Source organism: Pseudomonas sp. 2, from assembly GCF_056627435.1.
Map to the genome: position 1 here is coordinate 1 of NZ_JBWXNG010000023.1, position 57671 is coordinate 57671.

The following is a 57671-nucleotide window of genomic DNA, read 5'->3' on the forward strand; positions in this document are numbered from 1 at the left end:
GATAGCAGCCGGTCGCTTAAGGTTGCTCTACGAGATTGCTAAAACGCAGTTTCGCATCTGCCATTGCTTTGGACTCACTCCATGAGAGGCCCGAAACACTCGCGTAAAGTAAGACTGATCACCAAATCCGCATGCGTAAGCGACCTCACAAATCGAGATGCTTCGCTGTTTCAGCAACGACTCAGCTTTCAAGATTTTTTCTCGGCGCAGCCATACGTGTGGTGGAAGTCCAGTCGCGTTCTTGAATGCGCGAGAGAAATGACTTCTGGATACGGCGCATTCTTTCGCGACCTTCTGGACTGAGCTGCGCTCAGCCATCAGGCCAAGGAGCAATGCTTTTGCCCTTGCGATTTTCCACGGTGCAAGGTTCTCCGCTGAACGGCCTACCGAATGCACAGGGACATACCGTTTTGCGGGCTAAACGGAGGCACTGATAGCGCCTCTGACGCTCCAGCTAGTGTAGATGTCGAAGCGTAGGTCGCTGCCACAACCATCAACAGCGTGATCCATTCGCGGGTTTTGATCATGTTAAGACCTGGTGGTTTGGGGTCAAAGCTTCGAGACAGCGAGCGACTAATGCCAGTCTCCCAGCGCTTCATAAGCCTCCGCAGATGATCTGAGACTTCATCTCCAGTTGGCGGAGTAGCTATATCCGGAAGAGATAGGAGAGCTTTTCCCCTCAGCCAAGTTGGCGGCTTGCTCATCGGGAAAAACCTTTATTGAGAGCAACACTTCACGAGCGATGAGCTTGTTGATTGTGGGTTGGAAAATTTGCTCGAAGCTGTCCTTCATCGAGTCCTCACTGGCCCAAGTAGCGCGAACGATCCAACGGCCTTCTCCACTGGCATCCCACTGCAATTGGCAATCCAAACATCCGTCCTCGCTTTTCGCGCGAACGACTGAGTACCACATCAATTCACCACAGGTGGATGACAGGTTTTTGTGGGCATGGACCAGCATGACTCGGGACGTTGGTTGAATGTTCATGGTTACTCTCACTGGGTCGGTGATGCTGCTCTAGGGCAGATCGTCGAATGGGCCATCAATGGGATTGGAGCAATGATCCGTCTCCAAGCTGCTTTCAACCATCGTCAAATCGCATACCCGATTTACACCTTGGTATAAGGTGTAGGTATCGACTACAAGGCTGCGCAACAGGGCGAGAGATGCTCTTCCTGATGTTTTGGAGGTGCGCCACCGCTGATGCGATTTGCGGCGTCATCAGCGCGGTGGCTCGGATCAAGAATCCGGAATTAAGGTTTCAGCCGATAAACACGCAGTGGCCACTCAACACGCGATTCTCCTCCGTTGAAGAGTGATACCCGGTCTACCTGCGCGGCGGGTAGGTACATGCGGCCTGCTTGGTCGAATGTAGGGGCGTCGACCCAATGCAGATTGGCGTCTGTAACCACGGTATCTGTCTGCCCGGTTGTACGAATACGCTTCACCGTGTCGGTCGCGAGATCGCTGAAGTAAAAGTTACCTTCCTTGTCCAGGGCCGTTCCACCGACTGGAGGCAGGTCACGCCAAAACTCCACTTTTTCTGCCAGAGCATCAGCCGAAATTGCTGGGTCGTTTAGCCAGCGAGTCTCGATTTTGTACCAAGGTCCTTCCAGCGCCGCGAAGTACAGCCACTTACCATCAGGACTGGTCTCAAGTGGGTCCGAATGCACTCGCAACGCCTCACCACTTGGGGCCCTGACAACTTTGCCGCTCAGCACGATATCTCTGTCTGCAGGCGCTTTGACGGCGGGGCTGGAATCCAGCACTCGGCGCATGCTGCCGGTTTTCAGATCCAGAACTAGGATTCCCGGTACGCCAGCATCGGTCAGGTACGCGAAGTCGCCACTGAATCGAATGTCATCGATGTAGCTTCCATCCTTCACCACGTCTGAATTGAGCGAGATGACCTTGCTGGTTTTACCGGATCGAAGATCTACAACCACCAGTTTGGCAGCTCCAGGAATGACGTGACCGCCAAAGTCGGACACCCCCGCATCGACAATCCACAATTGACCATGAGAGTCCCGATGCATCGCATTGACGTTGATGAATCGTTCGGAGACTGGAACAGCGCTATCACCGCTGTTCCAGCGTGCATCTGGGAATGGCTGAGGGCGTCTGTTGGCATCCAGTTTCGATACTGATGGGCCTTTCATCCCCGTCCATTTCGGACCCGATACATAAACGTTGTCTGCGTCATCAACAGCCACCGCGTTCCATATCGCTTCGTGAGTCTCGGCGACAACTTCCAGTGGGTTCTCGCTGGCAGTTACCAAACCGGAAAATACTGTTAGTGCAAAGGGATACAGCCACTTTTTTCTTAAAACGTTCACTGCGCACCACTCCTCTAAAAAAGACGAGGCAATGATCATCTGCATGCGATACGCTGAAAATCACCCATTCAAATGAATCAATTTCATTGTTATGAAGAAAATAGTCCGTCTGGATGATCTCCAAGTGTTTGTTACCACCGTCAAGCTTGGCAGCTTCTCAGCTGCAGCTCGGCTGCTGGACACGTCACCTGCCTTTGCCAGCGCAGCGATACAGCGTTTGGAGAGTGGCCTTGGTGTTCGCTTGTTTGTTCGATCAACGAGACGTCTACGCGTTTCTGATGATGGTGAGCGTTACCTTCCACACGCCGAAGCGGCATTGAATGCCATGACGACAGGGGAAATGGCGCTTGATGAAGGTCGCGATGAGATCTCGGGGCCGATACGTTTGTCGATGCCCTCCGACCTCGGTCGGAACGTCCTGCTCCCTTGGCTAAATGAATTCCAGATTCTGCATCCCGCTGTGCAGCTACAGCTGCGCATCAGCGATCAGGTTGCCGACTTCTTCACCGATCAGATTGATGTCAGCATCCGTTACGGCCAACTAGCTGACTCCACCCTGATTTCGTTGCCGTTGGCGCCCTTGAATACACGTACGGTATGCGCATCGCCGGGGTACATTGCCAAGCACGGAATGCCTGAGACGTTGGAGGATTTGGCTGGGCATAACTGCCTCAGATTTGTCATGAGCGAGCAGACCTATGAACGGTGGACATTTCACACGCCTGAAGGCATCAAAACCGTTGCAGTGACGGGAGACCGAATAAGCGATGACGCTGATGTAGTCCGTCGATGGGGGGTGGCAGGTGCGGGCATCCTCTACAAATCGAGGATTGATGTCACAGCGGATCTCAGAGCGGGCAATCTCATGGAGCTGTTCCCACAAGGTGTCGGCCAGCCTGCCCCTTTGCAGATGGTATGCGCTCACCGACATTTCCTGACGCCGGCTATACACAAGCTGCGAACGTTCTTGGCTGGCAAATGCGATGACTTACTGCTGTCTCCACCATCTCAAGATGGAGCCGCAGCATAGCGGTTTGATAGCAGCGCACTCCTGGCCCTGATTCCTCCAAGGCCAGGAGTCGGAAGATCAGGATGCAGGCTTGATGTAGCTCGCGGTCCCATCTATCCAGTCCTGGCGCTGCGGAGTGAAGATGTCGATGTCCACAATGCCCTCTTACAGAGGGTGGAATTCGTGCGGCAAGTTTGGAGGAAAAATTATGACCTCACCCGCTTTGACCGCAAAGCGTTCGTCTTGTGAGAACACCTGAACAGAATCTGAATTAATCCAGATGATGGCCATGGAGCCATGAGCGTTCCCGCTGGTGCACGATGAGAAGCCATCTCGGGGATGGGAGAATTGCAAAGGCTGTGGGTGCGATGAAAATGTGTGCGAGACCGCAATGAGTACCGTTGCTTTACCGGGGTGCGTTACTGAGAGCCGCCAGAGCAATTTCATCATCGTGCACGGGCGTGTCCGCGCTGATGCCAATAGCGCCTATCACCTGATCCCCTCGTTTGATCGGTTGCCCTCCCTTCATCATCACCAAGCCTGCGGTGATGGCGGCCATGCGTCCACTGTTGACTGCTTTCTCCATATCGTCTGAGGGACGTTTGAACAAGGCGGCGGTGCGTGCTTTTCCGTGGGCTAGATCCACACCCGCCACAACAGGGGCGCCGTCCATGCGTATATCTGCCAAAGTCCAACCACCGTCATCCACGACGGATATTGCACACGGCCATCCGTGAGCTTGCGCGTAGGTCTGTGCAGTCTCCACGATCCTCAAGGCTTCACCCAGATCCAGTACAGGTTTCACGCTGGCATTACGCTCAGTAGAATCGCTGGGCTGCTGGGCCCACGAGGGGCCGCAAAGGCTGCAACTGATAACGGCAGCCATCCAGATAGAACGCATGGGTGATCCTCCTGAAGAAAAAAACAGATGGTAACGTCGTAGTTGCTTTGGCCTGTTAGCCGGCCGGAAGAAAAGCATTACCTGAGAGGTAATGCTGGTGGATCGCAGGAAAGGCGGCTCGGACCGACGTTCTGCTCTCTAGGTCTCAATGACCAGGCACTGCTATTGCGCAGGGCCTGGCAATCGGGTTTCAGCGGCTCGGGCTAGAGGACAGGTATCAACCGGCAGTTTCCATCTCAGGTACGCCTTTCCAATGGGGCTCGCCATACGCCTGACCCGGCAGGCCATCGCTGAATGTCGCCGGGGAATGGGCCGTGCGATTAACGTTCAAGGAGAAAACATCAAACCGGTTGTAATAACCCACGACATCCTGGAACTGTTTCGGCACGACACACTTCTCGATATCGATGGTGGCGTAGGCGATGCCTTCTTCGTCGCGAATGACGTCGCTGATCGGCGCCCCGTCAGGTCCGAGAATCATCGAGACGCTGCGAGACGCCTCATCGATGTTCCGGTGCACCTCGGCGTTACCCCGAGCGATCATGTCAATCACCGCCGGTTGCAGATAGCTGGAAGAGACAATATTGAAAAGCTTTCCTTCGAAGGCATGCGCACCGCCGCGCAGGCGAATCGATGCTTCCAGATCGTAGGCCGGGGTGCCAGCAGGATGGGTAGGAAAGCGCGGTGAAAAACTGGAGATATGGACATTCTCGCCTTGAGACATCAAGGCAAATCGCGCCAATGAGTTGGTGTTCTCGCCGCAAATCAATGCGCCGATACGCCCGAGCCTTGTATCGACTACCCGCAGTCCGCTGCCGTCGCCCATGGCCCAAGCCAGCCTTTCGAAATGCGTGGGCATCAATTTGCGATGGCGGTTGAGGATGCTTCCGTCATCACCGATCAAAACGTTGGTGTCCCACACGCAGCCCACGCTGTTGGTGGTTGCTTCGTTGATGCCGATGGAAACGAAAACGCCGTGCTGTTTCGCGGCGCGGCGGATGCGCGTTATTTCGGGACCGTCCAGCGTGACGGCAGAAGCGGCAAATTTTGCGAAAAATTCATGGGTATCTACGGGCGCCCATACACTCGCCCACACGGGAAAGGCGGAGATGAACGCCTCTGGGAAAACAACCAGCTCCGCGCCGTTGCGTGCGGCTTCGGCGATCCAGTCGCACGCTTTGTCGGTGCAGGCGTCTTGATCGAAGAATACCGACGAGATGTGGCAGGCAGCAGCTTTGAATGAAGGATAAGTCTTCATGGCGTCTCCATTTGCGGATGGGATGAGTGCAGCGTTATTGGTCGGCTTGCTGAGCGTTGGCCCGAGCGATGCCCTTATCGATGAGAGATTTGGCGATCAGTTGGTCGTAGGCAGGCTGGGCCTTGAGGTTGCCCAGGGTGACTTGGGTGTCCATCGCGATGTGCAGTGCTTCGGGTGAAACTGCGACCGACGTGGAGTAGACCTGCTCGCTCAACATGCGACTGACCGCAGCCTCAATGACGTGCGGATCGACGGAGGGAAACTCCTTCTTGGCGATGCCTATTGCGTCGGCGGGATGCGACTGCATGAAGCGCATCGAGAGTTCAAGCGCTGCGATGAACCGTTCTGCGGTGTCGGGGTCCACGGATTTGCGTGCGGAAATTCCGGACAGCAGGTAAGGGCCGTAGTGTTGCGGGAAGCTGTAGATGACGTTGAAGCCGTTGGCAACCGCCTGTTCGAGAGCGGGTTGATAAAGCACGCCAACACTGGCTTGCCTGGCAAGTAGGGGGCCCAGTTCGGAACCTGCCTGCACCTGTTTGATGGTAATTTGCGCCTTGGCTGGATTGACTTTGCTGTCGTTGAGCAGCTTGTTGAACAGGGAGGTGCTCGCGATGGGCATCATGCCGGTCGATACCGTCTGCCCTGTAAAATCACTAGGCTCCTGATAACTCATATCCGGAGAGGCTGCGATCCATACCGCGGCGCGATTCACGATCCCGGCAATCACCTGCACGTCCGCCCCTTTGGATGCAGCAATGGCGGTCCATTCCGGACCATGCAGCGAGAATTCCGCACTACCGGAAATGACCGCCGATAACGCCGCGTTGGGTGAGCCAGCTGTCTGTCGAGTGACCGCCAGGCCTTGCCTGTCAAAGAACCCCTGGTCTTGCGCGACGTAGAGCGGCAAGAACATCACAGATTGGAAAAGCTGAGAAACAACAACCTTTTTAGGCTCCTGCGCTTGGGCGGGGATGGTCAGAGCCAAAACGCAGGCACAGCCTAACGACGCCACGACTTTCTTGACGGTGAGTTTCATGAGAGCACCTGAGTGAGTTGAGAAGTCCGAACGATCAAACGTTCAAGTTGCTGTGGGTGGTGCTTTCTTTCCACGGCAGAAGCTTTCGCTCAACGTAATCGACGACAAAGTAGAGGCTGAAGCCAATGACCATCAGCATGAACAGCCCTGCCCACACTGTATTGAGGTCGTACAGGCCCGAAGCGGTAAAAATCATGTGGCCCAGACCGTGCTCGGAGGAAATGAATTCGCCTACCACCGCACCTACTAGACCAAACCCGATGTTGATGTGAAAGGTCGCGATGATCGCAGGCAGCGAAGAGGGGACAATGACCTTGAAGAAGATCGCTTTTTTGTCAGCTCCCAACGTCACCAGCAGCGTCTGGTAATCCAGGTCGGCGTTCTTCGCTGCCTGATAGGCTGCGATTAGCGCAACGATAGAGGTCAGCGACACAGCCAGCGCGACTTTGGAGATCAAGCCGGTACCGAACCAGAGGATGACGATGGGCCCGAAGGCGATCTTCGGAATGCTGTTTACCGCGATGATGAACGGTTCCGTCAGGCGCGCAATGAACGGCGAATACCAAAGAGCCAAGCCGAGTAACGAGCCCGCTACGGTACCTATGGCGAAGCCCAGAATGGCCTCAATCAGGGTGTAACCGCTGTCGACCCAGAGCACCCCATCGGCGGCGCCGCGTACCAGCGCCTTCCAGATTTCTTCGGGTGATCCCACCATGAAGGCGGAAACCCACCCAACATTTACCCCATATTGCCAAGCCCAGAGAACGAGGGCAGCGGTGACCAACTGAATTGCCGACCGTCCCCAGAGGGTGTCGAGCAGCCTTCGCGTTTTAACGCGGCTGCGGGAGACAGTGTTTTTTGCGCGAGCAGGTGCGTTGGACATGACATAACCCATTGTGAAAACCTCGGTAGCGTGGAATCAGTGCTTGCGGGTCTGGATATCCAGCTCTGCGCATAGCTGATGGAAGTAGCCTGGGAAATTGGCGTGGTTACGTGCCCCGATAGGAGAACTCTCCCCGATATCGATGTCGTAGACATGTTTGACATGGGAGGGCTTGCCAGCCAGCACCACCACCCGCTTGGAAAGGGCGACCGCTTCATCGATGTCGTGGGTGACTAGAATCACGGTCTTCTTGAAGGTTTCGACAGCGTCGAGCAGCACACCCTCCAGGTACAGCCGGGTCTGGTAGTCCAGTGCCGAGAATGGCTCATCCAGCAACAGCACGTCGGGGTCGGAGATCAGGGTGCGGATCAATGCCACACGCTGGCGCATACCGCCGGACAGATTTTTGGGGTAAGCGTTTTCGAAACCTCCCAGCCCGAAGGTGTTGAGGTATTCCATCGCGTTCTCGCGGGCCTCTCTCTGCGGCAATTGCTGAAGTTCCGGCGCGAGCATCACGTTCTGCAAAACGGTGCGCCATGGAAAGAGCAGGTCGCGTTGCATCATGTAGCCCACTTTGCCACGCAGCCCAGTGACCTGTTGGCCTCGGAAGTTGATTTCTCCCGAATCCGGGTCCGTCAAGCCTGCAATGATGTTGAAGACGGTAGTCTTCCCGCAGCCGCTGGGGCCAATGATGCTGACGAAATCTTGTTCGTTGACATCGAAGGTCAAGCCACCGAGAACGTCGACCGACCTTCCCTTGACCGGGAAGGATTTCTTGATGCCTTTTAGGCTGAGGAGCTTGTTCATGGCAAAGCCCTTTCGTGAACAGAAAGCGGGTTGAGGGGCGAAACGTGTGTTGTCGACGACGCCATAATTGCCACGCATCCCGGTGCTGTAAATTGAAAGAAGTGAACATCAGGATTCAGTTTTATTGAATCTTCAAAACGAACATTGAAAATCACTTAACGTATAAACTGCCTGGAACAAGACGTCATGATGCTGTGAATCGGCAGGCTCTTTTGACTGAATGAGGCGACACTAATGTCCGTGATTTCTGCCCGTCTTCCCCCCATCCATTGCCTCTTGGCGTTTGAAGCGCGGGCTCGGCTCAAAAGCGGAGTGTTGGTCGCCAAGGAGTTGAACATCACACCGAGCGCAGTCATTCATCGCATTCGCCAACTGGAAAATTTCACCCAACTAACGCTGTTCACGAAAGTTGGCAGCCAGGCGGTGCTCACGCCTGAAGGCCAGTCGTATCTGGAAACGGTTCGCGGGGCGCTGTATGCCTTGAGTTACTTTTCAGCCCGAGGTCGACCGGAAAAGCTCAAGCTGCGTTTGAGCTCTCCTCCCACGTTCGCCACGCGCATCCTGATCCCGAGATTAGGGCGGGTTCGTGATCGATTCCCCGATTTGCAGATCGAAATACAACTGTCTGTTCCACTGATCGGGGCGAAGGCTGAACCGGCCGACATCGACTTTCGCTTCGGTGATGGAGACTATCCGGGGCGCACCGTGGTGAAGGTCCTGGATGAAAAGGTGGTTGCTGTGTGTAACCCGGAATTTGCCGCGCAAAGCGGCCCGTTCAAAAGGGCGTCGGATCTGCGTGTCCAACATCTGCTCAGGTGCTCGATAGATCCCTGGCGTCCCTGGTTCTTAGCAGCAGGGCTGGATTGGTCTGAGCCGGATAGCCATTTTGCGTTCTCGGACGTTGGTCTTTTCGCGGACGCTGCGGCTCACATGGGCGGGGTAGCGTTGGTCCGTCCCAGTTTGGTTCAGGACTACCTCAACAGTGACAAGCTGTGCGTTCTGTTTCCAAACGTCATGGCAGTCCCCTATTACGCTTACTACGCCACATGCACGCCAGAGTCCTACCAGCGCACCGAGGTCGAGCAGTTCATTCAGTGGTTGGCGCAAGACCTTTACGACCCCGGCAGTCGTTATCGGATGCCGAAAAAGCCTGTGCGTAAGGCTCAGGTGCAACAGTGAGGAATGTTTTTCGCTGCTAATCGAGTTGCGGAAGCCGGTGATGAATCGAGTCCTGATCCGGAACACCCCATTCTCGGCGAGCAAAAATGAGGCACCGCTCAACTTATACTGACCCGCCCCCTTCTGTAGAACACCTTCATCGTTTCGACAAATTCTTCGCGAAGCGAATCTTGGCGTGAGCCGCCGGCCAGATCACGTAGGTGGGGAATAGGATGTCCGGCTTAAGTGCCAGAATAGCAATTTCTCGATGCCGGTGATTTTCGGCCTGTTGGCGTTGACGCCGAATTGACCCGGTTATCGATGCTTCTCTGACCGAACATCAATTTGCAGAGTCCTGCACTAGTAATGTTCCCCAAACGAGGAGCTTGGGTCAGTGAGGCATCGGTGACTAGGTCAATCCTGCTATGGCGCTAACAGTCAGGATGCAGGCTTGATGTAGCTCGCGGTCCCATCTATCCAGTCCTGGCGCTGCGGGGTGAAGATGTCGATGTCCACGGTGCCCTCTTCCAGAGAGTGGAATTCGTGCGGCACGTTTGGAGGAAAAACTATGACCTCACCCGCTTTGACCACAAAGCGTTTGCCTTGTGAGAACACTTCCACAGAGCCTGAGGTAATCCAGGTAATTTGTTCATTCGCGTGATGATGCAGAGGCACTACCGCTCCCTTGGCGAAAACCCATCGGGCCATGGTGCTCTGCGCGTTGTGAATCGTTTGACGGGTGATACCGCTACCCATCTGCTCGATCGGAATTTCCCGGAAGTCATACAGGTCGGGAAGCGTATGCCTGAATGGTGTAATCGTCGCCTGTTCGCCTTTATTCGGCGCGTCACTTACCGCTGTGTTTGCTGCAACTGAGGCCCCGCTGGCGAGCATGAGTGCCGCAACCAGAGGCATGGTAAATGCTTTCATAAACAACCTCTTAGAGAGTTAAGTCTCGGCCAGTATCACCGTCGTTTCGCAATCAAAAAAAGCGGCCTTGTCCGTTAACTCTTTCCGGGAAATCAGGAAGATCTGGTGAAGCTCCTGAGTGCAGGGAGTCATACTCCGGCGGGCCGATCAGCCACCAATTAATGCCCTGTTTCCGAGGCTGAACGGGTTCGAATAAGTCCTACAATCGCGATGATTGCGAGAGCCATGACCCCAGCTCCAAAGAGTTGAGCAGTCATCACGATGTCGGCACCGTTTGCGACTTCATAGCCTGCGGCGATGGCAGGTACTCCCATCCCCAAGTAGCAGCACAGGAAGGAGACCGAGAGCACACCTGCAAGCTCGTGTGGCTTTGCCAGAGCTACAACCATGCGTATCCCCCCCTGGAAGCCTGCGCCGAATCCAGCACCGGCCAACCCTATGCCGATAAAGAACGAGAAGAAGGAGTGAAGCTGCAGCGATGCGAGGACCAACAGCATTCCGATCAGCAGCCCGAGGCTTCCCGCCCAGGCGAAAATGCGGGCTGATCGAGCACGTAACATAAGGATTGCGGCAACTCCACTTCCAGAGAAAGTCGCGAGAGCCAGGCCTCCGATGGCAGGCGACTGAATCTCGAAGACATGCTTGATAAGCGACGGGCCTAGCGAAGCGTAGAGACCAGCAACGGCCCAGCCTGCAATGAATACTGCCGACGCGATCAGCATGGCTGGACGCACCTGTGAGGGAACACTGAACTGTGGAACTAGTGAGCGCAAGGCACCTGGTCTGGAAGGTTGCGAGTCTTTCAAAAGCACCACACCGATGAACTGGGCGACGAGTACCACGCCTAGGACGGCAAAAACAGTGTGGGTAGGAAACGGGATGAACTGGACCATGACGCTTCCCAGCAACGCACCGATCGCACTCCCGCTCACAGGTGCAATTGCATTCGCAATGGCGCCACGTTGGGCGTTCAGCTGGATAAGCCCAGCTCCCACAGCCGATACTGCCGCACCCGTTGAAAGCCCCTGCAGCACGCGGCCAATGATCAGGCCATCCAGTCCCGACGCCGTGCCCAGAGTGAACATGGCCGCTATCTGCATGAGGGTCGTCACAAGTAAGACTGGGCGCCGGCCGATGTAATCCGAGACTCTGCCAAACACCAGCAATGCGGCCAGAACTGACAAAGCGTAGACGCTAAAAATCAGGGTGATCACGACGGCCGAGAAATGCCACACGCTTTGATAAATCGGGTAGATCGGGGTAGGAACGCTTGAACCTGCGAGAAACGATAACGTGATTGAAGCCAGCAGCCAGAAGCGCATCTTCGGAGAAAGCAATTGCTCCCGCTCCGAAGCTGCAGGCGTTGGGCCAGAGATCGAAATGTCAGTCATGGCGAGTTCAACTCGTGAGGTAGCCGTTGATCAACAGGCATGTGCCAATCCCGAAAATAGCCATGCCAAGTGCAAATCGAACCGCTCGCCATGGGCGAGCGGATCCAGTAACTACAGCCGACATGCCGTCAAATCCCTTCCAGCATGGAGTAGTTGGCAGCTTTGGTGACATCAGCCCTTGGGTTGGAGATTGCATCGTGCATCAGCCCTACTACCTTGCCGTTTCGAATCAGGGCCGGTACGTCGTGACTCGGGAGCAGGAACTTGCTGTCCGCCAAAGCGCGCTTCAGGGCTTTCTTTTCCTCGAGCGTCGACATCGCACGGTTGGCCGTGATGGTTGGTTCGTGTGCAGCCTGATCGAGAATTGGGTCGATCAATTGATCCTGAATGTTGTAGGCGATGTCGCCACAGATGTTGGCCATACCTTCATCTGTTTCGACCAGGATCGACAGCGATCCAGGGGTATGCCCGCCTGCCAACCTGACCGCGACGCCGGGGATCACTTCCTCTTCGAAGGTGCCGTCCACGTCAAAAAGCCGGAGGGCACCGCGGGTGTGCAGACGGTCGATCAAGTGCTTGGTATCAGCAGCCGTATACATCAGAGGTCCCATGATGCCGGACGCTGCGAACTCCAATTCCCGGCGGGAGATGCCAACGGTGGTTGCCATGGGGAAGCGATCCGTCATGCCGACGTGATCGATGTGTGCATGGGTGTGCAGAATGTGGCGGATATCTGTCATCCGCAGCCCGTGTTCGGCCAGATGGTATTCAAGCGTCATCCGTGGAGTGACTTCATAGGGCAGGCCGAAGGCTGCGTATTGCTCGACACTGCGAGAGCCTGTGTCGACGAGAATGGGCTCTTCGCCTCCAGTGATGAGGAAGCCCAAGACGGGAATGGTCACTTGTTCGCCGGGATTGCGAAACAGAACCAGACCGCTGGAGTCGAGCTGCATGTTGCCAAGGTTGATAGGGTGAATTTTCAACGCCATGGTAGTTCTCCTGATATTGCCTGAATTGAGGCAAGGCTTCGCCATCGCTAAGCACTAGGTACTCAGCGCATCTAAAAATTGGGCAGAGGTGTCGGAGAAACTGGCGCGTTTGCACGAACCAGGTACCTGGCCGAGTGGCCAAGTCGTTTAGAACCGACCGGTTCAATATAGGTCAGCCGAAAGATCTCGGCAAGATAAAAAACCGATCAGTTCTAAATTATTTTTGAAGCCGCGTTAAAGCAGCCGCACCGCCTGCATGAAATGGTCAACAGGGTCTAGGCCATCCCCACTGTGCAGGCTGCTTTCAACGCATACCCCAGAGAAAAAGACCATGATGATGTCGGCAATGACTTCTGCCGGCAGCTTGGTTTGTTCCGCACGGACATTTGCCGCCAGCTCCGGCAATAGGCGGCGGTGACTGTCGATGAGCAATTGACGGATGGAATCGGACAGCGTCGAGAATTCACGCAAGGCGTTCACGGAGAAGCAGCCTGTGCAGCCATTCTCCTGGGGGGCTCCCAAACGCAGAAAACGCTCAATGTTGGTCCACCCCAACGGTGCAGCGGTCAGAATTTCAGGCGCCCCCCGATGCTGGTAGTAGTACGTCAAGGCGTTGAAAAACAGATCCTCCTTGTCGGTGAATTCTGAGTACAGGCCAGACTTGTTGACCCCGGTTGCCTGCTCAAGATGGTGTAGGGACGTACCGGCAAAACCATGCTTCCAGAAAACTGGAAGGGCCTTTTCCAGCACTGTTTCTCGATTGAATTTTCTGGGTCTACCCATGACATTTCTCGTCAGGTCGTAATGCGGAAAAGATTTTAGTGAACCGATCGGTTTGTTATGCTACTCCTATCTGCGCCTCACCGGCCAGTGGTCGCCCAGAGGAAATTTCGCTGAGGATTTTCAGGGTTTCGCGGAAACTGTTAATCGGCGCTCCGGTTCCAAGCAGCATTTCGATGGGCCACTATTACAACTCGAACGCGCTAAGACCCACCGGCAAGAGATGCATTTCATGATTCGACTCGACGATCTTGATATTTTCGTCAAGGCAGCTTCGCAGGACAGCTTTTCTGCAGTTGCACGCAAGCTGGATGTGCTGCCGGCGCAGATCAGCGCTGCCATTAAACGTCTGGAACGTGAGCTCGATATCAGGCTGTTCGCGCGTTCAACCCGTAGCTTGAGGTTAACGGCGGAAGGGGAATTCTACCTCCCGTATGCGCGCGAAGCGCTTCACGCACTGTATGCGGGGCAGGAAGGCATCCGTAATGATGACCAGCAACTCCAAGGTACGATACAGATTGCTTGTGCTTCCGACTTGGGACGAAACGTACTGCTGCCGTGGTTGCTGGATTATCGCCAGCACCATCCAGGCGTGAATCTGCGCCTGTCGGTTTCTGACAAAGTCGCTGATGTGTATCGGGAACCGGTCGATGTCGCTATCCGGTACGGGACCCTTCAAGATGCCAACTTTGTTTGCTTGCCGCTGGTTCCCCACAACCGTCGAGTTCTCGCAGCCGCGCCCTCGTACATTGCGCAACATGGCCAGCCAAATTCACCGTCCGAGCTCAAGCATCATGCCTGCCTGCTCTACGAGCTAAACGGGAAAGTCTATGACCGCTGGAAATTCCCGGGATCGAACGGAGAACTCTGTGTGGACGTCGCTGGGCCTGTCGTCAGTGATGATGCAGATATCATCAGACGTTGCGCTTTGGCCGGCCAGGGGATCATTTACAAGTCATGGTTGGATATCTGTGCAGACGTCCAAAGTGGGGCGCTTGTCCTGCTATGCACTGACCATCCAGGCGAAGCATTTCCTCTCAATTTCATATGCCCTCACCGCAAACAGTTTTCTCTGGCAATACGCCAACTGTACCGGCGGCTTCGAGAGCAGTTTTTGACGTTGTCCCACGAGATGCCGCCCGTCTCTGACAGCCAATCGATTCCGTCTGAGTCGCTCGGGACGGAACTGAACGCTTCGATAATGCCGCTCTGATCCGCTGACTGCTCCGCTGAAACCGAATTTGCGAAAGGGTCAGCGTTTCTCGAACAGCGTCATGCCGTTCGCAGGCAAAGGCAGCGCCGTCTTATACCTCACCTGCTTCAATGCAAAGCTTGATCGGATATTGGCCACGCCGGGAATTTTACTCAGGTGTTCCAGGATGAAACGCTCCAGATCCTGAATCGACGATACCAAGACTCTGATCAAGTAATCCGCATCACCCGACATCAGATAGCACTCCATAACCTCTGGCCGCTCCGAGATCGCTGCCTCGAATCGTGCCAGCACCTCGATCACCTGCTTCTCCAGACTGACGTGGATGAATACGTTTAGATGAAGCCCCAGCGGTTCAGGATCGAGTAGTGTGACCTGCTGCCGAATCAGCCCCTTTTCCTGCATCGCCTTGACCCTGTTGAAGCATGGCGTGGGCGACAAGTTGACGGCTCGCGCCAACTCAGCATTGGTAATGCGGGCATCATCTTGAAGTTGATTCAGAATGTTGATGTCTGTTCTATCCAGTCGATTAGCCATGAGTGAATCTTTCTCCTGAATCTGCGTTTTGAAGAATTTTTATACTGCTGCGGTCTGTTTTTCAATCAACATCAGAGAAATTATCTGACGGCCGTCATTTAAAATATCCTCATCAATCACTCTGGGGATTCAGCCATGGCGAACGCGAGCGATCACTGTGCCAGTGACGTCGTCATAGATGGTCAAAAAAGTCTGCTGTCCAACCGGGCAAAAGGTTTGATCTTGTTGTTTGTTGCGATCCTGATCTGGGGCGCGAACTGGCCCGTAATGAAGGCAGGACTGTCTCACATCACACCGATCTGGTTTTCGGCGACTCGATTTTTGACGGGAGCCGCGTGCCTGTTTGTTCTACAGCTGTTTACTAAAACGCTCTCGCTGCCTAAACGGCGGGACATTCCCCTGCTGCTGAGCGTGGGCTTGCTGCAAATGCTCGGGTTCACCGTCCTGGGCTCTATTGCGATGGCAGATATCCCGGCCGGGCGCTCGGCAGTGCTCGCCTACACCACCCCATTGTGGGTGACACCTGCCGCCGTTTTGTTCTTCAAAGAAAAACTCAGCCGAGCGCAATTGATAGGCACCATTCTCGGGATTCTCGGTGTAGCTACGCTCTTCAACCCTCTGACGCTGGACTGGAGCAACCACACAGTCATCAAGGCCAACCTGTTACTGCTCGCAGCGTCACTTTGCTGGGCGATTTGCATCTTGCATCTGCGTCACTACAAAGGGACATCGAGTGCCTATCAGCTTGCACCATGGCAGATGTGTATCGCTTCAATACCTTTGGTCGTACTTGCCCAGGTCACGGAGGGGCCTTTCACTGGCGACGGATCTCACTCCTTCTGGGAAGTCCTTCTGTTCGTAGGTCCACTCGCTACCGCTTTTTGTTTCTGCGCCGTTAATGCGGCAAGCATGTGGCTTTCTACGACCAGCATGTCTTCAGCAATGCTGGGCGTTCCCATTGTTGGGCTTCTGGTCTCGGTGGTGACTATGGGTGAACATCTGACAACCTCTCTCACCATAGGGGTTCTGGCGATTGTCGGCGGGATACTGTTCGTCAGCATGGGGCTGCGAAAAAAAGCAGCCCCCGCGATTCCGTCCACTTGAACGGATGTGATCAACAGTCGCGGGGAGCTGAAAAAGAGGAGGTCTGTTTAGCTATCTGCGTGGCGGTAATGCCCGCCACGCAGAATTGGCAACGGCAGATAGCCGATCAAGTACAGATGACCAGGTCAAACCTTCGTAGTGTCCATCACCAGGACAGCGCGCTGCCGTACCGACGCACTCATCATTCGATCGTACGCCTCACGCGCCTGATCCAATCGAAAGGTCTCAATTTGGGGACGAATGCCTTGGAGCTCGGCGAAGGCCAAGGTTTTCTCGTTGTCAGCTACAGTGCCGGTCAATGAGCCCACCACCGACCGCTCGCCAAAGATCAGATCAGTCGCGCTGATGCTGAGAGGCTCGCCAGGGACTGCGACCACAATCAGCTCACCGCGCGGAGCCAGCCCTGAGATTGCTTCTGCCATTGCAGTAGCTGAAGGGGCCGTTGCCAGTACGACTTTTGCCCCACCTAATGCGCGCAGTGCTTGCGCAACATTTTCCTGGGTGGAGTCAATGTACACATCTGCTCCCCAGGCAAGGGCTCGTTCAGCTTTATCCGCACCGCGAGCGATAGCAACGGTGAGAAAGCCCATCTTCTGAGCGAACTGCACACCTAGGTGCCCCAGGCCGCCTAATCCTTGAATGGCAACGACGTCGCCGGCTTTAGCTTTCGACTTCAGCAAGGCGTTGAAAGTCGTCAAGCCAGCACAAAGCAAAGGAGCCGCTTCAGCCGCATCAAGGTGTTCCGGCACTCGGACCAAGCCGTTAGCTTTAGCCAGCATGACTTCGGCGTACCCGCCGTCGGTGTTCATACCAGTCGTGATGGGATTGTGGCAGTTCACCGCATCACCTTGACGGCAGGAAGGGCAATTCCCATCTTCACCGCCCAGAAAACCTACGCCGACTCGTTGACCGAGAGACCACCCTTCGACTGCTTCACCGATCGCCTCGATTCGGCCGATGACCTCATGGCCCGGAATACGCGGATAGCTGATATTCCCCGTGAAGTTTTCAACGGTTGCGCTATCTGAATGGCAGACCCCACACGCTTCAACCCGGATCAACACGTGACCGCGAGTGGGCACTGGGATCGGAAGCTCGACCAGCTCTAACCGGCCGGGAGAAATTGCTGCCACGGCACGGTACGTTGTACGTGTAGTCATGGATCACCTTCAGAAAGATGGAGTTGGATAGCCCCTTACCGGTGCAGGCCCGGTAAGGGCGCTTTAACGCGAGAAAACATGCTCAAAGGAAGTGCGGATCTAAGATCGGGCGACCTTTTTTCAAAGTCTTTTGAAGCGTTTGTGGAGTCAAAATCAAGCGTTCTGAGGGGCTCGAGAACGCTTGAGCAGCTCACCTATCTGGTAGCGTTCGAGACGCTTACAAATGCCGAAATATGTCTGGCGGCACCCTGCGGGAATTGCAGATGGGGACCATGTCCTGAATCGGGGAACGTCACGATTTGGAGCGTTGGTAATTGATCGTTCAGCGCGTACCAATTTTCGACTGGAAAGACGATGTCGTGATCGGCACCGAGGTGTAGTACAGGGACGTGGGTAGTTTTCAGGACCTGCAACACAGCTTCGACCGGAAAAACCGGATTTTTGGGCCCGTCACCTAACTGAGCACCCGCCCACTCATAGGGTACAGCGGGACTTGCATCTTCCCGATACGCTGTCAGACGTTGCCAGGACCGTTCAGCAGCAGCCCGAGCAGCGGCCGACGACGGCTCGAAGAAGAGGCTGACGAAATCTTCGAAGTCGTTCTCACGCTTTGCCAGTTCGTAAAATAGCGCTTCACCTGGTTTGACCAACTGCCCTGGAGGGGTGGTCGCAATCAACACGATATGGCTGACCAATTGCGGAGCCTGCGCCAGCACGATTTGTGCGGCGATGCCTCCTACCGACCATCCTCCGAGAACGACTTTCCCGAGTTTGAGGGCGGTAGCAAGCTCAATGACATCCTTGGCCAAAGAACCCGGGTTGTAAGAGCGTTCCCCAGTTGACTGACCCAACCCGCTGTAGTCGAAGACAGTGACCTGAAATCCTTGCTCAGCGAGGCTGTCGAGGAACAACGGATCCCAAGAGTCCATCGTGCCGCGGAATCTGACGCACAGCACTAAAGGAGTTCCGCTACCGAACGTTCGGTAAGCCAGTTGCCGACCGCCCACTTCAACAAACTGTGTTTTTGCCTGAGTGCTCAATGATTGTTCAGTCATGTTGGAACTCCCTTCACTGTTAGATTGGAGAAAAAGCCTCATTCGGTTTCAGTGCCGTGGCGAGGCATACGCTGAGTGGTTCATGCAGGTGACAACTGGCCTTTGCGTTCGCTTGCAGACTTTCGGACAAGGTATCGCCGATGAGTGCCCATCAGTTTGCAGCTAGCCGCGCATCGCCACGGGATAAGGAAAGCTGGCCACAAACTCAACCGCATTACGGATCACCTGAGGATCTGAAAGGATTCGCCGGTGGCCTAATCCTGCAGTCTCCATCAACGTCGATCGCGTCCAGACCACATGCAATGCGTTTGATTGCGCCATAGGAACAACACGATCGTCAGCATCGTGGATGATCAGCCCTGAATGCTTGAGACCAGCTGACAGACTTGGCAGATCTACGTCTCCCAGGCTGACGCCCATGAAGTCTTCTGCCCAATTACAGAATCTTTCTGTCTGATGCTCGTTCAAGCCGTGTGCACGAGCAGTTTCAAGTGCCACGGCAATCAAAGATGTGGGCCCGCTAATGTGGACGCTGCGGCGCACAGTTAGCCCATTTGCCAACGCCCATAGAGCTGCTGTTGATCCAGCGGAGTGCGCAATGACTCCATGAATCCCACCCAGATGCTCCGCCAGTTTGATGGCAGCTCTTCCAGCGTGTATCACGCTGGAGACTTCGCCGCTGGAATGACCATGGCCAGGCGCATCGAATACCACTACAGAAAACCCGGCCGCGACCAAAGGTTTTACGAAACCCATCAGATGCGAACCACGGCTACACCAGCCGTGCATCAACATGATCAGCGGGCCGCTGCCATACATCCAAAAAGCGATCCGTTCTGCTTCGACCTCCAGCGATGCCTGCCACCCTTTATTGAGAAAGTTGATCTCTCGCAGGGAAGCAGATGCTCGATCCGGTACAGAGAATGCTCTGCAGGTCGCCTCAAAATCACCTTCAGCGAAATTGCTCATGATTCAGCTCCGTTGAACGATGGCAGCGCGGGGTTTTGCCTTATTGAGGCTTCGGAAAATCAACCACTGTGTCGTTGATGCGGTTGAATGCATTGGTGAATGTGATGATGGAAATCGCTAGGCCTACGTGGACGATCTGTTCGCCGGTGTAGCCCGCATTCTGAAGCGCAGCCACCTCGGCTTCCGGTAGCGTGCCTGGCTTCAGCGCGAGGGTGCGTACAAAGCTGATGAGAGCATCACGCTTCACGTCACCAGTGGCAGCTCCTTGACGAGCCAGAGTCATGGTTTCAGACGACAGGCCTACCATTTTCCCAACCATGCTGTGAGCGGCAACGCAGTAGTCGCAGCCAGCCAACTCGCTGATGACCAGTTTGACGATCTCTTGATCAGGCTTGCTCAGCGGCCCACCAGCCAAAACTTTGTCTGCAGACAGCATTGCTTTCAGGGCCTCCGGGGCCAACGTACCTAATGTGGCGTAAGCGTTTGGAACTTTGCCCAGAGCCTGCTTGATACCTGCATAAACTTCGGCAGTGGCGCCGGTTGCTTGCTCTGCTGAGATTGCAGTGAAACGTGCCATTTGAGATCTCCTGTGACGGTGATGCTTGGTAGGTGAGAAATGTATTGAAGTCGTTGACTCGACACACTCGTACCTCGGGAAGGGGGGCACTAACCTTTCGTATAGGTGCGCCCTCAAGCCCTCGGCGGCGAATCGGTTGATGTGGATGTTGCGCAGTCTGATGTTCTCCAAACAGTGGCGCATTCCAATAACTCTTTCGCGCACACGCGGAAGATCCCGGGGGGCGTGCTTTGTGTGCAGCCATCCAGGAGGTCCCTCTCTATATGGTTTGTCGCAAGGACTTTATTGGCAGACTCGGAGAGTCTGATTTTCAGATAAACGATGAAAGTCTTAGTGAGTTGCGATGGTTTTTCTTGGCAGAGCCCGAGGACACGATATGTCCAACGAACACACATCTCTGCTTAGGAGTTTCAAACCATGAAAGCTGTCGCCTATACCCAGCAAGCGCTGCCCATCGAAGACCCACGCTCCCTCATCGATATGGACCTGCCCAAGCCGACGCCTGGCCCACGCGATCTGGTTGTAGAAGTGCAAGCCATTTCGGTGAACCCAGTCGACACCAAGGTGCGCGCTCGCTCCGCTGCGACTGAGCCTAAAGTGCTCGGCTGGGATGCCGTTGGCATCGTTCGCGAGGTCGGAAGCGAAGTCACCCTGTTCAAGGCAGGTGACGCAGTCTTCTACGCCGGTTCCCTTGCCCGTCCCGGCAGCTACAGCGAATTCCACGTGGTCGATGAGCGGATTGTCGGTCGCAAGCCTCAATCAATAGACAACGCTCATGCCGCCGCGCTGCCGCTGACCTCCATCACCGCGTGGGAATTGCTGTTTGACCGCCTCGGCGTTCCACAGGGTGGTGGTGAAGGCGAGAGCCTGCTGATCATCGGCGCCGGCGGTGGTGTCGGTTCCATCCTGGTCCAACTGGCCCGTCAACTGACCAAGCTTACGGTCATTGGCACTGCTTCGCGCGATCAAACTCGTGAATGGGTCAAAGGTCTGGGCGCTCACCATGTGATCGACCATAGCAAACCGCTGGTGGAGCAACTGGAGCAGATCGGCGTCGGTCAAGTGACCCACGTTGCCAGCCTCACTCACACAGGCAGCTATCTGCCGCAATTGGTGGAAGCGCTTCGTCCCCAAGGCCAACTTGCTGTGATCGACGATCCGGACAGCCTTGATGTTATGCCACTCAAACGCAAGTCGCTGTCGCTGCACTGGGAACTGATGTTCACGCGCTCCCTGTACGAAACGCCCGACATGATTGAGCAGCATTATCTGCTGAATCGCGTGGCAGAACTGATTGACCAAGGTGTGCTGAAGACCACCTTGGGCGAGCATTTCGGGACTATCAATGCTGAGAATTTGCGCCGCGCTCATGCTCTGATCGAGAGCGGTAAGGCAACTGGCAAGATCGTACTCGAAGGTTTCTGACAGCCAAAAATTCGACTTTTAACAGGCCTGTTAAGGCAGGCCTAGGAGCACTCTCATGTCTACGAAATATCGTGTTTTTGGCTCAGCACTGGCCATCGCAGTTGCTGCCGCTAGCCAAAGCAGCTTTGCCACCGAAGCCAAATCACTGCCGTCAAACGCGCCGGCTGAAAAAACCATCGGTCATTTGGAGCAGGTGTTCACCTTTTATGGTGCGATGCCTACGGGTGTCACCGTGACCGAAAACGGCCGCATCTTTGTGAACTACCCGAAATGGGGGGACGATGTGTCTTTCACCGTCGGCGAAATTCGCGACGGTAAAGTCGTTCCCTATCCTAATGCTGCATTCAATCGCGAGGATCCCAAAGATCCGGCGAAAGGCCTGATCAGCGTTCAGAGCGTAGTGGCGGACGGGAAAGGCCGGGTGTGGCTGCTGGATACTGCGGCTCCCGGGTTTGCAGCACCGAAAGCTGGAGGGGCCAAGCTGGTTGCGGTGGACTTGGCAACGAACAAGGTTGTAAAGACGCTGGTGTTCCCAGCCAACGTGGTTCTGCCTAGCACCTACGTTAATGACATGAGATTTGACTTCCGTACCGGCAAGGAAGGTACGGTCTATGTCACCGACTCGTCCGTCTCAGGCCCGGGTGCAATCATCGTGATGGACATCGCAAGCGGCAAGGCCGTACGACGCTTGAATGGTGCTCAATCGACCTCTCCAGATCCGGATTTCGTGCCCGTTGTTGAAGGGCAGCACGCGCTGATCACCAAAGGCCCGGACGGCAAACCGCGGACACTGACTGTAGCCTCCGATGGCATCGCTCTGTCTGCCGATGGCAAGACCTTGTACTTCTGCCCTCTGTCCAGCCGCCATCTTTACTCCGTGCCGACAGACCTGCTGCGCGACCCCAACGTCACTGAGGCTCAGCTCGCGGCAGCGGTGAAGGATCTGGGCGAAAAAGGTGCCTCCGACGGTCTTGAAGCTGACGCCAACGGCGCCGTCTATGCCGGTGATTATGAGCACAACGGGATTCGTAAGCTTGCTGACGGCCAATGGCAAACAATCGTTCACGACCCTCGTGTGCTGTGGCCAGACACTCTGTCGATCGGGCCCGATGGCTACCTGTACTTCACCGCTAACCAGCTGCAGCGTCAGGCAGGATTCCACGACGGGAAAGACCTGCGTGACAAACCCTACAGCCTGCTGCGCGTGAAAATCGACGCCGCCCCGGCCCCAACTCACTGATATCGGAGGTCACTATGAAACCCCTGATTCGTCTGGGCCACATCGATTTGAGCTTTCATGCTGCCAGCGCTGCAGTCGTTCAACGCATCCTGGAGCGGTACGGGTATGAGGTGTCTTCCAGCACCTCACCTCACGAAAAGATGTTCCAACGTTACGGTGCCGGAGAGGTGGACATGCTGGTATCGGCGTGGTTGCCAGACAGTCACGGGGGCTACCTGGCACCTTTCGAACATGAGACACGTAAGCTGGGTGTGCTTTATCAGCCGTACTGCATCTGGGGCGTTCCCGATTACATCCCGGCCGAACAGGTCTCCACTGTCGCAGACCTGCTCCACCCGGAAGTCGCAAGCCGTATGAATCATCTGATTCAAGGTATCAACCCGGGTGCTGGGATCAGTAGGTTTTCTCGGGAAATCGTGGAGCAGTATGGATTGGCGGCCGCTGGCTACCACTTCGAAAACGGAACCCAGGAGCAGTGCTTCACAAGGTTCGAGTTTGCCGTGAAGCATCGGCAATGGGTTGTCGTACCGCTGTGGCATCCGCAGTTCCTGCATCACCACTACAAGATCCGTGAATTGGCGGAACCCAAAGGTCTCCTTGGAGGCAAAGATGACGCGACGCTGATCGTAAGGGAGGAAATGGCGCAGCAGATGCCAGATGAGCTGCTGCGAGAGTTGACATTGCTCAGTCTTGGGAACGCGGCGGTCAGCGAGCTTGATTACCTGATCTGCAGAAAAGGGTTGTCCCCACTTGCTGCCGCAGATATCTGGCTTGCTCGGCAATCTTGACCTTGTTCCACGCTAAGCTCATCAGAACGGCTGATCGCTCGAAAGCCGTTCTGATTCTCCCCACCCGAGTCCTTTCGCCGTTCCTTCTGGCTCAAGTTACTGGCACGAGCATCCTTGGATGCGACCACTTTCATTCCAGCAGTGCAGGTGCTACATCAATTTGACTATGGTCCTGCGCGTCCGCTTTAGTCGATCATGCTTCTAGTCTTTCCGGCTTCTTAGATAGCCCGGCCTAATTAAGCACCATCTAACTAGTGCGTCCATGAAGTAGCACATTTGTTCAAGAAAATAATGGCTGCTCCAGATTGCTGTAGGGATAGCTCTTAAAAACAACAGGGGGAGATATGGCCAGACCGATTACTCGCGCGGAGGCTGAGGTATTCGAGCTCTTCCATGACTCGGTTTTTGTAAGAGACATGTCAGGACAAATCCATTTTTGGAACTCGGCTTCGGAGGCGCTCTACGAATGGCCATCCAACCGTGCTGTGGGTTACGACGCCCGAGCGCTCCTCAAATGTGAACATCCTGATGGGCCCGAGGTCGCTCATGCAAAGCTGTTGGCTGAGGGGCACTGGAACGGTGAATTAAGGCGAACCACTGCGTCTGGCGGCCGCCTCCAAGTCAACGTTCGATGGTCATTGCGACGTAACGCAGCTGGAGATCCAATCGGTATTCTCGAAACGGCGCATGATATTTCGGCGGCCAAGGAGATCGAGCGGCGCCTGATCGACAGCGAGTACAGGTATCGCAATCTCTTCCAAGCCATGGCCGCATCGTTCTGGGAGCTCGACTTCACGAGGCTTGGACCGAAGCTGAAGGCCTTACAGGCGGCAGGAGTGACTGATCTGGAAAAGTACTTTCGCGACCACCCTTCGGTTGTTCGTGAGTACATCCGGGACACTAAGGTCGTCGACCTCAACGAACACAGCATCAGGCTTTTCGGTCGAGGAAATCGAGAGGAGATGCTCGGCGGCACCATCGATCCCTATTGGCCTGACGAAAGCATCCAGGTTTACGCTCGGTGCATCGTCAAGTCGCTCGCACGATTACCTAACAACATTGAGGTCACACGCCTCAAAACGCTGGATGGCCGAGAGTTCGAGTGCTTGTTCACCGCATGCTTTTCTAAAGAGAACATGGCGCGTGGGATCATTCTGATTGGAATCATCGACCTCTCAGAGCAGGTTGCAGCCAGGCAGGCACTGGAGGTGATGCAGACCGAGCTGGCGCATGCTGCGCGGATCTCGATTCTAGGCGAACTCACAGCGTCCGTAGCACATGAAATCAATCAGCCGCTCGCTGCGATTGCTGCTTATGCGGAGGCCGGCCTGCGCTGGCTTCTTCGACCAGAACCAAACCTCATGGAGGTTGAGTCTGCGTTACGCAACATTATTGGCGATGCGAAACGGACCGACGATGTCATCGCCCGGGTTCGAGGTATGGCGTTGAGGAGAGCTCCAGTGGAGAGCGCACTCTCCATCAACGAGGTCATTGAAGAGTCGTTGCAATTCACCCGCTACGAGCTCAAAAAACATGCCGTTGAGGTCGTACTGGACTTGGGCGCAGCTCTTCCCAAAGTGAAGGCAGACCGCGTTTTGATCCAGCAGGTGGTCGTCAACTTGGTCATGAACGCTGTTCAAGCGATGGCCTCTGTCGATGGTGGTAATCATCAGCTAGAGATACAAAGCAAGGCTCTGGCAAATCAAAAGATTGTGGTTTCTGTCAACGACAGCGGCCCAGGGATCGCCGCTGAACACTTGGCGAAGCTCTTCGAAAGCTTCTTCACCACAAAGGCGACTGGCATGGGGATGGGGCTTCCTATCTGTCGTTCCATCATTGAAGGCGCTGGTGGGACGATCGAGATATCAAATCGATCCGATGGCCAGAGAGGTGTAAGTATTAGTTTGGTTCTACCTGTACCATCGGAGGCGAATGGGGATGACAGCTAGTCCCATCGCTTCCAAGCTATCAGGCTTGTAGATCCTGTGCCACTCGCACCAAATCAGCCAGCGATGTGACTCGCATCTTGCGCATCGCGCTGGCACGATGAACCTTAACAGTAACCTCGCTGATCTCAAGATTTCCGGCGATCTGCTTGTTTAGCAAACCACTCACCACCCCATCCATGACCTGCTTTTCTCGATTGGTCAGCCCGTTGAAGCGCTCACGCATTTCCAGAAGTTGCACACGCTTTTTCAAGCTTTCGCGGTAGTTGAGTATCGCGGCGTTGACCGAGTCTAGAAAATCCTGGTGATTGAATGGCTTCGCAAAGAAGTCTACGGCACCGGCTTTCATCGCTTTCACTGACATCGGCACGTCCCCGTGCCCAGTCATGAAAATGATCGGCAAATCGATCTCCAGCTCCAGCATCTGGCGTTGCACATCCAAGCCGCTGTGACCCTTCAATCTGACGTCCAGGATCATGCAATGCGCTGTCTTGGACGCTGCGTCGGCCAACATCTCCATAGGTCCTGAAAATTCTTTGACGCGAAAGCCAACTGACCGTAGCAGACTACTCACAGCGCCGCGGAACACCTCGTCATCATCCACGATCAAGATGGTGGATGTTTCAGGAGAGAATTGAGATCGCTGGGTAGTCTGATTCATTTTTGTTCAATTCCATTGAGGACATGTCATGCGAGCGCCAGGCATTGAGCCTGGCGCTGGGTGTCATCTACTTGCGATCAGCCGACGGGAATCGGATTGTCGACCAGCGACTGGTTGAAACCGTGGATGACTTCATGTTCTTTCGAGCCAGGATTGTCTCTGAAGGGGCGAATGGCCTCAACGATAACCTCAGGCGCATCTGTGGCCAGGCCAGCCATGGTTTCCTCGATGAAGGCGTCCAGAGGCATGGCACGTGGATCATCACCTTTATGGATCAGATCAGTATTGACCCAAGGCGGCGCAATTTCCTGCACGGTTACTGTCGTATCACGCAGTGCAAAGCGCTGGGACAGGGAGTAAGAGTGCAGTGCTGCCTTGGTCGCCGAATAGACCGCGTTACCTGCCAGAGGTACGAAAGCCAGAACCGAAGTGTTGTTGATGATCACCGACCGGGGCTGTGATTTCAGGTGATCAATCAGAGCCGAGGTCAGCCGGATGGGACCATACAAGTTGGTGGTGATGGTGCCAATCATCGTCGCCTCATCGATTTCGCCCGCAGGATCATCGAAGGGCATGATCCCCGCGTTGTTGATCAGCACGTTGAGCTGAGGATAGCGGGCGATCAGTGTCTGTGCGACATCACGGATGCTCGTTGGATCGTTGATATCCAATTCGACCGCTTCCATGCCAGGGTTGGCACCGATAACCTCCTCCAGGAGCGCCTTCCGGCGACCAGCGATGATGACCTTATTGCCCAGCTTGTGGAACGCCTCAGCCAATCCACGACCAATACCAGACCCACCGCCCGTGATAAATACAGTGTTGTTAGTTAATTGCATTGCACCAGCTCCTGGGTGAAATAAAAAAGAAACATCTCGATTAATTTTTTCGGAGTATTTCCCGTAAACTTCATTAATACGGTAGCGTCATCGTTGAATCTGTACGAAGCCAACTGGCGGGTCAACTTATACGATAGGTTAGGTTTTGCCTTCCAAAGGTTTCCCCCCTTCGCTTGAGCCGCAAGCTGAATCAATTCTGCGTTCCGAAAACCTGAAGGTATGGTGGGCCTAATGCGCCTCAAGAAAAACCGACGAAAACCATAAACACCTTCTTTAAAATGCAGAAAGTCACGCTGCAGTCGTCTCGTCCTCGTCGGACCGGCGCTGAGTCAGCTCGAGATTGACAAAGCTGTACTATGTAGCCGAGATTAAATATTTCACTCCCGTAAAGCTTGAGGAAGTTATTTATGAGTCATGCTATCACCGCTGAAAAAACGCTCTATCTGGTCGCGCATTTAAAGGCGAAGATAGGGGCTGAGGGCCAACTGCTGGAAGCCCTCACTACATTGGTGCCCAAGTCCAGAGCCGAAGGCGGATGTATTCAATATGACCTTCATGTGGACGTGACTGACCCCACTGCATTCGTGGTTTATGAAATTTGGCGAGATCAGCAGGCCCTGGATGAGCACGCTGCATCGGCTCATTTTCAGACCTTTTTGAAGACGGCCGAGTCAACATTTGCAGCACCTCTAGACGTCCGGGTGCTGCAGCGCATCATCTGATTTCAAGCAGTTGGCCGTTCAACGAAGTCAGTTGAATAGGCGATACCTTCTTGCGATCTCAGATCTGCAAGGCGATCAGTCAACTGCTGTTGCATGGTGGTGAAAGCATCACTGCCAAGCACCAACCGTCTCGGCGCGGGAGTCTGGCTCACGCTATCGATCATGAGGGCGACCATTTTCTCCGGGTCGCCCATCGGTACTGCGGTTCTGTCAGCCAGCATCCGGCGAGCCATACTGGCAGGTGAGATATCATAGGCGGGCATGCGATCTCCGATGCGGGATCCTTCGTATCGGAATCCAGTTCGAGCGCTGCCTGGCTCCACCAATGTGCAGCCGATGTTGAATACCCCGACCTCACGACTCACCGAATCGACGAAACCCTCGATTCCCCATTTGGATGCGTGATAAAGCGATGCTCCAGGGAAAGCAGCCTGGCCTCCTATCGTGGACATTTGCAGAATTCGGCCACCGCCTGCTTTTCGCAGATGGGGAAGCACGCAGCGGATGAGCTGGATGGACCCAATCAGATTGGTATTGATCTGATGGAGGACCTGTTCGTCGGAGGCCTCCTCGGCAGCGCCGAACAATCCGTATCCAGCGTTGCTGACGACCACATCTATCTGGCCGAACCGGGCAAACACGCTATCTACGACCTTCCGAATCTGGGCCATTTGGTCAAGGTGGAGTGGTTCCACCCACAGATTGTCCGGATAACGCTGTAGCAGTGCATCGACGCTTGATAGCGTGCGTACGGTGCCAACCACTGTGTCTCCGGTAGCCAGTAGGTGCTCAGCCATGATTCGACCGAATCCGCTGCTGATCCCAGTAATAAACCAAGTGCGTTGCATGATGGATCCTTAACCGAGTGGGGATACCTGTATGCTAGTGGTCTACTTCAAGATTTTTAATGCGTCTGCGTCCGTCAAACATGAGCTATCGTCCAAATGAATAACGATCCTTTCTCTGATCTCATACGCGTTATCAGTGCCAAAGCGGTGGCATCCGGAGCGCTGGTCGCTGGGGGAGATTGGGCATTGGAGATTCCACCACCGAACGGAATCAAGTTCTGGGGTATTGCCCGAGGCGGATGCTGGGTCAAATTTCATGATATGGAACCGCTCCGGCTGGAGAGTGGTGAACTTCTTCTCCTCAAAGCACAGGTTCCGCTGACCATCGCGAGCGATCTCGGAGCTAACCGAACCACCCTGGATGATCTTATCTCGCGACGTGTCGGGGCCGTGTCGCATTTGGGCACGGGAGACGATTTCTTCATGGTAGGCGGCAACGTAGAGCTGGACCCTATCGGAGCGGATGTTTTGCTTGATGCGCTGCCACCGTATCTTCATTTAGAGCCGCAGGCGGCTGGCATGACGTCCACGAGGTGGATACTTGAACAACTGGTGCAAGAGCGTGAGGAGGACCGGCCTGGCTCTGGCGTGGCTTGCGCTCATCTCGCTCAACTCATGTTCATACAGATACTGAGGGCGTATCTGGAGTCGACCCCAGATGTTGCAACGGGGTTGCTGAAAGCTGCGTCCGACAGAAGATTACAGCCAGCCCTGAGGCTGATCCATCAGGATCCCCACCGCAGTTGGCAGGTGGAAGAGTTAGCTAGTGCTGCCGCAATGTCGCGAGCAGCTTTCAGTGCATATTTTAAACAGGTCGCCGGCGTAGCCCCCATTGGCTACCTCACGGCATGGCGCATGCGGTTGGCAAAAAAAGCGCTGCTAGAAGAAAAAATCCCCCTGATTGAGTTGGCCGCTCGTTCTGGCTATGCCTCCGAGAGTGCGTTCAGCAACGCCTTCAAACGGGTAACCGGCCTTGCGCCTCGGCGCTATCGGGAGTCGATGGCCGATTTCAACTAGGCTGCGCACTGCTAGTTCCTCATCTTCGGCTTTTTGCTGAAAGACTTATCTTGTTTGTCGGCTTTTTGCTGCTGAGCCCCTTCGGCGAAGATTCAGTCATCCACTGATAACTTAGCTTGAGGACTCAACATGGAAATCTCACGACGCAAAATTGCCCACGCTTTCGCGGCTGTTGAGGCTGCTCTGTTCATCGTTTGGGAAATGCAGAGCCGGTTTAACATTGGTACTCGCGCCGCTGCGAGTAAGTAGCCGCTAGAGATTTGCAGCTGGCCAAACCGTGCATTGATCGTAGCCCTAAAGTAAAGTCATGCCTATCTAATTATACCTTGGGATAATCACGGCTGGCTTTAGGGGTTATGGCTTAAAAGCTACCTGCTTCTGTATTCTTTTGTTTGATGAATTATTGTTCTTGTTCGTGAAGTGGCTGTACTCAATTCCGAGATAGGGAGAAGGGTGGGCCATGTTTACGACACAATTTCCGGAGTATGACATGCGAAATTCCCGCCCAAGATTTTATAATATTCTCACTACCGCCAGTCACCTCGATAAACTGGGCATTCATCTGATTCGATTGGGTGTTGCCATTATTTTCATCTGGATCGGTGCGCTGAAGTTCGTACCGTATGAGGCCGACAGCATCACTCCCTTCGTGGCGAATAATCCAGTGATGTCTTTGTTCTACGCGCATCCGGAGCAGTACAAAGCTCACCTTACCCATGAGGGCCAGCTTGACCCGGAAAAACGCCAGTGGCAGACAGAAAATCACACCTACGCGTTCTCCAATGGCCTGGGCACTGTTGAAATCATCATCGGCCTGCTGGTCCTGTCTTACATGTTCTCCCGCCGTCTCGGTATGGTTGGATCGCTGCTGGCGTTCCTGACCCCGCTGGTAACACTCTCATTTCTGATCACGACACCCGAAGCTTGGGTCCAAAATTTGGGTGACGCTGAGTTCGGATTCCCCTACTTGTCGGGCGGCGGACGGCTGGTGCTTAAGGATGTACTGATGCTGGCAGGAGGAGTGGTGATGATCGCGGATTCTGCTCGCCAGTTACTCCAACATAAGCCTTCACTGATTCCGGCGCAGATGCACAGCATTTAAAGCCATTAGGCGATACCTCGCCCCCCTTGGTTACGTTTCGGATACTTTCCAGTGACGAACCAGGGGCGGCGAGGTGTATCCCATCATGAACAGCTTATTTTGACGCTTCGCGTCACTGCGCAGCGCTCTCCCTGGCTGATGTCCGCTAGGCGTTATATTCTTTGAAGAAGCCGCCTCTAAGTAATCGCTCTAGCCCGACCGACTGCTTTCGATTGCAGACGATCACTAACGCACCACTCCATCAATGGAGTCGACAATCACTTCATCCGAATTCCCTCGAATGAGGGCATGGTTCCGAGCGTATCAAAGCGGCGGAAGCGAATGTATCGTCAGCTCGTCAAACCGCATATGGAAGGAGTCGGGATATGGATAGTGAGCGAGAGATTGAGAAATGGAATGCCGGATGGATGATCGTCGCTGGACGAGCGGTATGTGCTGGCTGCCTTGAAAGCCAGGCGCTGGAAGATTGTGAAAGCCAATTTCCTCATGCACCTACATGCGAGGCTAGCGATGAGCACGCCAGGCATCCGTGGGTTGCGCTGCACGACATCCTAGACCGCGCGAGAGGGTGAGTCGCATGTTAGCCCCTGAGGCCCGGCTTAAAGTTGAGCGGGCTGGAGCCGGAGACCTTAAGGTAGCTATCGACCCATAGCTGGCGGTGAGGAAGCACGGATAGCCCCTCGTGGTGGCCAGTCCAGGTAGTTGGCGGTGACCTCTCCTCCGGTCCTGCTCGTAATCAGACTAAACTTCAGCCTCCATATATTCGTTGGCCGATTGAGGGAGGTGGCGATGAAGGTTACTGGTGAAGTCCAGATGAAAGCCGTCACAGATGTTCTGTGCGATGTCTGCCTGCTTACTACGAAAGTCAAGAACGGTGGTTTTCAGTTTGGCACGCTGCAAGCACATTGGAGTTACGGTACGAAGCATGACGGCGAGCGCTACGAGGTACACCTTTGTGAGGGCTGCTTCTTCCAAGCAATTGCCAATCTCAAAGAGCAACGCCGTGGGCAGGCCATGTTTCGCGACGACGTTGAGATGGTAGAAGATGATTTCGGCTTGGTTGCCACAGACGATTTTTTCGGCGACACCGTCAGAGGCTAAACGGTGGGTGAAATTCGCTGACCAACGAGCCCTCCGGCTGATAGATCGTAGCTGGGCCTTCGCGTCGGTAGGCTGCAATTGCGTATCCTTAGACTCGGGTCGGCTAGGCTCTCTCCGGGACCAACCGCCATCTCAGTCAGCAAGACGATGTTCTCAAGGCCTTGATCTCGTCCTTAACCTTTCTCAACAGCGCATCTGCGTCGCCATCAAGGCCGACCTGCATGACGATGATCAATGTTGCTGGGTTGACCCCAAGCCGTTCAGCGAATTCTTCCATTTTCTCAATTGTTGGACTGCGGATTCCACGCTCGACTGTGGAGACGAATGACTGACTCGCACCGAGCTGCTCCTGCGCAATCTCTTTTCGTGATCGCACCTCTCTGAGTGCAGACCCAAACGCCAGTTTGCGTTCCATTTGCTTATCCACAAAAGGAACGATGGAGCCTCATCAGGGACGCAGACACTATGCTGTATACAGCATATATGGCAAAATTATGCTCCACTCCAGATCAATCACTCCCTCACGCGTTCGCCTGCCGTTTTAGATGAGAGCAAAGCCAGTGTTTGTTTCAGACCCCCAAGAAGAAATCATCACGCTATTCGGGAATGGTGTAGCAATTGATTTACGTACTTGATCCTACAGAGCAGACGGTGTTCATAAGGTCGCATTGCGAATTAGAAGGCATAGGCTTTCTGCTCACAATCACCTCTGCCCGAACGGGGAAGAGTGACCGCGCAGCGATGGTGAGCTGTGCGTATGAACTTCAGCACTATATGACTGCCGCACCCGACGTTGAGATCAGTAACGTGCAGATGCTATGCCCGCCAGCCCTGACTCGCTCCGACAGATGGAGCTTGGTGGAGCTTGACCAAATCACTTGCTACCAAGGCATCACAACCGAAGAAAGTGCCGTGGTGTATCGCACGGCGCAGGGCATTTACAAAATTGGGGCGCTCGACCTCCGGATGAAGAAAACATCGAAGGTATGGTTCTCGAAAAAGCGCTTGGCAAAGCATCAACCACGAATCTCGGAGTCACATCGCACTGTTGAAGGCCCCAGTATGTATGCGCCCCTGTATTTGAAGACGTCATCAACATCAGATGTGAGCTTTCAGTGAGACCCAGCACCGTTTGATCCCCACGGCTGAGCTTTTGAGGACTCCTGATGACAGATTTCGAATATGCAGCGCGGGGCCTATCGAATGCTCGCGAGGTTGTAGTTTTCACGGGAGCAGGTATTTCGGTCGAGAGCGGCATTGCAACCTACCGAGACCCGTTGACCGGGATTTGGGCCCAGCATGATCCGCGGACATTAGAGACGGCGAACGCCTTTCGCGAAAATCCGCCCTTGGTGTGGGGATGGTATCTGTGGCGACGGCAGCAGGTTGCGAGCGTCCAGCCAAACGCTGCCCATTATGCAGTCGGCCAATTGGCAGCCACGGGCCGCAAAGTATCTGTAATCACTCAAAACGTTGATGATTTGCATGAGCGAGCCGGCTCTCTCGGTGTGCTGCATCTGCACGGTAGCTTGTCTACGCCAAAGTGCTTCGCCTGTCATCGCCCCGGTAAACCGCCACAGCAACAAGTGCTCGATCCAGCCGATGGAGCACTGGTCGAGCCACCGCGGTGTGTTCGATGTAATGGAAAACTTCGCCCTGGCGTCGTTTGGTACGGCGAGGATCTGCCGGCGGACATTTGGAAATCGGCCATCACATTGGTAAGGAGCTGCGATGTTCTGATTTCTATAGGCACCTCCGGGGTCGTCACTCCTGCGGCCGACATTCCTGGACTTGCGTTGTCATGTGGTGCAACCGTCATTCACGTCAATACGGAGGATGTCAGCACCATCGGGCCGAATGAGCTAATGCTCATCGGGAAAGCCACAGAGGTTCTGCCGAAGCTTTTTGCCCTTGTCCCTCGTGCGGAGCAATCACAATGACCACACCCTACGAGCGGACCCTTAGCGTGATTGAAACGGGCAGTTTCTTGGCAATGCTTTCGCGAGATAGATCATTACCTGACAACGTCCGGGACCAAGCCAAACAACTCCTCCGACACTACCCTAGTCCACAAGCCGTGAGACTGGCGGGACGATGCGAGGCGATCAGGCAGAATGAAATTTCGAGGCTTCCTATCAGCCCTCAAACTCTGCATCCAGTATTAGCGACCTGGCCTCTTCTCGAACCATTTTTCTGTGATTCAACGGAACGCGATACGCCGGAGCCAAGTGCTCCACCGGCTTCGGTCACTGTGCCCAGGTTGCAGCCCCTCTCCGGTACAGAAGGAGTGCGCTTGGCGGTCGATCTTCAAATATTAGGGCTCGCGCACTCGACAGGGGTTGGTTGCTTGAGTGTCGAGTATCGCTGCTTCACATCAGTCAGAGCGACGGTTCTCTCACGCGCTACTGTGGTGCTGGGATCTCGGGCAAGGGCAAGTACCTGGTTTGAGAGTCGTATCCGAAGTCTGAATAGGCGAAAGCCCTGCACGCTGATGGGCGACGCCCACGAATTCAAAGAGGTCATGTACGTTTTGATGCGTATCGAATACGGCATTTACCAATGAGGTGGATCTCGCTTGGAACGCCTGAGCAGGTCGTGAGTATCGCCGAAGGGGAGTAACCCAATGCCTAATAACAGAATCAAGGTCAGCCGATCCACACCGAGCGATGTCTTAGCACCTGAAGGACAAGGCACCATCCGGTTAACCATTGATCTTGATGGCAGATACTCCTCATCCGCAGTGGAGGCGTACCTTGACGCTATCGACATCTTGAACCGGGTCATGCCTGCGTCAACACAGCCCTCATGTGCAGAAGAAGATGAACCTCCATGCCGCTCAGAGAGCACTCGGCATACAAGATTGTTGCTGACACTGGCGAAGATGCTCTCCCAGACGCTGGACACAATCATCAGCAGTGGCGACTGGCTTACCGTCCATGATCTGGCAGCTCTCGCGGGTGCCGAACCGCTGGAGTTCGGTCAGCGACTGGCTCGATGGGAAGCAGAAGGACGTATCTTCGGCTTCAATCACAAAGGGATTCAGCTGTTCCCTCGCTACGCCCTTGACCCTGCTCGCTTATTCGAGCCGGTTGAGAGATTGAGTGAAATCATCACTGTCCTCGCCACCAACAAGAATGGATGGTCGATGGCTTGCTGGTTCGGGTACACCAACAGCTATCTTGGAGCCAAGGCTCCTAAAACCTTGCTCAGCTCCGAGCCAGATAAAGTCCTTGATGCCGCGCGAGATGCAGTCATAGGGATCCTTCACGGCTAATGGAAGGCGTATCTGGCCAAGGTGAGCACCTCGTCCCCGTAGACATCGATTTCTCCAGATGAAAACGGAAACTTCAGGTCGGTTGGGCTTCATTGAAGGCTACGTCAACAAATGACACTGACACCCTACGTCACCCAGGATAGAGCTCCAGACGATCTCAAGGACGCTGTTGCCGAGCTTATCTATCTCGACGCGGCGTTGAATGCAACCATCCCCGAATCGCTACGCGCTCCGATGATCCATCTGCAACGTCAGGTGAATTCGTACTACAGCAACAAGATCGAGGGAAACTCGGCGTCGTTTGCCGATGTGCTACGTGCTAAACCAAGCGCAGCAGACGATGAAGCAGTACCGGATTTGTTAGAAATCAAGTGTCACATCGAAGCTCAGACCCGACTCTCCAAAGATCCGATCAAGATGTCGGAAATCACCACCCGTGAATCGATCACACGCATCCATCGTGAGCTTTACCGAGGAATACCCGAAAAAAACCTGCGTATCAACGCCGAGACCAGGGGCCAACTCATCCCTCTTGTACCAGGAGAGATTCGCACTCGTGGAGTGCGGGTGGGTCGTCACATTCCGCCGGCCGCGGAAAAGATCAGGTCTTATCTGACGTGGTTTGAAGAGGCTTATCGGTTGAATCGATTACATGGACTGGCACCGTTGATGGCTGCGGCGGGTGCTCACCACCGCTTTCTCTGGCTGCACCCGTTTATCGATGGCAATGGAAGGGTGGGCCGACTGCTCACCGATGAGTATCTTAAAGCCGTTGGCCTGAAGGGTTACGGGCTATGGACAATGAATCGCGGATTTGGCCAGGATGTCGATGGGTATTACGCCGCTCTGAAAGCTGCCGATCATGTCCGTAAGGGTGACTTTGATGGGCGTGGCAAACTCTCCGACAGTGGCCTGCTCAAGTTCACCGAATTCTTCATTACGACAGCTCTCGATCAGGTGCGATTTATCACCGCGCTTTTGCAACCTCCCATGCTTGCTCACCGTATTGATCAATACTTTCAGATGCGCCAACGGTTCGTGCTTACGGAGGAAAATGGAGACGCGCTACCGATTCTGCGTATTGAGGCCCTTCATCTCTACCGCGATCTATTTCAGCGCGGCCCAATGCGTTGTTCAGAGATTCGAGCCAGACTGGGTCTTGGCGAGTCTAAGATGTACGATGTGCTCGGGCAGATGGCAAGTGAAGGCTTCATCGCCACGGACGAAGATGGGCGAATCTCGATCAGACTGCCTGGACACCTAATCATTACCCTGTTTCCTGGCCTTTGTAGCAGTCCAGGCAATACCCCCACGGTGTGAGGCATCAAGATAAAGTATCAAATCATTACAATATCTTCTACTGCGTAGGCTTTACAGCAGGTCATTAAGCTCATCTGCAATAACTTCTAGCAACTCACTCAACCCTTTGTCGCGTTTGGTAGCGCTAAGCTCTGATTTCATCATTTGGAGCGTGCCTTGTAGGGATGATAGTTTCATGTCTTTCGTGGCCGCATCAACCACTTCAACATGATTAGTAAGCTCGGCAAATGCTAAGTCGATATATATATCTAGTGAGCTTAGAAGCCTGTGCCCGGTGATCTGCTGTATTTGTTGCTTAAGGGCGCCAGCGTTGGTCATAAGGCGTCTGCAGTCATCAATATTTTTTAGGTCGTGCTGCTTGATCAGTTTGACGAAGTACTGAGTAATGAAGCGATGGCGAAACATATGCGGGGATGTTCGCTCAGTGATTCCACCCTGCTTTGCTAAAGCGGAAATTTCTTGAGTGACTGTGTTCGCGAGTAATGCTTTGCCTGACGTCGCGCTGATAAACAAAGCGCCATGATCTTTGATGCCTAGTCTTTTTATTAGCGGCGCACGGTTGAATCTTATAAAATTTTCCAAAAGCTTGAGGTCTGTTTTTGATACAGGTACGAGCCTGCTGGTTGAGCGGTTGCCACCACGTTTTAATGTGTCCATTTTTAAAAGATGGGGTGTTTCACTCAGCGCCGAATAAACGCTTTGAACTGTAATGGTCACAAGTTCAGAACGACGACAGCCAGTTGATTCCAGAATTCTCAGCATTGCGAATCGTCGCTTCCGGACGAAAAGGTCCTCAGTCGCAGCTGCAGCCGTAGTGAGCTTTTTGATGTTGGTTGCAGATATTGGGAACCGTTTTTTTAGAGGTGATGGGACCGGAAATGATCTGTGGAACCAGTACGATTTGGTGATCGTGGTGCCCTTGTCTACATTTCTGATGCTTGCTTGTCTTCGTTCTCCCTTGATAACCCCTTCGGGTGACACGAAGTTTTCATCGAATCGCATTTTTCCCACATGCGATAGTAGTCCGAGACAATTGCGCCCAATGTTGATAACACTATTGCGGGATCTGGGTTCTCTATTTTGAGAGTGTTCATTATGGGTCGAGAGCGTTCGAATGAACATGGAAAATCGCGAATCCGTCACTTGTGATAGATCGATATTGTTTGCGAAGCAGTAGCGTAGTAGGTGGCTAATATTTGCAGCGTATGCTTTAAGAGTACCCCCTCCATTTTTTCGTGAGAGACCTCTTTTAAAGAGACTATACATGTAGTTATTAGAGTAGTGGCACCATGATCCGTCAGGATAGCGCAGCATAGGTATCGCCGACGCCTCGGACATGTAAACAAAGCCGTCATCAAAAAACCATGGGATTTCAAGGTTGTTAGAGGTCAGGGTGTAAAGTTTACGAGGCATGTCTGGATCTCATGAACTTTAGCAGATCGAAGCTTTCTTTTTGTTGTTTTTCACATAGCCTGATTTGCGTCAAATCTGATGTTTTGTTTGCAAAATATCTTGCCTGCTCCATGCTGTCATTGAGCACGCCTGAATAAACCAGCAATTCCTCATTAAGCAGCTGTATCTCTAATTTTAAAGCCGCGATGGACTCCGCTGCATTTGGTCTGCGAGTGGCGGAAGTGATTTTTGCGTTCTTCTCGATGTCTTCAAACGCAGTTAAAGCCGCGAGTCTTGCCAGGTCTAACGCTTCAAATCCACCTTGTAGATACTTATCAGCATGAGCCTTCAACGTATTCAGTGAAGAAGCTTTAATACCGAACCGCGCGTTTTGATACGAAGCGAGAGCCGCTTGATTTGCTACATCTTTTCGGGTCAGTCCAGGTTCAGGCTGTAGCGATAGTGGTAGATTAAGAATTTTGAAAAGCGCTAGCACTGACGCTTGTTTATTATTCATTGCGTTGACCTGAGAGTTGTCACTATCTGATAATCAGACCCGTCATCGCCCTCAAAGAAGTGAGGTTCGACTGTGAGGTTACCATCTTCAATCAGAGATTCAATGTAGGTTTCGACTTCGCTGGCTTCGAGAACCTCAAATCGGGTAGTGCCGAAATGCCGAGCCAATGCGTCTTCGAGCGCGCCATGAGTTTCCGAGTCCCCTCCGAACAGATGATCAGACACGTAAGCACTTTTGACGCCTCTCAAAACGTCCCCTGGCGTCGTTTCAGTAATGTAATGGTAAAGGTGTTGCGCGTCGGTGTGGGCAAGAAACCATCTTAATGTTTCCAGTCCGCCATCAGCGTTACCCCAAAAGAACATCATTGCGAACCCTCTACGCAGCTGATGTTGTCGGAAGTAATACCTCTGAGTTTCACTGTACATAGGGGTTTCGAAATAATCGCAAAAAAAATCGAGTGATCGATTGTATGTCGGAGCCGTTAGGCGATCATTGAGGCCCGTTGCGAATCTGTTCGGAGGTGTGAAGAGTGGGTAATACTGCTTAATGAGGCCGGCCTCCAGTAGCTGGCGCTGAAAAACCGATATCCCCTTGATGATGTTTGCAGCGAAGTCTGGTATTGGTCGCTGAATGATTTCTCGTAAAGACATGTAGCCTGATTTTCGATTTGCGAATACCAAATATCGTCCAGTTTTGTCCAAGCACTGGAATGGCATTAACTCAATTAGCTCGGATTGCCGCCTTGCCATTAATAATCCGATTATCATTTGGGCTGCTCCGTAGTAAACTCTAAGCATCTCCCACAGGCCTTCATTCCCTCGAAAGCGGGCAAAGTAGTCTTGTCGATCAAAGACCCTAGACCTATTAGCGTCGTAGTTTTGTTCGTTATAGTTTACATGTGCGCTCAATGACCAGTGTTTTATTCCACTCTTGACTGCCTCGTCACCGAGGCTAGCCCACCGCTCGGTCGAGAAGCCTTCATCATGAACGCCCCGTGGGTTATTTTGTTGAGCAGTCATCACTGCTAAGGCCCGTTCAAAGATTGTTGGGCCATGAGCAATTACAAACTCAATGGCAGAGCGCAGTGCCGGCAGCAAAGTGCTGGGCCTCAGTGTACGGTATCGATCAGTGGCTTCCAGATCAAATTGTGAAGTTAACTCCCTTGCGTTGAGATTACCTATCGCGGTGGTCGGAACTCCTAAGCTCAATCTTGTTAGCCTACTGACTGCCATGAAGCACCGGTAATACTTCAAAAAGCTACGCTCAGACATGTTTAATTTAGTTTGAGTGCGGGTTGGAGCGGAACCAAATTCACGAGCCAGGCCTTCGTACTGATCGAGATTCAGGCAATCCATAGATGAATTTATCCGAAATCCAATCAGCGTATTAGGAAGAATCCTTGCGGACAGCCTATGAGTTGGCGTGGCTTGGCGAAATCCAAACCGAGTAGTCCTTTTGTACAAGCTCTGCTTATACATCCAGATTTTGATCAAAATGCTTTCATTTTCGCTGAAGCCGGGAATGGTCTGGCTTTCTTGGATGAGGCGATACGTTAGTGGCTCATCCTTCGCAAATTCAATCGCGCTGGCTTGAGGAATTCCATTAAGAGCTACTCTGAAATACTCAGTGATTCGATGTGACCATTGGTAGATGGATTCTGAGACTGTTTTATGCCCTGACAGTTGGGCGAAAAATTTCTTAACATCACTCTCGGTTAGTAGATTCAATCCGAAAGTTGCAAGTTGGAAGCTTTTTGTATTTATTAGGAAATAGTCTATTATGTGGATGGACTTGCGAGTCAGTGAGTATGCAGTTTTGGCATCTGGTAGTATGCCGTTATTCATGACTGGGTTGGATTGAATGCATATCCAATTCTTGAAAGTGAGTAGTAGTTTTCGGTTTTTTTTAGCGGTCAACAAGCTGCCATCTTCGAGCTCAATGTTGAAGTCTATCTTGAAGCTCAGGTTGCGCACGAATTTAAAATCCCAGACGCTGTCGTCAAATGAGCTCTGAAGCCATTTGCTCTCGTAGCGAACCAAGTCGTTCGGGAATAGTTCTTTGAGAAAAGCAAGTTCTCCCACCAATTTTTCATGACCTGTCATGGCGTTACTTCCAATGAAAGAGTGGCTTCTTCAAGCGCCAATTTAAGGTCTGGGCGATCTTCAAGGTTGGCTCTTGAGTAGTTTAATATCTTACTGCTTAAGTCTGCCCATAGCTGTGTTTTCAGGTTGGATCCGCCAGTGACATATTTTCGTTCAAGTTTCAATAGTTGGAGGAATACGTTATAGTCAACACTGATTAGCAGCTGCGGCTCATGGAGAGGACTGCAATCCGGATCTGTTGTTTGCTCGTCGAATTTCAAAGCGTGATTACTAAGGAACTCTTCGATTTCATCCAGGGAATTAAAGTCCGAAGCTTTCAGAATGTTTTTGCTCCCTTTCATTGCTTCCAATACGATCCCTGCTTGGAAAAGCCTGATCCATCTCTCTTGAAAGAAGTCCCAGATGGGGGCGGGCAAATATCTAGAGAGTAGAGAGTGATCCAATTGGGCGTGACCGAGCGCCTCAGACATTTTGATCGCACTTCTAGTCTCCAGATAAACGAGTACCGCGGAGGTAGCCCGGACGGCAGTTAACGTTGACCTTTTCAAAAGCTCAACTGCCTCGCGATCGGTCATGCTGGTCATTGCTGATATCCGTTCTGCATGGTCACCTAGCACACCTGTCGTGGCGTTATAGGAAGCAAGCTTAGTCCGTTTGATCGCGCCAAAACTCTTATGCGAAGTCAGTAGGAGATAGCGCCAGTTATCATCTCCAATAGCTTGAAGGTGCTTTCTTGCGTAGTCGGTAATTCTAATTATGCTCTGCACAACACTTAGGGTGTAAGAGTCTAGGGCAACTATCACCTCAGCCAGTCTAATGCCTCTGCGGTACTTATAGCCTATAAGCTTTGGGGCGGTTTGTTCATCAATCAATCCAGTTTGCTTGCCTTGTTTATCAAAGAGTTCTAGACTTTCCAAAAAACCTGGTGTGATCTTACTATGTTTCAGAATAAGCATGACGCAATGTGGCTGTAATGAACCGGGAGTGACCAGCCCGAGCTCTCGTGCGACTTGACCTAAAGGTTCGGGAAAGATTTGCGTCCTTCTTTCCTGTAGAAACGTATAGCTGTGATGTTCAAAGTTCTTAGCGGCATTGGCGTACCAGTTAGGGTTGGCTCGGTCACGCTGCCACGCAATTAATTCTCCGTCACTTTGATTGCATCCAGCTTTTTGGATCTCTCTAATAATTCCGTGCTCTGATTCAAATTTGCGCCGAGCCCATCGACGATCATGATCAAGAATTTCTTCCTGGGCCCATTGTTCGATCCATGCCATGGAGGTTTTTAATTGATCAAAGATTTTGTAAAGAGCTTCCTTGTCGGTCAAACGTAACGGAATGTCGCATAGAAGCTTTGCGTGCACCAAACCGCTGCCGTTTATCGCATTTTTTACGTTGGTATGTGTTTCCTGTCTTTTCGGAAGAATTGGTAAGTTTGTGTAACCTGTACTCATGAGCCCTCGTTTAGCGAGGTGTTGAGTAATAAAGTTTGTAAATTCACCATTCCAATTTCTAGCAATTGTAGACAGTCTTTGTCCAGTCCCATCTGCATAATATTCTACAACAAAGTAGACAACAAATTGTTCCCAAAATTCTGACATTGCTAGATCAGATCTCAGCATTTCTATGCTCAGGTTGTTTGCGTTGATTTCGCAAAACTCGTTGAGCTGCTTCAAACCGTAAATAGTTGTTTGGCTTCTGCCGTTTAAATACTGTTGGGCTTCATCGTAGACTTTCTCACAAAAGTGAGCTCCAAATGTTCTGAAAAAACCACTCAAAGGTAAAAGTGATACCTTTCCTTTTCTATTTTGTATCGGCCATCCTTGCCAGTACCGCACTTTTAATATGTCTAAGTTGGTTTTATAAAACAGATTTGTATATTTTCTTATACTGCTTTCATCAAGTTCCAAATTCGGGTAGTCAAGTCCATTGAATGCTGCCAAGGCTCCTAAAAGTCTTATCGCACACCTTGATCTCTCTCGTACGACATTGTCGCCCCCTGGGAATAGGTCGCTATTGATGAAGCCCAAAAATCGAGGAGCGATCCTTTTGATTTGTGTGTTCGAGATTCTGGTCAAGAATTCCTGAGAGATTTGGAGAAAGCATTCCAGGCATCTGATGACGGTCGCACTGGAAGGGAGCCTGTAGTAGTCGTGCTCATCGCACGCGTACAGGTACGCCAGCGTGGGCTCGTCTAGGCGTTCGAAGGGATACGAGTCGTACTGAGCACCGCTTGAGAAGATTGGCAAGGAAATTTGCGAGGGATTTATCACGCTAACCTACTGAATCCGTGGGCTTTGTGCGATTTTTGACAAGTGGCTGAAGAAAGTCAAAAAATCAGCTCATCGAGAAACAGCACACCGTGGTGCGCCAGGGTGATTTCCCCGGGCTGCGGGCGGCTTCCTCCTCCGACCAGTGCAGGCCCCGATGCTGAGTGATGGGGTTGCCGAAAGGGCCGCTGCGGCCAACTGGTCAGCGGCGCGTGGCTGGCGACCGACTGGATGGCCGCAACCTCAAGCGCTTCGCGCTCGTCCAGCGGCGGCAGCAGGCCCGGCAGGCGGCTGGCGAGCAAGGTCTTGCCGGTGCCGGGCGGGCCGCTGAACAGCAGGTTATGCGCGCCAGCGGCGGCGACCAACAGCGCCCGCTTGGCGGCAGTCTGCCCCTGCACTTCGCTCAAATCGGGGTAGGGCTGGGTTTGCAGAATCAATCCGTTGGAGTTGTAAGGGGCGATGACCGTGTGGCCGTTGAGGTGCGACACCAGTTCAAGCAGATGACTCACTGCAATCACCTTCAATCCCGACGCCAGACAGGCTTCTTCGGCATTCACCGCCGGGACGATCAATGCATGCCCGGCCTCGCGGGCTGCCAGTGCAGCAGGCAATACACCCTGAACCGGCCGGATCGCCCCGGACAACGCCAGTTCCCCCAGGCACTCGACGCCATCGAGCGCCAGGGTCGGAATCTGTGCACTGGCCGCCAGAAGCCCCAACGCGATCGCCAGATCGAAGCGCCCGCCGTCCTTGGGCAAGTCTGCCGGTGCCAGATTCAGGGTGATGCGCCTGGCCGGAAACTCCAGCCGACAGTTGAGGATCGCACTGCGCACCCGGTCCTTGCTTTCCTTCACCGCACCTTCTGGCAACCCGACCAGCGTCAGGCTCGGCAAGCCGTTGGCCAGGTGAGTTTCAACAGTGACGGAGGGGGCTTCGACGCCGACTTGCGCGCGGCTCAAGACAATGGCCAGAGACATGATCGATCCTTGAACGGCACCGCTTTGTGCGGCGTGCTCAAGGTTAGTCGGGGGAAAGGTTGAGTGAGCCGCGCAAGTTCTACGGCATGTTTCCCCGTGAGCGCGATAATCTGCGCCCATAGAGGTATCTTGTCTCCGAAGTCAAAGGCATTTACCCCACTCCAATCTATTGCGAAGTAGTAGAAATAGGACGGTTTCGTTTTCGGGTAGCGCCCATGCAAGAATTTTCCGGCAGCCGTCATAAGGGGTCACTACAATTTGCGTCATCTTTAAGCTGCAGCAACCATTCATGGCTGAGGAGCAAGATCTTGAACAAGGAACTTCCAACGAATTTTGAGCAATTCGTCGACATACTAATACGCTTGAGCAGCAAGAATGGTTTGACCTTGGGACGGCTGAATCGTCAGGAGTTGGCGGTCATGCTCTTGTATGTCGGCGCCGCACTCAAGCCCGGCGAGCGTTATAGCGAACGGGACGCGACCGCGCGGCTGGAGCAATGGAAAAGCGAGTACGCACCCATGCTGCGCAGCGATGTGGTGGAGCTGCGGCGTACGCTGATTGACGGCCATTACTGGTTGCGAGAACCCGACGGACACGGTTATGAGCTCGATGCGGCCATTGCCGGGCATCCGCTATTCATCCGCCTCATTGAGGAGCGTCTCCAACTGCGTATCGCCGAACAGCTATTGGCGGCTGCCTGCGCACGCGAAGAGCGCAAGAAAACAGCACTGCGCGGCTAAGAGAATCATGGAGTACAACGCCTTGAGATTTTTCACTCTGATCCGGCTTATTGCACTCTGATGAATACATCCTGCTCGGCAAGGACGCTTTGCGCATTCGTGGCGTGAAGCTCGGGGGCCCATCGAACAAAGTTGCTCAGCACCTGAACCGGTCCGGTACTCGGCAACAGCAAGTGCATGTACAGCCCGCTGTCGAACCAAGGAACGACAACATCGTCGGCAAACACGCGCAAAATCGGCTGACGTAAAATAATGTCGCAAGCACTCAACCGTGAATTGCGAGACAGCAAATAGTTGTCATGGCTGTCTACCACTGGCGTCCGGGCAAGGAATTGCGCGATACGATCGTAGAGTGCCTCCTCGCTGCAGCCGCCCACATTGTCGACCGCCATCAGTCGGGTGTCCCCTTCGACGACATAATGCACCAAAAATCGCTCACCCTGCAGAACGCTGCTAGCGTGCATCAAAAAGGCTACGATCCAAGCGACTTTCGGATTGCCGTCCCTGACCACGCCTTTGGGCCGGCTCAGCACAGTCTTCCTCTGTTCTCCAATGTGCACCGGCAGTGCTCCAAGATTTTGCGGGTCCAGCCATGCGGCCGCTTCCCGCAAGCGCGACTCTGCCGCCTTGAAGTGCGCCGCCGAATCCATTGATAAATCGGGCTGAGGTATCTGGAGCCTCTGCGCCGGCAAATGGGCACTGAACTTAACGCGCTCAATAATCGGGGCAGGCAGCTCAGCGTCATCACCGTGCAGCAGTTGATGTTTGACTGCGGCATTGAAGGAGTTGAGGTACTCAAGGATATTGCGCTGCTCCATTCCTTGTCGATGCAGATAGAACAGGCTCCACTGCTCAAATCCGAATTGAGGCAGCCACGTAGAGTGTTGAGCGGTGAGAAAAAAACGCTCGGTTATGGAGGCGGCGAGTTCGCTGTTCATTGTGTAATGCGACCAGTCGAAGCCCGACCCGGTGAGGCCGTACTTTTCCCGATCTTTCCAGATAGGGGTCAGCGGGTCGCAGTACCAGACCTGCGCACGGAAAGTGTCCGGCCGAAAGTTTTCGATGAAGTCGAGGCTTTCTTGCACCGTGCCGAGGGTTTCGCCCGGAAAGCCGATGATGAACGAGGCGTGAGTCGCAATGCCCACCGAGCGGAATGCGCTGATAGCCTGTTCATAGTTCTTGCGGCGTGACGTTTTGCGCATAAGCGCTAGCATTGTGTCGGAAGCCGACTCGATACCCAGAAAAACCCCTTCGCACCCTGCGCGCGCCATTAGCGCAATGGTTTCCGGATCGCCCTGATCAGAGCGGTAGAAGGAGTTCCACTTAAAGTTGTACTGATTGTCGATCATCATCTGCATGATTTCCCGGAATCGCTGCTTGGGCACATTGAATGTGTCATCCAGGAACGTCAGTGTGTCTACGGTACCAATCGCCTTCACAGCATTCAGTTCGCGCTCTACATCGCTCGTGGATAAGTAACGATACTTGCCGGCGCGCTGGGGAAAACCGCAAAACGCACAGGCGTAAGGACAGGATTTGGCTGTCCGTGTGGACAGAAATCGTCCGATGCCGCGCGGTTCGAACAGCCTGTAATTGACGAAATTCTCGTTCAGCTCGTTGAATTCCGGCTCATCCGCCCCGAACACCCATGTATCGCCATCGAGCGCGGCAGTGCGGCTCAATCCGATAACCGAACAGTTTTTATTGAGCGCCTCCAGAACCTGGCGAAGGGTTTCTTCGCCTTCATTGCTGTTGATATAGATATCGCCGCCAAGAACACTCAGGTAATCACCGAGCATTTCGCGATCATGTGTCTTGAACAAACCGCTGATGTAAGGTCCCCCAATGATGATCTGCACCTTAGGAGAATAGGAACGCACAAAATCTACGATTTCCTGTACAGGATGGGGCATCACATAGAGTGTTGTGGTGATGACCACCGCGCTGATCGTGCCGGACGCCAGCTTTTGCGCCAGCACATCCTTCTCGCTTTGGAACAGATTGACGTAGTCAAAGGCGATGCCGTGCTTGTCGAGGTAGGTACCCAGCACCATCACCACCGGCCATAGAAAGTCGGCGTTGTTCAGGTTCAGATTTGCCAGCCCCTCCTGCTCACGTGTCTTGTTCAGCAAGCCCAATGCGTGAAGCCGCGAGCCTCCGTAGTTGACAAACGCCAGACGTAAATCACGTTTCGCTGCTGCTTCAGGTGCCAATTGATCAAGCATCTGACAGTAGTCGTTGAACGAGAAATCATTGAAGCCGATGATCATGCATTTTTTGTTTTGCATGAGGTCATTCCTCCCTGGAATAGAATGTATGAAGGCTCGCGTCTCTGCTCTGTGCTTGGCTCAGCTGTAGGATGTGGCCCAACGCCGCGTATCGGGAATGAAGTCCACGATGTTGGTGTAGGCACCGGCCGCCAGGCATTTGTCGACGAACAGTTGGCCGACCACAAGGTCCAGAACGCCCAGCCCAAATGGTGAAAAGATCAGCGGCCGCGAGGGGTCAATTAGGCTCGGGTTGTTCAGGATGTGCGCGAGCGTGCCATGCACGAACGAGCGATCACCGTATTTCTGTTCTGCCAAGTGGGGCGAGGTATTGGCCTTCATGCAATGTTCCACGTCATCAACGACGTTGAATGCCCGCCAGATGATGTCCGGGCTGATATCGCGCAGCGATATATTCAGAATGATCTGGCCGGGGGTGAAGGCATCGTCTCCAGACACGTAAGGCGTACTGGCATTGGTGGCGAAAACAACGATGTCAGTCGCACTGATCGCAGCCTTCAAGTCCGCGACGAAACGCGCTCGCTGGCCCGTCTCCGACTGAACATGGTGACAAAGCTCATTAGCCGAGGCTGCATCCAGATCGCAAACTGTGACCTGATCGAACTTCCAGCCATCGGCCATGAAGAAATCAAAGACCGCGCAAGAGATTACTCCTGCGCCGACGAATGTGATTTTCGGCGCCTTCTTCGGATCCGCCCCCAACGCCCTCGCGGCGATTACCGCAGAAGCCGCCGTCCTAGCCGAACTGATTTGGGAGGCTTCCAGACAAGCTACCGGATAGCCCGTTTCGTAATCGTTGAGGAGCAGGACGGCCGAGGCGCGCTGCAAATTGCGCTCGATGTTCTTCGGATAGCTGGCAATCCACTTGATGCCCGAAATGGGTGTGTCATTGGTAATTGCAGCCGGCAGGGCGATGATCCGATCCGATTGACGCTCCCTGAACCTCAGGAAATGGCTGTCGGGGTTGATGGTCAGCCCGGCTTCGTGTTGCAGGTAGGTCTCTTCGATTAGACGCAGAATATCTAGGCGCAATAAAGGCATCAGGTTGGCGATCTGCGAACCCGAGACGACGGTCAACGCGTGAGATGACAGATGTTGGGAGTCTTTCATTGGAGATCTCATTTGATGGCTTCGTGGTCTAAAACGGTGGTGTCACGAATGCTTACTTCGGCATTCAAGAGGCAGAATTGATCTAACGTTTCGTTCAATAGGTGTCTGAGTTTCAGCATGCTTTCATGCGAAATTCGGTCGGCCTGATATTGCAGTTTGATAAAGCAATAGTCAGTTGTGACTGGCACCCACATGAATAGTGGCCACGGCTGATAATCGGGCAGTTGGACTTGGGAGACAGCGACGCCTTTCAGATTCCAACCTTCAAACAAGCTTTCAGCACCGATATGGATTGGTAAGCTCTGGCTGATTCCGGATTCGGCCATGATTTCTCCGATCGAAAGACCAACGCTTTCGAAGGTCTCGTAGAGGGAGTCGGCGACGTTAATAATGTGGGTTTGTAATAGCAGTTTCGAATCGATACGTACTCGTAACGGAATGCGCGCAGACAGATAGGCGACAACGGTTTGCGTGCCTTCCGTCCAGCGCGGCGTCACATTGGTCTGAATCAACAAATCGTCGCAGTCGCAAAGTTGTGCGAGGGCGATAGACGCCGCTGCGGTGTAAACCACGAAAGGTGTGACATCCAGCGCATGACATAGTCGATTCATGGCGTTGTGGACCTCTGTACTGAGGGGCATCACATCGAAAGTCGACTTGCCTTGCGAACTTTCTCCGGTCAGCAAGCCCGGAATTAGCGGAGTCTTCGCGTCCTTGAGATACTTACGCCAAAACAGTGCCTGGCGTTGATACTCATCATCTGCCAACGGCATCGCCAGCGTTTCATGATCGAAGCTCAGTGGCTCCAACAACGGCTCTGGCGCGCCGGATATAGCGCCGTTGTATGCGGTCGCCAGATCGTCGAGGATCACCTCCAGCGACCACGAGTCCACAACGATGTGATGAATGATCAGCGTAAATAGATGAAGCTCATGCCCGAGCTTTTTCAGGTAGGCCCTGAGCGGTATGTCCACCTTCAGATCAAGCGGCCGTCGGCACAGGTCCTCGATGTAACCCTCCAGGCGGGACAATTCAAGCGGCTCGCTATCGACGCTTAGCACATTGCTCACTTGTGCTTCGGGGAACCGTCGCGCACCCTCGGCTGTTTCGTAGAAGTGTGATCGCAGCTGTTCATGGCGATTGACCACCGCATCCACCGCGCGGCTAAATTGCGCAGTTTGCAATGGCCCATTCAGCGCAAACCCGATGCTTACGCAGGCTGTTTCCGCAAGATCGTAAGCGTTTGAAGTGGCCCAATAATACCGTTGGTAAGGATTCAGCCCTTTGGTCATCATCGCCTACTCCTTGATCAGACAGGCCATTTGCGCCAGGGTTGGTGCGTTAAACACGCGCTTGAGATTGATCTGAATGCCACTCCGCTTCATCAGCGTAACTAGGCGCATCGCGAGAACGGAGTTGCCGCCCAAGGCAAAGAAGTTCGCGTCACGGTTATTGATAGGACGACCGAGAATCTGCGCCCACATCAACGCCAGGGTTTCCTCCTGAGGAGTCATTACCTCGTCTGCTCCGCCTTCGTCGCTTACTCGGGCCAACTGCGCGATCAACGCGGCCCGATCAACCTTTCCCGTTAGATTACGCGGAAGCTCATCCAGTACTAAGATGCGCGCTGGCATGAAGTAAATCGGCAACTCGGTGCTGATACGGGCCGTCAGCTCAGCTTCCAGCCGCGCGTCATTAACCTTCCCCGACGGGGTTACAAAAAGCGCGATTCTTGCCCTCTGTGTATCAGCATCAACGCAGCAGGCGTGGCAACTTCGAATGAGCCGCGTAGCCATGGCGCAAGCCTCGATTTCCCCAAGCTCAACGCGGTTTCCGTTGATTTTGACCAAGTCGTCCTTGCGACCCTCGAACAGGATGTCTGCATTCACATCGCGCCTGGCGAAATCACCGGTACGAAAACTCAAGCTGTCAACACCGTCCAGGCCACGGACAAACCTTGCGTCGCTCAAGTCGGGATTGCCCAGATAGCCCAAGGCAACACTCGCCCCGCTGATGTAGATCTCGCCGAGTTCGCCATCAGGTACGTCTACCAGCGTCTCGTCGAGCAATCGCACCGAGACGTTGGTAATTGGCTGGCCAATATTCGCCGGTGAGGTATCGAGGTCGCACAGCTTGACTGTGGTGGCAACGGTTGCTTCAGAAGGCCCGTATGCGTTGATCAGACGTGTTCGGCCCGCCCAGTTTGCAATCGCTTGCTTGCTACACCTCTCGCCGGCCACGATTAATGTACTTAGGCTGATCGGCAGCTCGGCCGGCAGTAGGGACACCAGTGATGAAGGTAGTGTGGCGACATCGATTCGACGATTGCACAGCTGGTCGTGCAGGCAGTCGAAGTCCCGCAGTTCATCGTCGCTCACTGCAACCAGACAGCCGCCGGCATAAAGGGTCATGACAACTTCGGCGATGATTGCGTCGAAACACACAGGAGAAAACATCAGTACCCGGCTACCCTGCGTTATGCCATACGTCAGTGCATGACGCGCGAGGTTAGGTATGCCCCGGTGTGAAACCAATACCCCCTTCGGTTGGCCGGTAGAGCCTGAAGTGAAGATTACGTACGCTAGATCTTGAGGGGTTATCTGCGGTTGCTCGAAGTGCAGGGACTGTGCGGTATCGAGGACCAGACCGAGGGGCACGACCTTTTCGGTGGCTAGAGCGCAATTGTCGCCTGCCTTGTACCCGTCAGAGACCAGAACCAGCTTCGCAACGGAGGCGTCCAGTTGAACGGACAAGCGTGCTGGCGCAGCATTTAGGTCCAAAAGAAAGAAGGCTGCGCCACTTTTCATTACGCCCAGCAACGCTACCAGCAGATCCTTGCCTCGGGGGCAACCTATGGCAACTATCGCGCCGGTACCAATCGCGTGGTGTGCCAGATAAGCAGCGATTCGCTGACTTTCTGCATCTACTTCGGCATAACTGTATAAAACACCGCCATCTTCTATGGCAGGTGTATCCTTAAAATTGTGGCTGACGCGGTCCCATTGATCTAGAAAAATCTTTGTTTGCGAGATACCGCTTGGGGGAAATAGTAATTGTGACACGCTAGGTTCCTTCTGCTCTGAAAAACATCAACCAAGGTACTGTCGAGACTTAGTCCGGCATCTGGTGTTGTTAAATCCGGCTGCCAAAGTTGGCGTCACACCACTTATCCGAATAAATCGTTTCGAGATACCGTTCACCCATATCGGGACTGATCACGACGACTTCGTCGCCCGTCGGAATCTGTTTCCATAGGCGTTTGAGCGCCACCAGAACCGTCCCTGTGGAACCACCGACCAGCAAGCCGTAGTCCAGCGCAATACTGCGGCACATCCGGATCGTTTCGACTTCATCAACGAACTCGATATGCCCCACCAGATCTCGATCGAGTATTTCCGGACGCCGACTCGTTCCCAAACCGGGTATCAGACGTTTCATCGGCACTTCCTGAAAGTTGATCGAGCCCACGGTATCGACAGCAATCAGCTTCACGTCTGGCGCATGTTTACTTAGATACTGCGCGCAACCGACAAGCGTTCCGGTGGTGCCAGCACCGACAAATAGCCACTTGCAGTTGGGATGCTGCTGCAAAATTTCGGGAGCTGTCCTGTTGTAATGCGCCAGTGGGTTGGCCGGATTGGCGTACTGATTTGTCCAGAAATAGCTCGGATCCTGTCGGATCATGTCCTGAATTAGAGCAATGCGTGCCCCGAGAAAGCCGCCATTGTTATCATGTGTTTCGCAAACAATGACTTTGGCTCCATAAGCCTTCATCAGGTTGACGCTGACCTGGTTGACATTGGGATCGGTGATGCAGGTAAACGGATAGCCGCGTTGCGCACAAATCATCGATAACGCGACACCCAGGTTTCCCGAACTGGACTCGATTACTTTTCGTCCGGGCGAAAGCAGCCCCAAACGTTCACTTTCGTCGATAAGCGATATGGCGGTCTTGAGTTTTATCGACCCGGCAGGATTCAACCCTTCTATCTTCAGGTAGACCGCTACATCACCAATAAAGTTATCCAACTTATGATACTGATTCGCACTGTATATATGCATCATGCTCTAGGTATCCATTTCTAGAAGAAATTCGACGCGCATGAAAAACAATCTGTTGTTGAAGATCGACCATTTGCGCTATGCAGAATTTTTGGGGGTTGAAGTTGAGCTCGATCAGGAACTCATCTGCCGGGACCAGACCGAGAACTAAAGGAAACTCTGATTTCTCGATCCATCGCAGATTGCTCAGCCGGTAGCCATCACCGACCGGCAGGTTGTTCTGAAGCTCGAAGTTTTCGACCACCAGAACGGTGTTGAACAATGCCCGTTGGCTCAGACCGGCAGCATTCTGGAAATGACTCATCGAGACATGCCCTTCGTCCTGCAGCACTGCACTGTTGCGCTGCAAATCTCGAAGAGTCTCGGGTGAGACCGGCTCCTGTACCTCCACCTTGCACGGCACGATTGAGGTCATGAGGCCGATGATGTCTTGCGAGCCCTCAAGGTCTGCGGGCCTTCCCGAAATTGCCCAGCCGAAAACCGGGGTGAGACTCTGTGTGTTTGCTGCTAGAACCTCTGCCCAGATACGCTGGAACAACACGGCAATCGTCACACCCAGCCCGCTGCAGAATCTCTCAACGGCATTCGACAGATCGCGCCCGAGGTTGAAGCGGTAGACGTTGTGATCTTTCTGCGAAGACGACTGATAGGCAATGGGACTGGTGAACAACGTAGGGCTGATCCCCGCCAGATAGCGTCGCCAAAACGGACGCTTCTCCCGTTCGTGTTGATTGGCCAGCCATGTGATGTAATCGCGGTAGACAAGGTTGAACACTGGCCGGGGCTGCACGCCGCAGATCATTTGGTCGTAGAGGGCAAACAGCTCCTTGATGACCTTGGCCACACACCAACCATCCAGAAGGATGTGATGGTAGGTCCAGACCAACTTGTGGGTTCGCGAATCCTGGGACAGCAACGTGAAGCGGGTTAGCGCAGGTGTCGCCAGATTGAAGATCGACGAGCGATCGTCGCGCATCAGGCGATCATGCTGTGCCTCATCTCCGCTGTGCGCGATGACCTGCCAACTACAAATTGCTTCTGACACCACGTACTGCACCGGGCCCGCGACCGTATCCCAGAAGAACCCCGTGCGCAGGATCGGATGACGCTCGGCCAGCAGTCGCCAGGCTGCTTCGAGCACGCTGATCTTGATCTCGCCATTGATGTCCATGACGTATTGCAGGGTATAGGTGTCGTCATCGCTCATCAGGTGCTGGAATAGGATTCCGTTTTGCGTCGGTGACAAGGGATAAATATCCACGGGTACGGTTCCGGCGCAGTCAATCAGCGACTGCAACTCAGTATCTGTCAGACTGACATCCGGATAGTCGCCGGGCACCCGTATCAGCGCACCCCCTGTGCAATGATCGATGATTTCCGTCAGTACATCGACGTAGTGCGTGGCAAGGCTTTCGGCCTCCTGCGGGGACAGGATCCCGTCATCGTAATACCAGTCGACTTCAAATCGACCCTGAGTAATCCGTGCCTCGATCTCCAGCGCATGCTGTCGGCCGTTACGCGAGTCGACCGAGACCTGGTCGATCAGACTCAGGATCTGGGCAGATGGCATCGACACATTGGGATCGTCAAACGAGACGTTGTCCCACTGCCCGAGGTAATTGAACTGCACCATGGGTTCGGCAGCAGGAATCACCTGGGACTCATTTAACAGATAACGCAGCAGCCCATATCCGACACCTCGCTGCGGGATGTCCGCGAGTGTGCGTTTGGTTGCCTGAATCAGACTCCCGAGCCCCTCTTGAGGATCATTCAGACAAACCGGGAACACCGACGTGAACCAGCCGATTGTGCGGGATACGTCTACGCCATTCAGGACGCTTTCGCGACCATGTCCTTCTAGGTTGATCGCAATGTCCGAGCCCGCGCGCCAAGAGGAAAACGTTCGGACCAGTGCTGAGATAAGAATGTCGTTGATGTGGGTGTTGTAAGCCGCAGGCACCTCGCGGATCAGCGCAGTGGTCGCTGTGTTGCTAATTCTCCGGGACAGTGTTGCAGTGCAGCCCGACGATCGCCGGTTCCGGTCAAAAGGCATCCCGGCCGGAACCGTTTCGATGACTCGTGACCAGTAGGCCGTCTGCTTCAGAACTTCGCTTTTGAAAGCTTGTCCATCACTCGCCATTTGCTGCGCCCAACCCCGAAATGAGGTGACCTCCGCAGGTGGCGCGCTGCCTGAGCAGAGGTTCAGATAATCCTCGACGAGAATACGCAGGGATATCGCATCTACCACCAGGTGATGCGCTACCAGTACCAGCAGATTCATATCGGGATCCGGGGTACGGAACAGCACCGCGCGAAACAGATCTCCCTGTTTGAGGTCGAGGCCGCACAGAGAATCATCCAGCACGGCCCGGATAGCTTGCAGCGATTGATCGATCGGTGCAGGTAGATGCTCTGTTATGCAACTCGCCTGTGCATCGACCGGTCTGGCCGGAATGGTCTGGTCGTATCCTTGATCGGCATTGAAGCGCGCACTCAGCACCGGATAGCGCTGCAATATCTCTCGAGTTGCCATCAGATGGGTATCGGCCGCGACGGGACGATGAATTTCGATCGCCGTGCCGAGACACCAATGATTGGCATTGATCAATTGCTGTTCGGCGAACCAACGCTGTACTGGCGCTAGCGCGGTTGCGCCGGTCGGCGAGTGCTGTTCCCCGCTTGCCCTACTGTGCAGAGGCCGTACGGCTTGGGCAATTTCAGATAGCGATCGACTTACAAAGATACGATCAAGATCAATCGTCATCCCCTCGCTTCTTAGGCGTGCAGTCAGTTGCAGCGCACTGATTGAATCACCGCCTGCGGAGAAAAAATTCTGCTTCAGGGTAATCGAGTCACTGCCGATGATCGCACGTGCGGCATTCAGGACCAGCGTGTCGAAAGGTATATGCAGCAAGGGTGAAGCCGGGGCCAGATCGTTCGCAACTGGGGCGAGGGGAGCGGCTTGCCAGTCCCGCCACTCTTGCAGCGGGCGCTGCGATTCACAGATATATATCAGTGCACTTAAGAAATGTTCACACAGCGCTTCTGCCCTTTCCCTGGAGACACGCTCGGGATCACGGATGAAATCAAGAGTGATGCCATCGCCTGTGCTGAGGACTTCAACGGCAAAGGGAAACTCTGTGAAGTCCGTCACCTGCGTGAGTTCGAGCTTAACGCCGGGTGCCTCTAGTGCAGCCCAGTCTGCCAGCGTCTCGACGTTGAGCACTGTATCAAACGCGCCGTTCGCAAAACGCGAACGTGTGCTGAGCAATGTATCGTTCATCGAAATAGATTCGAAGCGAATCAATTCTGCGATACGTGCACTGACGGCTTGCAGGCTGACCTCGGGACTCTGCGCCGCCGAAAGTACCAAGGGCATCGGCAAGGTGTTGGCGAACATCCCGATGGCTTGCAAGTCAACTCCGGTGTCGGCTCGCCCCGAGACGATCATTCCGAAGAGTTGGTGAAGCCCGCCGTTTACTGCATTGAGCGCCATGGCCCAAGCCGTTGCAGCAACAGAAGCAATCGTGACTCCGGTACGACCACACAGACGCACGATGTCCTGCTCAAGAGTCGCGGGCAGACGTCTTTCAAAGACCACATGCTCCACCGGTTTCAAGGAGGGCTCGGCGAGCGTATCGGCGACGCAGATCGGGGTCTCGAAAGGATCGAGTAGGTCTGCCCAGAACTGTTGATCCTGAGGATGCAGGTAGAATTTTTCCTGCCCCTCTATATAAGCTGGAAACGAATCCGGCGCCCCCGCCGATCCCGAGAACACCTTGCTCATCAGGGAAAAAATCGATGCACCATCCAGCACAAGATGATGCGCACTGAGGACAAACTGATAGTCGTTGCCCCCCAGATGAAACAGCTTCAATCGATAAAGCGAGGGCTCATCCAGTTCGAAACCTCTCTGTTTATCCTCCATGAGGAAGTCTTTGATGTACTGGCGCTGCTGCACTTCATCAAGGTGCGCCAGAGCGTTCCGTGACCATCTCAGGGGAGCTCCTCGGCAACGACGCGCATCGGCTCGCCCGACGGTGCCAGAACGAACGCACTACGCAAAAGCTCAAGGTGCTGATGAGCTTTACGCCATCCTTTTTCCAGCCCGACGCCGTCATCGGGCAGCACCATACGAAACGCAAACTGTAGAACGTAGGTGGTGCGATGTCGGGTTCGCAGCGACTGGACGTAAATACCCTTCTGTGCCGGCGAAATCGGTTTGAATGAAGGCGAACCGCCCTGCGCCAGTCGCGGACTCAGATGTTGTGCCCTCTCGGCAACGACTTCGCGGGCCTGGGATTTTGCTACCCTGAGCAACCCAAGCGCGGTCGGGCTCTGGAAGATGTTCCTCAGCGTGAAGGCATGTCCTTGCACCTTCGTCCGTGCGATGAATTGCAGGGCTAGAATCGAATCGGCCCCATGCCTGAATACATCGTCAGTGGGTTGCAGCGTCGGATTACCCAACAAATCACGCCAGGTATCGAGCAGCTCTTGTCCGCCGGCAGACTCTGTTGCTTCAGCGTTCTGTGTCGTGGCATGCGCCGGTGTCTGATTAGCTAATGCCGAGAGTTTTTTCTTGTCGATCTTGCCGTTGGACGTCTCGGGCAGAGACAACTGCACGCGGAACTCCGATGGGATCATGTGTTCCGGCAAGAGCTCGCGCAGATCGAGACGCAGCGTGTCGAGATCGGTGGTAGCGCCCTTCTGTTCCACGAGGAATGCCGTCAAAAAGGTTCGGGAGTGCGAAGTGTTGAGCACCACAGCAGCCTGTTTGACGTAAGGCAGTCGCAATATGCCGAATTCGACCTCGCTCAGCTCAACTCGGTGACCTCGCACCTTGACCTGATCATCTGCTCGACCGTGATAGTGAAAGACCCCTTTGTTATCACAGCTGACGAGGTCACCGGTTTTGTAGGCTCGTTGGCCGTCTACAATGACAAATGCATTGGCGGTCAGATCGGGGCGGCCGACGTAGCCCAGCCCCACCGCAATCCCTTCGACGTAGAGCTCCCCGACCTTATCTACGGGCAACGCCATCAGGTCCGCGCCACGCACCATCAGCCGAATTCCGCGTATCGCCCGCCCGATCGGGACAGCGTGATCAGTAGAAGGCATCCGGGAGATAACATGGTGGGTCACATCGTCACTGCACTCAGTCGGACCATAGGCATTGACCAGAGGTACATTTGGCTTGGTGGCCAACCAGCGTCGAGCAAGCGAAACGGGCAGCACTTCGCCCGTAGCAACCAGGCAGCTCAGATGATCAAAACGCGCATTCTGTGCACCCACGCTGATCGCATCCAGAATGGCCATTAGATGGCTCGGGACCACTTGCAGGATATCGATTTCGTCGTGCACGATCCGCGCACTCAGACGATCCAGATCCAGAAACTCCGATCGTGTCAGAATTGCCGTCCGCCCTCCGCAGATGAGCGGAGCGAGGAATTGCCATACGGAGATGTCGAAACCTTGGGGCGCTGTTTGCGCCACGTTGGGCGCTTTGTGCATCCCCAGGTCTTCGACTTTAGCTAGCAGGTGATTGAGCATTCCTGCGTGATGGATCATCGCCCCCTTGGGCATTCCTGTGGAGCCGGAGGTGAAGATCACATAAGCAAGGCTGTCGGCCTTCAATACGTAGCGCCCGAACGGCGCTCCACCCTTGAGTTCTTGGAGCTTGCCGGGCATGGTCAGATGAGCAATGCCTTTGAACAATGACTGGCTGTCGTTCTCCGCTATCAGGTAGCGGCAATCGCATTGCTCCAGCATATAGGCCTGCCGATCTAGCGGCAGCGAGCGATCCAGTGGCAGGTAAGCGGCCCCAGCCTTGAACAGGCCTA

At 53.9% G+C, this 57671-nt stretch carries 50 protein-coding genes and 1 pseudogene (1 of these 51 running past the window's edge); 18 read left to right on the top strand and 33 right to left on the bottom strand.

Annotated elements, in window-relative coordinates; genetic code table 11:
- Window positions 1-27 precede the first annotated feature (27 nt).
- From AC1MEK_RS27410 to AC1MEK_RS27420, 3 genes are all read right to left on the bottom strand, one after another.
- Window positions 28-318 (bottom strand): helix-turn-helix domain-containing protein, encoded by a 291-nt coding sequence (locus tag AC1MEK_RS27410; RefSeq protein ID WP_480399489.1) that lies wholly within the window; start codon window positions 316-318, stop codon window positions 28-30.
- Between the two features lie 306 nt (window positions 319-624).
- Window positions 625-987, bottom strand: coding sequence for a hypothetical protein (locus tag AC1MEK_RS27415; RefSeq protein WP_480399387.1), 363 nt, complete (start codon window positions 985-987; stop codon window positions 625-627).
- 266 nt (window positions 988-1253) lie between these two features.
- Window positions 1254-2381, bottom strand: coding sequence for an L-dopachrome tautomerase-related protein (locus AC1MEK_RS27420; RefSeq protein ID WP_480399388.1), 1128 nt, complete (start codon window positions 2379-2381; stop codon window positions 1254-1256).
- A 55-nt stretch (window positions 2382-2436) separates the two neighbouring features.
- Between AC1MEK_RS27420 and AC1MEK_RS27425 the strand changes: the two genes are divergently transcribed.
- Window positions 2437-3366: a LysR family transcriptional regulator gene (locus AC1MEK_RS27425; protein WP_480399490.1), complete on the top strand. Its 930-nt coding sequence runs from the start codon at window positions 2437-2439 to the stop codon at window positions 3364-3366.
- A gap of 385 nt (window positions 3367-3751) precedes the next feature.
- Here the strand turns inward: AC1MEK_RS27425 and AC1MEK_RS27430 are convergent, their stop codons facing one another.
- The 5 genes from AC1MEK_RS27430 to AC1MEK_RS27450 form a co-directional block, all read right to left on the bottom strand.
- Complete coding sequence (locus tag AC1MEK_RS27430; protein WP_480399389.1) at window positions 3752-4246, bottom strand: GlcG/HbpS family heme-binding protein; 495 nt, start codon at window positions 4244-4246, stop codon at window positions 3752-3754.
- Window positions 4247-4463: 217 nt separating this feature from the next.
- The gene (locus AC1MEK_RS27435) at window positions 4464-5504 is read right to left on the bottom strand and encodes a carbon-nitrogen hydrolase family protein (protein WP_480399390.1); all 1041 of its coding nucleotides are present in this window, start codon (window positions 5502-5504) and stop codon (window positions 4464-4466) included.
- A gap of 34 nt (window positions 5505-5538) precedes the next feature.
- Complete coding sequence (locus AC1MEK_RS27440) at window positions 5539-6540, bottom strand: ABC transporter substrate-binding protein (protein WP_480399391.1); 1002 nt, start codon at window positions 6538-6540, stop codon at window positions 5539-5541.
- A 34-nt stretch (window positions 6541-6574) separates the two neighbouring features.
- Window positions 6575-7423, bottom strand: coding sequence for an ABC transporter permease (locus AC1MEK_RS27445; protein ID WP_480399392.1), 849 nt, complete (start codon window positions 7421-7423; stop codon window positions 6575-6577).
- A 36-nt stretch (window positions 7424-7459) separates the two neighbouring features.
- Window positions 7460-8230, bottom strand: coding sequence for an ABC transporter ATP-binding protein (locus AC1MEK_RS27450; protein ID WP_480399393.1), 771 nt, complete (start codon window positions 8228-8230; stop codon window positions 7460-7462).
- Between the two features lie 234 nt (window positions 8231-8464).
- Between AC1MEK_RS27450 and AC1MEK_RS27455 the strand changes: the two genes are divergently transcribed.
- Entirely contained in the window at window positions 8465-9409 is a 945-nt protein-coding gene (locus AC1MEK_RS27455; protein WP_480399394.1) for a LysR substrate-binding domain-containing protein, read from the top strand.
- Between the two features lie 417 nt (window positions 9410-9826).
- Here AC1MEK_RS27455 and AC1MEK_RS27460 read toward each other — a convergent pair whose 3' ends face one another.
- From AC1MEK_RS27460 to AC1MEK_RS27475, 4 genes are all read right to left on the bottom strand, one after another.
- On the bottom strand, window positions 9827-10318 hold the full coding sequence (locus AC1MEK_RS27460) for a cupin domain-containing protein (protein WP_480399395.1): 492 nt from the start codon (window positions 10316-10318) through the stop codon (window positions 9827-9829).
- A gap of 158 nt (window positions 10319-10476) precedes the next feature.
- Window positions 10477-11709 (bottom strand): MFS transporter, encoded by a 1233-nt coding sequence (locus AC1MEK_RS27465; RefSeq protein WP_480399396.1) that lies wholly within the window; start codon window positions 11707-11709, stop codon window positions 10477-10479.
- 128 nt (window positions 11710-11837) lie between these two features.
- Complete coding sequence (locus AC1MEK_RS27470) at window positions 11838-12698, bottom strand: N-acyl homoserine lactonase family protein (protein ID WP_480399397.1); 861 nt, start codon at window positions 12696-12698, stop codon at window positions 11838-11840.
- 234 nt (window positions 12699-12932) lie between these two features.
- Complete coding sequence (locus AC1MEK_RS27475; RefSeq protein ID WP_480399398.1) at window positions 12933-13481, bottom strand: TetR/AcrR family transcriptional regulator; 549 nt, start codon at window positions 13479-13481, stop codon at window positions 12933-12935.
- Between the two features lie 229 nt (window positions 13482-13710).
- Between AC1MEK_RS27475 and AC1MEK_RS27480 the strand changes: the two genes are divergently transcribed.
- Entirely contained in the window at window positions 13711-14691 is a 981-nt protein-coding gene (locus AC1MEK_RS27480) for a LysR family transcriptional regulator (RefSeq protein ID WP_480399399.1), read from the top strand.
- Between the two features lie 39 nt (window positions 14692-14730).
- Here the strand turns inward: AC1MEK_RS27480 and AC1MEK_RS27485 are convergent, their stop codons facing one another.
- Complete coding sequence (locus tag AC1MEK_RS27485) at window positions 14731-15228, bottom strand: Lrp/AsnC family transcriptional regulator (protein ID WP_480399400.1); 498 nt, start codon at window positions 15226-15228, stop codon at window positions 14731-14733.
- A 135-nt stretch (window positions 15229-15363) separates the two neighbouring features.
- Here AC1MEK_RS27485 and AC1MEK_RS27490 point away from each other — a divergent pair, with 135 nt between their 5' ends.
- Entirely contained in the window at window positions 15364-16332 is a 969-nt protein-coding gene (locus AC1MEK_RS27490; protein WP_480399401.1) for a DMT family transporter, read from the top strand.
- A gap of 125 nt (window positions 16333-16457) precedes the next feature.
- On the opposite strand, the gene AC1MEK_RS27495 is transcribed toward AC1MEK_RS27490, so the two are convergent.
- The 4 genes from AC1MEK_RS27495 to AC1MEK_RS27510 all read right to left on the bottom strand — a co-directional run bounded on the left by AC1MEK_RS27495 (window position 16458) and on the right by AC1MEK_RS27510 (window position 20093).
- Window positions 16458-17492 (bottom strand): alcohol dehydrogenase catalytic domain-containing protein, encoded by a 1035-nt coding sequence (locus AC1MEK_RS27495; RefSeq protein WP_480399402.1) that lies wholly within the window; start codon window positions 17490-17492, stop codon window positions 16458-16460.
- Between the two features lie 194 nt (window positions 17493-17686).
- Window positions 17687-18547 (bottom strand): alpha/beta fold hydrolase, encoded by an 861-nt coding sequence (locus AC1MEK_RS27500; protein WP_480399403.1) that lies wholly within the window; start codon window positions 18545-18547, stop codon window positions 17687-17689.
- 162 nt (window positions 18548-18709) lie between these two features.
- A complete protein-coding gene (locus tag AC1MEK_RS27505; RefSeq protein WP_480399404.1) occupies window positions 18710-19516 on the bottom strand; it encodes an alpha/beta hydrolase family protein in 807 nt (268 codons plus the stop codon).
- Window positions 19517-19556: 40 nt separating this feature from the next.
- Complete coding sequence (locus tag AC1MEK_RS27510) at window positions 19557-20093, bottom strand: carboxymuconolactone decarboxylase family protein (protein WP_480399405.1); 537 nt, start codon at window positions 20091-20093, stop codon at window positions 19557-19559.
- A 417-nt stretch (window positions 20094-20510) separates the two neighbouring features.
- Between AC1MEK_RS27510 and AC1MEK_RS27515 the strand changes: the two genes are divergently transcribed.
- The 4 genes from AC1MEK_RS27515 (at window position 20511) to AC1MEK_RS27530 (ending at window position 25495) form a co-directional block, all read left to right on the top strand.
- Entirely contained in the window at window positions 20511-21518 is a 1008-nt protein-coding gene (locus AC1MEK_RS27515) for a zinc-binding alcohol dehydrogenase family protein (protein WP_480399406.1), read from the top strand.
- A gap of 55 nt (window positions 21519-21573) precedes the next feature.
- On the top strand, window positions 21574-22758 hold the full coding sequence (locus tag AC1MEK_RS27520; protein WP_480399407.1) for an L-dopachrome tautomerase-related protein: 1185 nt from the start codon (window positions 21574-21576) through the stop codon (window positions 22756-22758).
- Window positions 22759-22772: 14 nt separating this feature from the next.
- On the top strand, window positions 22773-23546 hold the full coding sequence (locus tag AC1MEK_RS27525) for a glycine betaine ABC transporter substrate-binding protein (RefSeq protein ID WP_480399408.1): 774 nt from the start codon (window positions 22773-22775) through the stop codon (window positions 23544-23546).
- A gap of 344 nt (window positions 23547-23890) precedes the next feature.
- A complete protein-coding gene (locus AC1MEK_RS27530; RefSeq protein ID WP_480399409.1) occupies window positions 23891-25495 on the top strand; it encodes a PAS domain-containing sensor histidine kinase in 1605 nt (534 codons plus the stop codon).
- A 19-nt stretch (window positions 25496-25514) separates the two neighbouring features.
- Here AC1MEK_RS27530 and AC1MEK_RS27535 read toward each other — a convergent pair whose 3' ends face one another.
- Window positions 25515-26153 (bottom strand): response regulator transcription factor, encoded by a 639-nt coding sequence (locus tag AC1MEK_RS27535; protein ID WP_480399410.1) that lies wholly within the window; start codon window positions 26151-26153, stop codon window positions 25515-25517.
- A 77-nt stretch (window positions 26154-26230) separates the two neighbouring features.
- Complete coding sequence (locus AC1MEK_RS27540; RefSeq protein ID WP_480399411.1) at window positions 26231-26992, bottom strand: SDR family oxidoreductase; 762 nt, start codon at window positions 26990-26992, stop codon at window positions 26231-26233.
- Between the two features lie 407 nt (window positions 26993-27399).
- Here AC1MEK_RS27540 and AC1MEK_RS27545 point away from each other — a divergent pair, with 407 nt between their 5' ends.
- Complete coding sequence (locus tag AC1MEK_RS27545) at window positions 27400-27714, top strand: putative quinol monooxygenase (protein ID WP_480399412.1); 315 nt, start codon at window positions 27400-27402, stop codon at window positions 27712-27714.
- Between the two features lie 2 nt (window positions 27715-27716).
- On the opposite strand, the gene AC1MEK_RS27550 is transcribed toward AC1MEK_RS27545, so the two are convergent.
- Window positions 27717-28562, bottom strand: a complete 846-nt coding sequence (locus AC1MEK_RS27550; protein ID WP_480399413.1) for an SDR family oxidoreductase — start codon at window positions 28560-28562, stop codon at window positions 27717-27719.
- Between the two features lie 96 nt (window positions 28563-28658).
- Between AC1MEK_RS27550 and AC1MEK_RS27555 the strand changes: the two genes are divergently transcribed.
- The 3 genes from AC1MEK_RS27555 (at window position 28659) to AC1MEK_RS27565 (ending at window position 31782) form a co-directional block, all read left to right on the top strand.
- Window positions 28659-29579 carry an AraC family transcriptional regulator gene (locus AC1MEK_RS27555; RefSeq protein WP_480399414.1) on the top strand — a complete coding sequence of 307 codons (921 nt, stop codon included), beginning with the start codon at window positions 28659-28661 and terminating at the stop codon, window positions 29577-29579.
- A gap of 490 nt (window positions 29580-30069) precedes the next feature.
- The gene (gene rclC, locus AC1MEK_RS27560) at window positions 30070-30681 is read left to right on the top strand and encodes a reactive chlorine resistance membrane protein RclC (RefSeq protein ID WP_480399415.1); all 612 of its coding nucleotides are present in this window, start codon (window positions 30070-30072) and stop codon (window positions 30679-30681) included.
- A 789-nt stretch (window positions 30682-31470) separates the two neighbouring features.
- Complete coding sequence (locus AC1MEK_RS27565) at window positions 31471-31782, top strand: hypothetical protein (protein WP_480399416.1); 312 nt, start codon at window positions 31471-31473, stop codon at window positions 31780-31782.
- Between the two features lie 136 nt (window positions 31783-31918).
- Here the strand turns inward: AC1MEK_RS27565 and AC1MEK_RS27570 are convergent, their stop codons facing one another.
- On the bottom strand, window positions 31919-32197 hold the full coding sequence (locus AC1MEK_RS27570; RefSeq protein ID WP_480399417.1) for a helix-turn-helix domain-containing protein: 279 nt from the start codon (window positions 32195-32197) through the stop codon (window positions 31919-31921).
- Between the two features lie 269 nt (window positions 32198-32466).
- Here AC1MEK_RS27570 and AC1MEK_RS27575 point away from each other — a divergent pair, with 269 nt between their 5' ends.
- The 5 genes from AC1MEK_RS27575 (at window position 32467) to AC1MEK_RS27595 (ending at window position 36376) form a co-directional block, all read left to right on the top strand.
- Entirely contained in the window at window positions 32467-32901 is a 435-nt protein-coding gene (locus tag AC1MEK_RS27575) for a hypothetical protein (RefSeq protein WP_480399491.1), read from the top strand.
- 47 nt (window positions 32902-32948) lie between these two features.
- Window positions 32949-33722: an SIR2 family NAD-dependent protein deacylase gene (locus tag AC1MEK_RS27580; RefSeq protein ID WP_480399418.1), complete on the top strand. Its 774-nt coding sequence runs from the start codon at window positions 32949-32951 to the stop codon at window positions 33720-33722.
- 53 nt (window positions 33723-33775) lie between these two features.
- Complete coding sequence (locus AC1MEK_RS27585; RefSeq protein WP_480399492.1) at window positions 33776-34345, top strand: BPSL0761 family protein; 570 nt, start codon at window positions 33776-33778, stop codon at window positions 34343-34345.
- A gap of 60 nt (window positions 34346-34405) precedes the next feature.
- On the top strand, window positions 34406-35056 hold the full coding sequence (locus AC1MEK_RS27590; protein ID WP_480399419.1) for a hypothetical protein: 651 nt from the start codon (window positions 34406-34408) through the stop codon (window positions 35054-35056).
- Window positions 35057-35167: 111 nt separating this feature from the next.
- Window positions 35168-36376 (top strand): Fic family protein, encoded by a 1209-nt coding sequence (locus AC1MEK_RS27595; RefSeq protein WP_480399420.1) that lies wholly within the window; start codon window positions 35168-35170, stop codon window positions 36374-36376.
- A gap of 51 nt (window positions 36377-36427) precedes the next feature.
- Here the strand turns inward: AC1MEK_RS27595 and AC1MEK_RS27600 are convergent, their stop codons facing one another.
- From AC1MEK_RS27600 to AC1MEK_RS27620, 5 genes and pseudogenes are all read right to left on the bottom strand, one after another.
- Window positions 36428-37789, bottom strand: a complete 1362-nt coding sequence (locus AC1MEK_RS27600) for a tyrosine-type recombinase/integrase (RefSeq protein WP_480399421.1) — start codon at window positions 37787-37789, stop codon at window positions 36428-36430.
- Complete coding sequence (locus AC1MEK_RS27605; protein ID WP_480399422.1) at window positions 37779-38285, bottom strand: hypothetical protein; 507 nt, start codon at window positions 38283-38285, stop codon at window positions 37779-37781. Before AC1MEK_RS27605 ends, AC1MEK_RS27600 begins: the two co-directional genes overlap by 11 nt.
- A complete protein-coding gene (locus AC1MEK_RS27610; RefSeq protein WP_480399423.1) occupies window positions 38282-40387 on the bottom strand; it encodes a hypothetical protein in 2106 nt (701 codons plus the stop codon). The genes AC1MEK_RS27605 and AC1MEK_RS27610 overlap by 4 nt, the downstream gene beginning before the upstream one ends.
- Entirely contained in the window at window positions 40384-42327 is a 1944-nt protein-coding gene (locus AC1MEK_RS27615) for a hypothetical protein (RefSeq protein ID WP_480399424.1), read from the bottom strand. The genes AC1MEK_RS27610 and AC1MEK_RS27615 overlap by 4 nt, the downstream gene beginning before the upstream one ends.
- Before the next feature lie 395 nt (window positions 42328-42722).
- Window positions 42723-43631 (bottom strand): annotated as a pseudogene (locus AC1MEK_RS27620) (YifB family Mg chelatase-like AAA ATPase); the annotation flags it as partial.
- A gap of 308 nt (window positions 43632-43939) precedes the next feature.
- On the opposite strand from AC1MEK_RS27620, the gene AC1MEK_RS27625 reads away from it, so the two are divergent.
- Entirely contained in the window at window positions 43940-44371 is a 432-nt protein-coding gene (locus AC1MEK_RS27625; protein ID WP_480399425.1) for a DUF2087 domain-containing protein, read from the top strand.
- 47 nt (window positions 44372-44418) lie between these two features.
- On the opposite strand, the gene AC1MEK_RS27630 is transcribed toward AC1MEK_RS27625, so the two are convergent.
- From AC1MEK_RS27630 to AC1MEK_RS27660, 7 genes are all read right to left on the bottom strand, one after another.
- A complete protein-coding gene (locus tag AC1MEK_RS27630) occupies window positions 44419-46659 on the bottom strand; it encodes a PhpK family radical SAM P-methyltransferase (protein ID WP_480399426.1) in 2241 nt (746 codons plus the stop codon).
- A gap of 60 nt (window positions 46660-46719) precedes the next feature.
- On the bottom strand, window positions 46720-47769 hold the full coding sequence (sbnB, locus tag AC1MEK_RS27635) for a 2,3-diaminopropionate biosynthesis protein SbnB (RefSeq protein ID WP_480399427.1): 1050 nt from the start codon (window positions 47767-47769) through the stop codon (window positions 46720-46722).
- Window positions 47770-47777: 8 nt separating this feature from the next.
- Complete coding sequence (locus tag AC1MEK_RS27640) at window positions 47778-49064, bottom strand: condensation domain-containing protein (protein ID WP_480399428.1); 1287 nt, start codon at window positions 49062-49064, stop codon at window positions 47778-47780.
- 3 nt (window positions 49065-49067) lie between these two features.
- Window positions 49068-50831 (bottom strand): non-ribosomal peptide synthetase, encoded by a 1764-nt coding sequence (locus tag AC1MEK_RS27645; protein ID WP_480399429.1) that lies wholly within the window; start codon window positions 50829-50831, stop codon window positions 49068-49070.
- Window positions 50832-50901: 70 nt separating this feature from the next.
- A complete protein-coding gene (sbnA, locus tag AC1MEK_RS27650; protein ID WP_480399430.1) occupies window positions 50902-51834 on the bottom strand; it encodes a 2,3-diaminopropionate biosynthesis protein SbnA in 933 nt (310 codons plus the stop codon).
- Window positions 51800-55831: a condensation domain-containing protein gene (locus tag AC1MEK_RS27655; RefSeq protein WP_480399493.1), complete on the bottom strand. Its 4032-nt coding sequence runs from the start codon at window positions 55829-55831 to the stop codon at window positions 51800-51802. Before AC1MEK_RS27655 ends, sbnA begins: the two co-directional genes overlap by 35 nt.
- Window positions 55828-57671, bottom strand: partial view of a non-ribosomal peptide synthetase gene (locus AC1MEK_RS27660; protein ID WP_480399431.1) — the 3' portion only. 208 nt of this gene lie beyond the right edge of the window; 1844 of the gene's 2052 nt are visible here — the last part of the coding sequence; its start codon lies off the right edge, out of view — the gene reads right to left on this strand; its stop codon occupies window positions 55828-55830. The genes AC1MEK_RS27655 and AC1MEK_RS27660 overlap by 4 nt, the downstream gene beginning before the upstream one ends.

Bases quoted from the DNA above. Each gene is read 5' to 3' on its own strand.
- AC1MEK_RS27410 (WP_480399489.1), bottom strand. From the start codon at position 318: ATGGCTGAGCGCAGCTCAGTCCAGAAGGTCGCGAAAGAATGCGCCGTA.
- AC1MEK_RS27415 (WP_480399387.1), bottom strand. From the start codon at position 987: ATGAACATTCAACCAACGTCCCGAGTCATGCTGGTCCATGCCCACAAA.
- AC1MEK_RS27420 (WP_480399388.1), bottom strand. From the start codon at position 2,381: ATGCAGATGATCATTGCCTCGTCTTTTTTAGAGGAGTGGTGCGCAGTG.
- AC1MEK_RS27430 (WP_480399389.1), bottom strand. From the start codon at position 4,246: ATGCGTTCTATCTGGATGGCTGCCGTTATCAGTTGCAGCCTTTGCGGC.
- AC1MEK_RS27435 (WP_480399390.1), bottom strand. From the start codon at position 5,504: ATGAAGACTTATCCTTCATTCAAAGCTGCTGCCTGCCACATCTCGTCG.
- AC1MEK_RS27440 (WP_480399391.1), bottom strand. From the start codon at position 6,540: ATGAAACTCACCGTCAAGAAAGTCGTGGCGTCGTTAGGCTGTGCCTGC.
- AC1MEK_RS27445 (WP_480399392.1), bottom strand. From the start codon at position 7,423: ATGTCCAACGCACCTGCTCGCGCAAAAAACACTGTCTCCCGCAGCCGC.
- AC1MEK_RS27450 (WP_480399393.1), bottom strand. From the start codon at position 8,230: ATGAACAAGCTCCTCAGCCTAAAAGGCATCAAGAAATCCTTCCCGGTC.
- AC1MEK_RS27455 (WP_480399394.1), top strand. From the start codon at position 8,465: ATGTCCGTGATTTCTGCCCGTCTTCCCCCCATCCATTGCCTCTTGGCG.
- AC1MEK_RS27460 (WP_480399395.1), bottom strand. From the start codon at position 10,318: ATGAAAGCATTTACCATGCCTCTGGTTGCGGCACTCATGCTCGCCAGC.
- AC1MEK_RS27465 (WP_480399396.1), bottom strand. From the start codon at position 11,709: ATGACTGACATTTCGATCTCTGGCCCAACGCCTGCAGCTTCGGAGCGG.
- AC1MEK_RS27470 (WP_480399397.1), bottom strand. From the start codon at position 12,698: ATGGCGTTGAAAATTCACCCTATCAACCTTGGCAACATGCAGCTCGAC.
- AC1MEK_RS27475 (WP_480399398.1), bottom strand. From the start codon at position 13,481: ATGGGTAGACCCAGAAAATTCAATCGAGAAACAGTGCTGGAAAAGGCC.
- AC1MEK_RS27480 (WP_480399399.1), top strand. From the start codon at position 13,711: ATGATTCGACTCGACGATCTTGATATTTTCGTCAAGGCAGCTTCGCAG.
- AC1MEK_RS27485 (WP_480399400.1), bottom strand. From the start codon at position 15,228: ATGGCTAATCGACTGGATAGAACAGACATCAACATTCTGAATCAACTT.
- AC1MEK_RS27490 (WP_480399401.1), top strand. From the start codon at position 15,364: ATGGCGAACGCGAGCGATCACTGTGCCAGTGACGTCGTCATAGATGGT.
- AC1MEK_RS27495 (WP_480399402.1), bottom strand. From the start codon at position 17,492: ATGACTACACGTACAACGTACCGTGCCGTGGCAGCAATTTCTCCCGGC.
- AC1MEK_RS27500 (WP_480399403.1), bottom strand. From the start codon at position 18,547: ATGACTGAACAATCATTGAGCACTCAGGCAAAAACACAGTTTGTTGAA.
- AC1MEK_RS27505 (WP_480399404.1), bottom strand. From the start codon at position 19,516: ATGAGCAATTTCGCTGAAGGTGATTTTGAGGCGACCTGCAGAGCATTC.
- AC1MEK_RS27510 (WP_480399405.1), bottom strand. From the start codon at position 20,093: ATGGCACGTTTCACTGCAATCTCAGCAGAGCAAGCAACCGGCGCCACT.
- AC1MEK_RS27515 (WP_480399406.1), top strand. From the start codon at position 20,511: ATGAAAGCTGTCGCCTATACCCAGCAAGCGCTGCCCATCGAAGACCCA.
- AC1MEK_RS27520 (WP_480399407.1), top strand. From the start codon at position 21,574: ATGTCTACGAAATATCGTGTTTTTGGCTCAGCACTGGCCATCGCAGTT.
- AC1MEK_RS27525 (WP_480399408.1), top strand. From the start codon at position 22,773: ATGAAACCCCTGATTCGTCTGGGCCACATCGATTTGAGCTTTCATGCT.
- AC1MEK_RS27530 (WP_480399409.1), top strand. From the start codon at position 23,891: ATGGCCAGACCGATTACTCGCGCGGAGGCTGAGGTATTCGAGCTCTTC.
- AC1MEK_RS27535 (WP_480399410.1), bottom strand. From the start codon at position 26,153: ATGAATCAGACTACCCAGCGATCTCAATTCTCTCCTGAAACATCCACC.
- AC1MEK_RS27540 (WP_480399411.1), bottom strand. From the start codon at position 26,992: ATGCAATTAACTAACAACACTGTATTTATCACGGGCGGTGGGTCTGGT.
- AC1MEK_RS27545 (WP_480399412.1), top strand. From the start codon at position 27,400: ATGAGTCATGCTATCACCGCTGAAAAAACGCTCTATCTGGTCGCGCAT.
- AC1MEK_RS27550 (WP_480399413.1), bottom strand. From the start codon at position 28,562: ATGCAACGCACTTGGTTTATTACTGGGATCAGCAGCGGATTCGGTCGA.
- AC1MEK_RS27555 (WP_480399414.1), top strand. From the start codon at position 28,659: ATGAATAACGATCCTTTCTCTGATCTCATACGCGTTATCAGTGCCAAA.
- rclC (WP_480399415.1), top strand. From the start codon at position 30,070: ATGCGAAATTCCCGCCCAAGATTTTATAATATTCTCACTACCGCCAGT.
- AC1MEK_RS27565 (WP_480399416.1), top strand. From the start codon at position 31,471: ATGAAGGTTACTGGTGAAGTCCAGATGAAAGCCGTCACAGATGTTCTG.
- AC1MEK_RS27570 (WP_480399417.1), bottom strand. From the start codon at position 32,197: ATGGAACGCAAACTGGCGTTTGGGTCTGCACTCAGAGAGGTGCGATCA.
- AC1MEK_RS27580 (WP_480399418.1), top strand. From the start codon at position 32,949: ATGACAGATTTCGAATATGCAGCGCGGGGCCTATCGAATGCTCGCGAG.
- AC1MEK_RS27585 (WP_480399492.1), top strand. From the start codon at position 33,776: ATGCTTTCGCGAGATAGATCATTACCTGACAACGTCCGGGACCAAGCC.
- AC1MEK_RS27590 (WP_480399419.1), top strand. From the start codon at position 34,406: ATGCCTAATAACAGAATCAAGGTCAGCCGATCCACACCGAGCGATGTC.
- AC1MEK_RS27595 (WP_480399420.1), top strand. From the start codon at position 35,168: ATGACACTGACACCCTACGTCACCCAGGATAGAGCTCCAGACGATCTC.
- AC1MEK_RS27600 (WP_480399421.1), bottom strand. From the start codon at position 37,789: ATGCCTCGTAAACTTTACACCCTGACCTCTAACAACCTTGAAATCCCA.
- AC1MEK_RS27605 (WP_480399422.1), bottom strand. From the start codon at position 38,285: ATGAATAATAAACAAGCGTCAGTGCTAGCGCTTTTCAAAATTCTTAAT.
- AC1MEK_RS27610 (WP_480399423.1), bottom strand. From the start codon at position 40,387: ATGACAGGTCATGAAAAATTGGTGGGAGAACTTGCTTTTCTCAAAGAA.
- AC1MEK_RS27630 (WP_480399426.1), bottom strand. From the start codon at position 46,659: ATGCAAAACAAAAAATGCATGATCATCGGCTTCAATGATTTCTCGTTC.
- sbnB (WP_480399427.1), bottom strand. From the start codon at position 47,769: ATGAAAGACTCCCAACATCTGTCATCTCACGCGTTGACCGTCGTCTCG.
- AC1MEK_RS27640 (WP_480399428.1), bottom strand. From the start codon at position 49,064: ATGATGACCAAAGGGCTGAATCCTTACCAACGGTATTATTGGGCCACT.
- sbnA (WP_480399430.1), bottom strand. From the start codon at position 51,834: ATGATGCATATATACAGTGCGAATCAGTATCATAAGTTGGATAACTTT.